Annotated in this window: 47 protein-coding genes (1 of these 47 running past the window's edge); 29 read left to right on the top strand and 18 right to left on the bottom strand. The window is 39.7% G+C overall.

Features of this window, described 5'->3' with window-relative positions; all coding sequences use genetic code 11:
• A protein-coding gene (locus ACFOSX_RS00235) for a hypothetical protein (protein WP_386095827.1) crosses the window boundary here: on the top strand, positions 1-250 show its end. Its footprint begins 548 nt before the window's first position; 250 of the gene's 798 nt are visible here — the last part of the coding sequence; the start codon falls outside the window, past its left edge; the stop codon is at positions 248-250.
• Positions 251-588: 338 nt separating this feature from the next.
• Positions 589-1,800, top strand: a complete 1,212-nt coding sequence (locus tag ACFOSX_RS00230; RefSeq protein WP_386095825.1) for a peroxiredoxin family protein — start codon at positions 589-591, stop codon at positions 1,798-1,800.
• A gap of 122 nt (positions 1,801-1,922) precedes the next feature.
• On the opposite strand, the gene ACFOSX_RS00225 is transcribed toward ACFOSX_RS00230, so the two are convergent.
• The 3 genes from ACFOSX_RS00225 to ACFOSX_RS00215 all read right to left on the bottom strand — a co-directional run bounded on the left by ACFOSX_RS00225 (position 1,923) and on the right by ACFOSX_RS00215 (position 7,040).
• Entirely contained in the window at positions 1,923-2,720 is a 798-nt protein-coding gene (locus tag ACFOSX_RS00225; protein ID WP_386095823.1) for an alpha/beta hydrolase, read from the bottom strand.
• Positions 2,721-3,056: 336 nt separating this feature from the next.
• The gene (locus ACFOSX_RS00220; RefSeq protein WP_386095821.1) at positions 3,057-4,457 is read right to left on the bottom strand and encodes a short-chain fatty acid transporter; all 1,401 of its coding nucleotides are present in this window, start codon (positions 4,455-4,457) and stop codon (positions 3,057-3,059) included.
• A gap of 9 nt (positions 4,458-4,466) precedes the next feature.
• Positions 4,467-7,040 (bottom strand): DUF559 domain-containing protein, encoded by a 2,574-nt coding sequence (locus ACFOSX_RS00215; RefSeq protein WP_386095819.1) that lies wholly within the window; start codon positions 7,038-7,040, stop codon positions 4,467-4,469.
• Between the two features lie 130 nt (positions 7,041-7,170).
• On the opposite strand from ACFOSX_RS00215, the gene ACFOSX_RS00210 reads away from it, so the two are divergent.
• Both ACFOSX_RS00210 and ACFOSX_RS00205 read left to right on the top strand, forming a co-directional pair.
• Positions 7,171-9,129, top strand: coding sequence for a M1 family metallopeptidase (locus tag ACFOSX_RS00210; RefSeq protein ID WP_386095817.1), 1,959 nt, complete (start codon positions 7,171-7,173; stop codon positions 9,127-9,129).
• Entirely contained in the window at positions 9,130-10,038 is a 909-nt protein-coding gene (locus tag ACFOSX_RS00205; protein ID WP_386095815.1) for a patatin-like phospholipase family protein, read from the top strand.
• Positions 10,039-10,122: 84 nt separating this feature from the next.
• On the opposite strand, the gene ACFOSX_RS00200 is transcribed toward ACFOSX_RS00205, so the two are convergent.
• The 4 genes from ACFOSX_RS00200 to ACFOSX_RS00185 form a co-directional block, all read right to left on the bottom strand.
• Positions 10,123-11,781 (bottom strand): SulP family inorganic anion transporter, encoded by a 1,659-nt coding sequence (locus ACFOSX_RS00200; RefSeq protein WP_386095813.1) that lies wholly within the window; start codon positions 11,779-11,781, stop codon positions 10,123-10,125.
• Between the two features lie 96 nt (positions 11,782-11,877).
• Complete coding sequence (locus tag ACFOSX_RS00195) at positions 11,878-12,399, bottom strand: DUF7935 family protein (protein ID WP_386095811.1); 522 nt, start codon at positions 12,397-12,399, stop codon at positions 11,878-11,880.
• A gap of 11 nt (positions 12,400-12,410) precedes the next feature.
• Positions 12,411-13,979, bottom strand: coding sequence for an FMN-binding glutamate synthase family protein (locus ACFOSX_RS00190; RefSeq protein WP_386095809.1), 1,569 nt, complete (start codon positions 13,977-13,979; stop codon positions 12,411-12,413).
• A gap of 1 nt (position 13,980) precedes the next feature.
• Complete coding sequence (locus ACFOSX_RS00185; RefSeq protein ID WP_386095807.1) at positions 13,981-15,249, bottom strand: amidohydrolase; 1,269 nt, start codon at positions 15,247-15,249, stop codon at positions 13,981-13,983.
• Between the two features lie 132 nt (positions 15,250-15,381).
• On the opposite strand from ACFOSX_RS00185, the gene ACFOSX_RS00180 reads away from it, so the two are divergent.
• Together ACFOSX_RS00180 and ACFOSX_RS00175 are read left to right on the top strand one after the other, a co-directional pair.
• Positions 15,382-17,712, top strand: a complete 2,331-nt coding sequence (locus tag ACFOSX_RS00180; RefSeq protein ID WP_386095805.1) for an ATP-dependent helicase — start codon at positions 15,382-15,384, stop codon at positions 17,710-17,712.
• Between the two features lie 13 nt (positions 17,713-17,725).
• Positions 17,726-18,346, top strand: coding sequence for an L-threonylcarbamoyladenylate synthase (locus ACFOSX_RS00175; protein WP_386095803.1), 621 nt, complete (start codon positions 17,726-17,728; stop codon positions 18,344-18,346).
• On the opposite strand, the gene ACFOSX_RS00170 is transcribed toward ACFOSX_RS00175, so the two are convergent.
• On the bottom strand, positions 18,343-19,545 hold the full coding sequence (locus ACFOSX_RS00170; protein WP_386095801.1) for a multidrug effflux MFS transporter: 1,203 nt from the start codon (positions 19,543-19,545) through the stop codon (positions 18,343-18,345). The genes ACFOSX_RS00175 and ACFOSX_RS00170 overlap by 4 nt on opposite strands.
• 54 nt (positions 19,546-19,599) lie before the next feature.
• On the opposite strand from ACFOSX_RS00170, the gene ACFOSX_RS00165 reads away from it, so the two are divergent.
• From ACFOSX_RS00165 to ACFOSX_RS00130, 8 genes are all read left to right on the top strand, one after another.
• Positions 19,600-20,052 carry a DinB family protein gene (locus tag ACFOSX_RS00165; RefSeq protein ID WP_386095799.1) on the top strand — a complete coding sequence of 151 codons (453 nt, stop codon included), beginning with the start codon at positions 19,600-19,602 and terminating at the stop codon, positions 20,050-20,052.
• A gap of 62 nt (positions 20,053-20,114) precedes the next feature.
• Positions 20,115-21,200, top strand: coding sequence for an amidohydrolase family protein (locus ACFOSX_RS00160; RefSeq protein WP_386095797.1), 1,086 nt, complete (start codon positions 20,115-20,117; stop codon positions 21,198-21,200).
• A 3-nt stretch (positions 21,201-21,203) separates the two neighbouring features.
• Positions 21,204-21,752 carry a GNAT family N-acetyltransferase gene (locus ACFOSX_RS00155; protein WP_386095795.1) on the top strand — a complete coding sequence of 183 codons (549 nt, stop codon included), beginning with the start codon at positions 21,204-21,206 and terminating at the stop codon, positions 21,750-21,752.
• 115 nt (positions 21,753-21,867) lie between these two features.
• On the top strand, positions 21,868-22,200 hold the full coding sequence (locus ACFOSX_RS00150) for a hypothetical protein (protein ID WP_386095792.1): 333 nt from the start codon (positions 21,868-21,870) through the stop codon (positions 22,198-22,200).
• Positions 22,201-22,241: 41 nt separating this feature from the next.
• Positions 22,242-23,129, top strand: a complete 888-nt coding sequence (locus ACFOSX_RS00145) for an SMP-30/gluconolactonase/LRE family protein (RefSeq protein WP_386095789.1) — start codon at positions 22,242-22,244, stop codon at positions 23,127-23,129.
• A gap of 6 nt (positions 23,130-23,135) precedes the next feature.
• Positions 23,136-23,507: a VOC family protein gene (locus ACFOSX_RS00140; RefSeq protein ID WP_386095786.1), complete on the top strand. Its 372-nt coding sequence runs from the start codon at positions 23,136-23,138 to the stop codon at positions 23,505-23,507.
• Entirely contained in the window at positions 23,507-23,845 is a 339-nt protein-coding gene (locus ACFOSX_RS00135) for a n-acetylglutamate synthase (RefSeq protein WP_386095783.1), read from the top strand. The genes ACFOSX_RS00140 and ACFOSX_RS00135 overlap by 1 nt, the downstream gene beginning before the upstream one ends.
• Positions 23,846-23,923: 78 nt before the next feature.
• Entirely contained in the window at positions 23,924-24,706 is a 783-nt protein-coding gene (locus tag ACFOSX_RS00130; RefSeq protein ID WP_386095780.1) for a DUF1206 domain-containing protein, read from the top strand.
• A gap of 367 nt (positions 24,707-25,073) precedes the next feature.
• Here the strand turns inward: ACFOSX_RS00130 and trhA are convergent, their stop codons facing one another.
• Together trhA and ACFOSX_RS00120 are read right to left on the bottom strand one after the other, a co-directional pair.
• Positions 25,074-25,709 (bottom strand): PAQR family membrane homeostasis protein TrhA, encoded by a 636-nt coding sequence (gene trhA / locus ACFOSX_RS00125; RefSeq protein WP_386095777.1) that lies wholly within the window; start codon positions 25,707-25,709, stop codon positions 25,074-25,076.
• Entirely contained in the window at positions 25,710-26,381 is a 672-nt protein-coding gene (locus ACFOSX_RS00120; protein WP_386095774.1) for a DUF4294 domain-containing protein, read from the bottom strand.
• Between the two features lie 123 nt (positions 26,382-26,504).
• Between ACFOSX_RS00120 and ACFOSX_RS00115 the strand changes: the two genes are divergently transcribed.
• The 10 genes from ACFOSX_RS00115 to ACFOSX_RS00070 all read left to right on the top strand — a co-directional run bounded on the left by ACFOSX_RS00115 (position 26,505) and on the right by ACFOSX_RS00070 (position 37,921).
• A complete protein-coding gene (locus ACFOSX_RS00115; protein ID WP_386095771.1) occupies positions 26,505-27,596 on the top strand; it encodes a M42 family metallopeptidase in 1,092 nt (363 codons plus the stop codon).
• Entirely contained in the window at positions 27,596-28,762 is a 1,167-nt protein-coding gene (locus ACFOSX_RS00110; protein ID WP_386095768.1) for an aminotransferase class V-fold PLP-dependent enzyme, read from the top strand. Before ACFOSX_RS00115 ends, ACFOSX_RS00110 begins: the two co-directional genes overlap by 1 nt.
• Positions 28,762-29,319, top strand: coding sequence for an NUDIX hydrolase (locus tag ACFOSX_RS00105; protein ID WP_386095765.1), 558 nt, complete (start codon positions 28,762-28,764; stop codon positions 29,317-29,319). The genes ACFOSX_RS00110 and ACFOSX_RS00105 overlap by 1 nt, the downstream gene beginning before the upstream one ends.
• On the top strand, positions 29,316-30,014 hold the full coding sequence (locus ACFOSX_RS00100) for a PrsW family intramembrane metalloprotease (protein ID WP_386095762.1): 699 nt from the start codon (positions 29,316-29,318) through the stop codon (positions 30,012-30,014). The genes ACFOSX_RS00105 and ACFOSX_RS00100 overlap by 4 nt, the downstream gene beginning before the upstream one ends.
• On the top strand, positions 30,007-30,480 hold the full coding sequence (locus ACFOSX_RS00095) for an acetyl-CoA carboxylase biotin carboxyl carrier protein subunit (protein ID WP_386095759.1): 474 nt from the start codon (positions 30,007-30,009) through the stop codon (positions 30,478-30,480). The genes ACFOSX_RS00100 and ACFOSX_RS00095 overlap by 8 nt, the downstream gene beginning before the upstream one ends.
• Before the next feature lie 3 nt (positions 30,481-30,483).
• On the top strand, positions 30,484-31,932 hold the full coding sequence (gene accC / locus ACFOSX_RS00090) for an acetyl-CoA carboxylase biotin carboxylase subunit (protein ID WP_386095757.1): 1,449 nt from the start codon (positions 30,484-30,486) through the stop codon (positions 31,930-31,932).
• Between the two features lie 31 nt (positions 31,933-31,963).
• Complete coding sequence (locus ACFOSX_RS00085) at positions 31,964-33,505, top strand: acyl-CoA carboxylase subunit beta (protein ID WP_386095754.1); 1,542 nt, start codon at positions 31,964-31,966, stop codon at positions 33,503-33,505.
• 82 nt (positions 33,506-33,587) lie between these two features.
• Positions 33,588-34,025, top strand: coding sequence for a PepSY-like domain-containing protein (locus tag ACFOSX_RS00080; RefSeq protein WP_386095751.1), 438 nt, complete (start codon positions 33,588-33,590; stop codon positions 34,023-34,025).
• A 61-nt stretch (positions 34,026-34,086) separates the two neighbouring features.
• Positions 34,087-35,076 carry a serine hydrolase gene (locus tag ACFOSX_RS00075; RefSeq protein ID WP_386095748.1) on the top strand — a complete coding sequence of 330 codons (990 nt, stop codon included), beginning with the start codon at positions 34,087-34,089 and terminating at the stop codon, positions 35,074-35,076.
• A gap of 88 nt (positions 35,077-35,164) precedes the next feature.
• Entirely contained in the window at positions 35,165-37,921 is a 2,757-nt protein-coding gene (locus tag ACFOSX_RS00070) for an Npt1/Npt2 family nucleotide transporter (RefSeq protein ID WP_386095745.1), read from the top strand.
• Here the strand turns inward: ACFOSX_RS00070 and ACFOSX_RS00065 are convergent.
• The 5 genes from ACFOSX_RS00065 to ACFOSX_RS00045 form a co-directional block, all read right to left on the bottom strand.
• The gene (locus ACFOSX_RS00065) at positions 37,918-39,240 is read right to left on the bottom strand and encodes a serine hydrolase (RefSeq protein WP_386095742.1); all 1,323 of its coding nucleotides are present in this window, start codon (positions 39,238-39,240) and stop codon (positions 37,918-37,920) included. The two genes, ACFOSX_RS00070 and ACFOSX_RS00065, sit on opposite strands and share 4 nt — an antisense overlap.
• Before the next feature lie 3 nt (positions 39,241-39,243).
• Positions 39,244-42,150, bottom strand: coding sequence for a PEP/pyruvate-binding domain-containing protein (locus ACFOSX_RS00060; protein WP_386095739.1), 2,907 nt, complete (start codon positions 42,148-42,150; stop codon positions 39,244-39,246).
• A 106-nt stretch (positions 42,151-42,256) separates the two neighbouring features.
• Positions 42,257-42,685, bottom strand: a complete 429-nt coding sequence (locus tag ACFOSX_RS00055) for a DUF4268 domain-containing protein (RefSeq protein WP_386095736.1) — start codon at positions 42,683-42,685, stop codon at positions 42,257-42,259.
• On the bottom strand, positions 42,686-43,360 hold the full coding sequence (locus ACFOSX_RS00050) for a ZIP family metal transporter (protein ID WP_386095733.1): 675 nt from the start codon (positions 43,358-43,360) through the stop codon (positions 42,686-42,688).
• A 9-nt stretch (positions 43,361-43,369) separates the two neighbouring features.
• Positions 43,370-44,098 (bottom strand): SAM-dependent methyltransferase, encoded by a 729-nt coding sequence (locus ACFOSX_RS00045; RefSeq protein ID WP_386095730.1) that lies wholly within the window; start codon positions 44,096-44,098, stop codon positions 43,370-43,372.
• Positions 44,099-44,223: 125 nt separating this feature from the next.
• Between ACFOSX_RS00045 and ACFOSX_RS00040 the strand changes: the two genes are divergently transcribed.
• Complete coding sequence (locus ACFOSX_RS00040; RefSeq protein ID WP_386095727.1) at positions 44,224-45,381, top strand: THUMP domain-containing class I SAM-dependent RNA methyltransferase; 1,158 nt, start codon at positions 44,224-44,226, stop codon at positions 45,379-45,381.
• A 28-nt stretch (positions 45,382-45,409) separates the two neighbouring features.
• Here ACFOSX_RS00040 and thrC read toward each other — a convergent pair whose 3' ends face one another.
• From thrC to thrA, 3 genes are read right to left on the bottom strand one after another with little or no spacing between them, the layout of a single operon-like run.
• Positions 45,410-46,705, bottom strand: a complete 1,296-nt coding sequence (thrC, locus tag ACFOSX_RS00035; protein ID WP_386095724.1) for a threonine synthase — start codon at positions 46,703-46,705, stop codon at positions 45,410-45,412.
• Between the two features lie 2 nt (positions 46,706-46,707).
• Positions 46,708-47,631: a homoserine kinase gene (locus tag ACFOSX_RS00030; RefSeq protein ID WP_386095721.1), complete on the bottom strand. Its 924-nt coding sequence runs from the start codon at positions 47,629-47,631 to the stop codon at positions 46,708-46,710.
• Positions 47,632-47,634: 3 nt separating this feature from the next.
• Positions 47,635-50,085 carry a bifunctional aspartate kinase/homoserine dehydrogenase I gene (gene thrA / locus ACFOSX_RS00025; RefSeq protein WP_386095718.1) on the bottom strand — a complete coding sequence of 817 codons (2,451 nt, stop codon included), beginning with the start codon at positions 50,083-50,085 and terminating at the stop codon, positions 47,635-47,637.
• 278 nt (positions 50,086-50,363) lie between these two features.
• Here thrA and ACFOSX_RS00020 point away from each other — a divergent pair, with 278 nt between their 5' ends.
• The 4 genes from ACFOSX_RS00020 to ACFOSX_RS00005 all read left to right on the top strand — a co-directional run.
• Positions 50,364-51,953, top strand: coding sequence for an NAD(P)H-hydrate dehydratase (locus ACFOSX_RS00020; protein WP_386095716.1), 1,590 nt, complete (start codon positions 50,364-50,366; stop codon positions 51,951-51,953).
• Between the two features lie 76 nt (positions 51,954-52,029).
• Positions 52,030-53,535, top strand: a complete 1,506-nt coding sequence (hutH, locus tag ACFOSX_RS00015) for a histidine ammonia-lyase (protein ID WP_386095713.1) — start codon at positions 52,030-52,032, stop codon at positions 53,533-53,535.
• A 241-nt stretch (positions 53,536-53,776) separates the two neighbouring features.
• The gene (locus ACFOSX_RS00010; protein WP_386095710.1) at positions 53,777-55,435 is read left to right on the top strand and encodes a T9SS type A sorting domain-containing protein; all 1,659 of its coding nucleotides are present in this window, start codon (positions 53,777-53,779) and stop codon (positions 55,433-55,435) included.
• A gap of 396 nt (positions 55,436-55,831) precedes the next feature.
• Positions 55,832-57,671, top strand: a 1,840-nt coding sequence (locus ACFOSX_RS00005; protein WP_386095707.1) for a hypothetical protein, incomplete at its 3' end; no start/stop codon positions are given.

The following is a 57,671-nucleotide window of genomic DNA, read 5'->3' as shown; positions in this document are numbered from 1 at the left end:
GCGCGACATCATTCAACGTCGCCGTAGCCTTATAGAAATCGCCGAAGAGCGGGCAGAAGACGCCAATCGTAGATTAGAAGAAGACCAGCGCGAGAATCGTGTTGAGGAAGAGGAGGTCCGTCGTCGCCGTTCTGCCATTGAAAACGTCTTGGAAAAAGTTGGCGTTTTAAAAGTGAATCTTAATGAAAAGGAACGTTTGCTTAACGAGCAAGAACGCAATTTGAAAAAATTGGAAAAGACGGAAGATTAAGATTTTTGTAAACTTACAATGCTGTCATCTCTAGCATTGTTTTGAGAAAAATACTATCTGACGTCAGTTCGAGTGATTTTGAGGAACGAAAAATTATATCGAGAACGTTTTAGTTGAAAAATTCTACTTCTCGATACAGATTTTTTTCTACCGATTATTTCGGGAGCAATCAAAAAATCCACTCGAAGAAACGAATTTTATAATCATCAATTGCGATTTAGATTTATACACTACATTTCAACAGTACATAATGCAACACCAAGGACTATTTAAACAATAGTCCTTTTTTTGTTAGGTAATTGTCATTATTTTCGACCATTGTTTTAAAATCAAACCCCATGAAAAAGCTTTTGCTTCTCAGCACAATTATAATCTTGGCATCTTGCCAATCCGAAAAGGAAATCCAAAAACTGAAAAACGGTACCTATCGTGCGGTGTTGGAGGTTCAAGATAATGAGGAATTACCTTTTATTTTTGAAGTGACTTCGCCAGAAACCTTAACGATTTTTAATGCGGAAGAAGAAATTGAAGTCGATGAAATCGAATATCGAAACGATTCTATTTTCATTAAAGCCCCAGTGTTCGAAGGTTATATCGCAGGAACCTACGATGGAAAAACCCTTACCGGCGAATTCATTAAAGAAAGCCTCGACCGTATTGTACCCTTTACAGCGGAATTGCATAATAACGTCCGATTTGAAGCCAAATCAGCAGACGTGGATGTCTCCGGAATTTGGGAAGCCGTGTTCAGTGAAGGCGTTGAAGGCGATGAGTATATCGCCAAAGGTATTTTTAAGCAGGAAGGCACCAAAGTCACAGGGACCTTTAGAACCACAACGGGCGATTACCGCTATCTCGAAGGTGTGGTTGATGGCAACGCGTTAAAACTCTCAACCTTTGATGGCGCACATGCTTTTTTGTTTACTGCCAATGCCACGGACTCCATCATGAGCGGTCAGTTCTATTCAGGGAATCATTGGAAAGAACCTTTTGTCGCCAAGCGCAACGCCGAATACGAATTACCAAGCGCCAACGAACTCACCTTTTTAAAGGAAGGCTACGATAAGCTGGAATTTACATTTCCAGATGCCGAGGGCAACATGGTGTCCTTGGACGACGAGCAATTTAATAACAAGGTCGTTGTGGTACAGATTATGGGCACCTGGTGTCCTAACTGTTTAGACGAAAGCAAATACTACACGGACTATTACAACTCAATAAAAAACGATGATTTTGAAATCATTGCCCTAGCCTTTGAATATGCAAAGACCGATGAAAAGGCCTTTAATAGTATCAAACGTTTAAAGGAGCGTATTGGCATTCCATATCCCATTCTTTTGGCGCAAGTCGGAACCTCTGATAAGGCAGAGGCCCAAAGGAAATTACCGATGCTGAATCATGTATTGTCTTACCCAACATCTATATTCATTGATAAATCAGGAAACGTACGGAAGATACACACTGGGTTTAACGGGCCTGCTACAGGAGAAAAATTCACGGAGTTTAAGACAGAGTTTAAAGGCTTTGTGGAGGAGTTGTTGAGGGAGTAGAAATAATAGAAAACAACAATTTCAATTGATTGTGATTAGTAATTTTGTTTAAATGAAGGACAGTTAACAGCCACATTCATGAGTTTTAATTGCATTATCTATGGTTTAATAGTACAAGTAATTTACTTGTCATAGATAAATTTTAGTCCATCATAAAGTCCTTTCCAAATAACAGAAAAATGCGTTTTGTTCTCATACGTACTTACGTTCCAATCTAAGTTTTTACTGGGATTTGATTTTAAAATAGATTCAAATTTAGAAACTCCCATATCTTCAAAATCCTTTCCATTTCTAGAACTAATCCAAAGGCGATTTTTAGTATCTGTATTTTGCTCAAGTTTTGAATCTGCAACTTTGCTAAGATAATTATCACCCAATCTTAAAACAGGTTCAATTGAAATATAAGATTTAAAAAGAGTAGGCTCTTCAAGGTACGAATAAATTGTAAAAAGACCTCCTAAAGAACTTCCATACAGAATATTGTTACGTGGATTCGTTGAAACCTCCTTATTAATTAATGGAATTAATTCATCTTTCAGGAAATTGTTGAAATTAATTACCCCTTTAGAAACTGGTTGATTTTTAACTCTTACAGGAGTAAAATCCCTTCGTCTCATATTGACTCCATCTTTATAATAATTAGGAATACTTACAATGACTATATTTTTTGGAATGAATTCAGCATATCCTAAAAATTCATATACTGTTTTGGTAAGTGAAGTCCCCCATTCTCCATCTAGTACATACAAGACGTCAAAGCTATCGGCTTTATCATACTTTTTTGGAATATTTATCTGAAACTGTCTATATTCTTTAAGGTGTACAGAGTATATAGAATCAGTCTTTACATTATGATATTGTGCATGAATACACATTGGAAAAAATATAATTGACATGCAAAACAATAGTCTCTTTTTCATAGTATTTTTGAAATTAGTGGAATTCTGCACCAACAATTTTTAATGAAAGGACTATGCGCAGTGCGACGCTTTAATTGTGTTTATTACGTCTGCAAGTTACATAAAACATAAAGACAGTTTGTTCTGATTAATCAGGAAAATTAAGAAATATACTCACAGGTTTTAACGGGCCTGCTACTGGAGAAAAATTCACGGAATTTAATACGGAGTTTGAAGGTTTTGTTCAAGAATTACTTACTGAAGAACTAACAATGGAATAAGAACCATTGATATCAAAAAAACATTCAGACCTGTCAGGTTTTCAAAACCTGACAGGTCTTTTCTAATAAAACCTGTCTATAACGGCACAAACGTCACCAACAGGCTCTGTATCACAAACAGAATCACAAAGGGAATAAATAGATAGCCAATCACGTCTCTGGCTTGTAGTTTTAGGCCTGCCCCCATGACGGGGAAGACAATCAGCAAAAAGAAAGGTTGTAATAAGTTGCTTAAGCTTTCGCCATAGGCCACAGCCATTGAGGCTCTAGCGGTCATGGCGGTGAGGTCTTCAGCGGGTAATCCTGCACCAATATCATTCACCATGGAAATAATGCTTGGGCCTATCACAGCAAATTCCCCACCCGCAGATGGTATCGCAAAGTTCACCGCGCCACCTGTTAAGTAACACACAAAGGCATAAGACTGCTCCGTAGCGATATTGGCGAGGTACAGGCCAATATCGGTGCCCAATCCGGTAACCGTCATAATACCCATAATCCCTGCATAAAACGGATATTGAAACAACACGCCCGAGATATTACCACTGGCACGTTTCATTGCTAGAGCATAGCGTAACGGCGTTTTGTGCAATAACATGCCAAGAATGAGAAACAGGAAAATCATCACGTTGAAATTCAGGCCTTTTTCTAAGATAATGAAGTGATGCACGAGATAGGTGACACCCAAAAGTGCTACGGCACCTTGTAACCACCAAGCGTTATTCAATTGGTCAGACACGCTTTTATAGGGGAGTTTGTAGGAGTCGGCTTCAGACTTTATACTTTGGTCTTCTGTAGCATCAGAGGCATTTAACTTCAGGTCTTTCAGTTCCTTGCCTGTGCTGTCTTTCGGGATGAGCAACAGAAATAGCAAGGGACAAACCACAACGAATAAGCCAATCATGATAAAATTCAAATTGGAACCAAGCGTGTACGTTGTGCTGATGGTTTCTGAAAGAATACCATCTTTAATAAGGAAGTTATCAGGTGTATTTAGCAATAAGGCAATAGAACTCGATAATCCCGCAACCCAACCATTAAAGGAAAAATACACACAGGCAACGAGAAACGGATAGTTGATGCCTTTAACCCGCAAGGCCAACTCCCGACCTAATATCGAAGTAATCACCACCATCCCAAAACTGACCAAGGACAAGAGCGCACCCGCACAAATCACCACCAAATAGACTTGGGTCGGCGTGTTAATGTATTGCGTTAGTCTATCGATGCCTTTTTTGATGCTGTCGGATTGCGCAATGCAATAGGCGGTGACGATAATCAGTACGATTTGCATTCCAAAGGCCAGTAAATCCCAAAAGCCGTTGTACCAGCCTTCTATGATGTCTAGCGGTTTGCTATCGGTCAAAATCCAAGCCACGACAAAGAGAATAAGCGTAAGCACTAAGGCAAACACGTATGCGCTGGGCATATATTTTGAAAAAAGGTCGGTAAATTTTTGGCCTAGTTTAGTGAGCATGATATTGGTTTAGCTGATGTAATTCCAAATATTTCGGAATTTACTCATTTCTCGGTAGGTATTTAAAATCATTTGATGTTCGGGCAGGGCAAGGGTAGGGTCCGTCTTTAAAATGCTTTTCGCGGTATATCGTGCGTGTTGCAAAATGTCTTTATCCTTTACCAAATCCGCAATACGAAGATTCAGAACACCGCTTTGTTGCGTGCCCATAATATCGCCAGGGCCACGGAGTTTGAGGTCAACTTCGGCAATTTCAAAACCGTCGTTAGATTTTACCATGGTTTCCAATCGGGTTTTGCTATCGCTACTCAATTTAAAGCTGGTCATAAGTATACAGTAACTCTGTTCTGCGCCACGTCCCACACGACCCCGAAGCTGATGCAGTTGCGATAAACCGAAACGCTCCGCACTTTCAATCACCATAACCGAAGCGTTAGGCACATTAACCCCTACTTCAATGACCGTCGTCGCCACCATAATCTGGGTTTCACCTCTTGCGAAACGTTGCATTTCATACTCTTTGTCGGCGGGTTTCATTTTGCCATGCACGATAGAAATTTGGTACGTCGGTCCCGAACCGTCGGGAGGAAACTCCCTAGAAATACTCTCATAACCATCCATCAGGTCTTTATAATCCAAAACTTCGCTTTCTTGTATCAATGGATAAACGACGTATACTTGCCGTCCTTTGGCGATTTCGTCTTTCATAAATCGGAAGACCTTAAGCCGATTGGTATCATAGCGATGCACAGTTTTTATCGGTTTTCGTCCGGCAGGCAATTCGTCAATAACAGAAATATCCAAATCGCCGTAAACAGACATGGCCAAGGTTCGTGGAATCGGTGTCGCCGTCATCACTAAAATGTGTGGGGGTAAGGAAGCCCCTCTAATCTCCCCGTGGGGGAGACTTTTGAGCTTGTTTGCGATAGACTCAACCGTTTTGTCTATATCCCCTATGACTTGCTCGTTCGTAAAACGAATGACCTCAAAGCCCAAATCATTTAAAATAGCGGTTCGTAACTCGTCAATTTCTTTTTGCGCTTCGGTATTGTGGTATCCGCCATCTACTTCTATAACCAGATTTTTCTCTATGGACACAAAATCGACAATAAATTCATCAATGATGTGTTGACGCCTAAATTTGGTGTCTAATTTTTTCGCCCGTAAATGTTCCCAAAGAATGCGCTCTGCTTCGGTAGAATTTTTCTTGTTTTTTTGCTGAAGTTCCTTCATCAAACCATAGGTCGAAGGTCGTGCTGTTGCATACTTTTTTAGCACGCTTTTGGCATCCTCCCTTGGGGAGGACCGAGGAGGGCTTTGAGTTGAGCTTTCTGGGCTTCCCTTCTTCCATAATTTGGCGCGTTGCTTCACGCCAAAACGATGCTGTTCATCAATAATGGCGAGTCCCAAATTCTTGAATTTTACCTTGTCTTCGAGTAGGGCATGTGTGCCAACGAGTATCTGTAAATCGCCATTTTCGAGGGATTCATGAATTTCTCGTCGTTCTGAAGTTTTACTTGAGCCAGTTAATAGTTTAATGCTGATATTTAAAGGTTTACATAATTCGAGTAATCCGTTGTAGTGTTGGACTGACAAAATTTCAGTCGGCGCCATTAAACAGCATTGAAAACCGTTGTCAAGCCCCATGAGCATTGACATAAAGGCGACTATCGTCTTCCCAGAACCTACATCACCTTGTAATAGCCGATTCATTTGAGCATTGCTTCCTAAATCGGACCGAATTTCTTTCAAGACACGTTTCTGTGCGTTGGTCAATTCAAACGGTAAATGGTCTTTATAAAAGGTGTTGAAATAGCGCCCGACTTTATCAAAAATATGACCTTTTATTTTCGATTTATTGATGAGATTTTTCAGAATTAATTGCAATTGTATGTAGAATAATTCTTCAAATTTCAATCGGAATTGCGCCTTGGATAATAGCTCCTGATTTTTCGGAAAATGCACATTGAAAAGCGCTTCAGATTTTGAAATGAGACGCAACTCGTCAAGTGTATTTTGAGGCAGTGTTTCTGCAAATTGACCTTTGGTGTCCAAAAACAGCTGTTGCATTATTTTGCCCATCACTCGATTGCTGATGCCTTTATTGTTCAGCTTTTCCGTCGACGGATATATGGCCTGCATGGCGGAGCGCAGGTTTTTGTCGTGCTCGGCAACTAATTCAATATCGGGATGTGGCATACTGAATTTGCCATTATACCAATTGGTTTTCCCAAAGATGACGTAAGGTGTCTTGGTTTTCAGGCTTTCCCTAATCCATTTTTGCCCACGGAACCAAACGAGTTCCATGGTGCCTGTCTCGTCCCTAAATGTGGCCACTAAGCGTTTCGCGCGTTTCTGGGCGACTTCTTTAAAGCCTGTGATTTCGCCAATGACCTGCATCTCTGCAGAATTCTGCTGTAATTCTGAAATTTTAAAATACCGCGTGCGGTCGATGTAGCGATTGGGAAATAGGTTGATGAGGTCTTGGTAGGTGTTGATTTTCAGTTCCGACCGGAGCAAATCCGCACGGTTAGGCCCAACACCTTTTAAATAATCTATGGGAGTTTGTAGATTGACGCTCACAGCACGAATTTACAAATTCCTGCGAAAGCATAAACCCTTTGTTTGAGACTAATCACGCCTTAATCGACCTTCTGCTTTTGTGTAACTCACAGAAGTTGTATTTTGGTCTTATTCTTGCTTCAAATTGTATATGAAATATTCCTTAGCCATAGTATTTATCTTGCTGTTTAGCTGTGCTTTTGCGCAACAGACGGACTATGTGGATTTTACCCATGCGAAGGCAATGATAACCGTGAACCCTGATTCAGCTTCAGTATCCGGCCATGTGATTTACAAGTTCAATATCGAAAAATCTGTAGATTCCATCTATGTCGATGCTCGAAGCATGACGATTTCAGAAGTCAAGTTGAATGACGAAGTGATTCCGTTTGAATACAATAACCATAAGCTCATTATAAAAAAAGAATTTCAGGAGTCGTCTGAAAACAAATTATTAGTTCGTTATTCTGCTCAGCCCAAAAAAGCGCTGTACTTTTTGATGAGGAATGACGACTGGAATATCTGGACCCAAGGCCAAGGAAAATACACGAGCAACTGGTTACCGAGTTTTGATGACGTTAATGAGAAGGTAATTTTTTCATTCGATATTTTGGCGCCTCACGGTTACAAGGTTTTGGCTAATGGGGCCTTGGTTAGCACAACCCCAAATGATAATGGCGAGATGTGGAGTTACAGCATGGAAAAACCTATGTCTAGTTATCTCGTGGCATTGGTTATTGGAAAATATGATGCAAAAAAAGAAACTTCAGATTCAGGAATTCCCCTCGAAAACTATTATTACCCCGAAGACTCCCTAAAATTTGAGCCAACCTACCGCTACACCAAACGCATGTTTGACGAGATGGAAAGTGAGATTGGCGTCCCGTTTCCCTGGCAAAACTATAAGCAAATCCCTGTGCACGACTTTTTGTACGCAGGCATGGAAAATGCTTCGGCGACGATATTCTCGGATGCCTTTGTAGTAGATTCCATTGGGTTTAATGACAAGAATTACATCAACGTCAACGCCCATGAAATGGCGCATCAGTGGTTTGGCGATTTAGTGACAGCGAAGTCTGGCGAACACCATTGGTTGCAAGAAGGCTTTGCGACCTATTACGCCTTGTTGGCCGAGAAATCCATTTTTGGTGACGATTACTATCACTTTAAACTTTATGAGTCTGCCCAAGATTTGGCCAGACAAGCCTTGCAACAAGATAATAATGCCTTGCTTAATCCTAAGGCGACGAGCCTTACCTTTTACCAGCATGGCGCCTGGGTTCTGCATGCCTTGCGCGAAAAGGTTGGCGATTTGGTCTTTAGAACTGCAGTCATCAATTATCTTGAAAAGCACAAATTTTGGAGCGTTGAAACCTCTGATTTTATGTTTGAAGTGGAAGCACTTTACGACGGGGATTTATCCGAATTTAAATCTCGGTGGATTGAAAGTGATGCCTTTCCGTTCGACGACGCCATTGAATTATTGCGTTCCAAATCGAGCTACATTCACGAATACATGATGGTGGATTGTGATGCGGTAGATTCTAAATGTGCCGAGTATTTGCGCTATGATATTTCAGATGAGGCCAAAATTAAAGTGATTGCTCAAGCCCCGCAATTGGTGACTAATGACACATTTAAAAGCAGTTTGAAGGTGCGACAAGCTATTTCGCAATATGTAACTAAAATTCCAGCGAAGCTAAAAGCCAATTACGAAACCTTGCTAGACGATGACTCCTATCTCACCATAGAAAGTGCTTTGTATAATTTGTGGGTGAATTTTCCTGAAGAGCGTTCAAAATATTTAAGCAAAACGAAAGACATCTATGGACTTTCAGACTATAATGTACGAATGTTGTGGTTGGTATTGAATCTGAATACTTTAGAATTTCAATCTGACAAAACCCAAGAGTTGTACAATGAATTGCTGTCTTACACGGGCGAAAATTACAGTGCCGAAGTGCGTATGAATGCCTTTCAGTATCTAGAGGCGATTAAGGCCTGTAATGCCGAATGCCAAGAAAATCTCGAAGCTTCAAAAGCCCATCACAATTGGCGTATGGTAAAATTTGCAAAGGTCATGTCCGAAAAACTAAAATCAAAATCTTAGATGAAAGCATTGGTGATTTCTGGAGGTGGAAGCAAAGGCGCATTCGCTGGTGGAGTAGCGCAATATCTCATTGAGAAAGAAGGGCGCGAGTACGATATGTTTTTAGGTACTTCCACAGGAAGCTTATTAATTCCGCACTTGGCGACAGGAAAAATTACAAAGCTCTACGACATCTTCACAAATGTGCAACAGCATGATATATTTAGCATCAGCCCTTTTGTACAGCGTAAAAAAGGAGACCGAGAATATGTTTCTATTGATTTTGTGAATTCGCTTTGGCAATTTATCAGGCGAAAACGTACGTTTGGTGAGAGTAAAGCCTTAAGACGCCATATTAAGCGTAATTTTTCTGAAGATGAATTCCAACTGATTAAAAAGACCAAAGAAGATGTGGTGGTTACTGTATCTAATTTGAGTATGAATCGGGTAGAGTACAAGTCTATCAAAGAATGTACGTACGAAGAGTTTTGTGACTGGATTTGGATTTCCTGTAACTATATTCCGTTTATGTCCTTGGTAAAGCGTGATGGCTATGAGTATGCCGATGGCGGTTTGGGTTGTGTAATTCCGATACGTGAAGCCATTCGGCGTGGCGCAACGGAAGTGGATGCCATTGTGTTGGAAGCGGAGAATTTAGGCCAACAGAAAATACTTGGAAAGAATCCATTCTCATTGATGATTAGTCTTTTTGGGCATTTGCTGGATCAGGTAGAGAAAAGTGATATTACTATAGGGAAGCTCGCTGCAAGGTCACGGAATGTCCAACTTAATTTATACTACACGCCTACGAGTCTGACTGAAAATTCACTAATTTTTAGCAAGCGACTAATGACTGACTGGTGGCAACAAGGTTTTGATTATGCCAAGGAAAAGCATGAAAACTTGACTAAGATGAGTGATTTGAAGTAGGTCTTACTTCAATAGTCAGTCGTGGTTTACAGTCTTGGTAAAAACACTCTTGTCCCTATACCTCGTCGCTCATGTCTAAGTCTGCTAACTCGCCTTAAGCTTGCCTTTCAGAGAATGGAAGCTATCATCGAAATCCTCAAAAACGTCCTCTTCGGGAACTAAATCGGGGATAATCTCAACGCTTTCGAGCATATCTCTAGGTTGTTCTTTCAATCCGACGATAAGGACTTCAATGTCTTGCTCTCTTAAATCAAAAATCACATCTTCTAGAGCGTAAAGTCCAGATTGGTCCATATATGGCACGCGATCCATTCTGAAAATTACAGCAACAATGTCATCTGGTAAGGCTTTAATTTGGTCTTTAAAATAGGATGTGAATCCAAAAAACAAGGAGCCATAGAGGTGTTTTACAATAACCTTATCCTTGTATTGGTCGTAAAATTCCTGTTCGTCCGTCCAAGGTTGAGAGCCATCTAAATCCGAAACACGACCAACTTCCAAACCTTGTTCACTCATGTCGCCAGATTTTTTCATAAATAATAAGCAAGCTAGAGCCAGCCCAAATCCTACGGCGTAGATAAGACTTCCAAATGTGGTGATTAAAAGCACTAAAACAAGTACAAATGCATCAGATTTTGGGACTTTGCGTAAATGTTTTAAGCCTTTGAAGTCGACAATTTTAAATCCAATTGGGATTAACAATCCGGCTAAGACACAAAGGGGAATTTGACTTGCGAGTTGCCCCAAACCTAGTAGTACGGCTAAAAGAAATAAACCGTGAAAAACACCGGATAGGCGAGTTCTACCTCCTGCATTGATATTAACGACGGTACCTTTTGTGGCGCCGGCACCAGGTATACCGCCAATCGCGGCGGCAATCATATTTCCGATACCTTGACCAATGAGTTCTCTGTTGCTATTGTGTTTGGTTTTGGTCATGTTGTCGGCAATAACGGATGTAAGTAAAGAATCTATGCTACCTAGAACTGCAAGAACTACTGCATATTCAAAAACTAGACCTAAGCTTTCTGTTGGAATTTCCAATATCCCAGACAGCTGTAGTGATGGTAATCCTGAAGGGATTTCTCCAATAAGAGGAACGTCCATTTTGAAGAAAAAAGCAATGAGCGACGCGGCGATAAGCGCTACAAGAGCGCTAGGTATTGCTTTTGTGATTTTCGGAAACAAATAATAAACAGCTACAGTAATACCGCCAAGAAGCAATGCTTGTAAGTTCGCTTCACTAAACAGCCTTGGCAAATCGGAGATAACGGCTACTGTTGACTTTGCGGAAGAGAGTCCAGCAAATGGAAAAATCTGTAGTATGATGATGATGAGTCCAACACCACTCATAAACCCTGAAACCACGGGATATGGAAAATATTTTACGTAACTCGCAATATTTAAAAAACCAAATATAATCTGGAATAGACCGCCGAGAAGGAAGGTTAACACAATAATACTGAACCCATTCTCTAAACTTCCTGTAGCGTCAATGGCCAATGCAACAAGTGTGGCGGATACTACGGTCATAGGACCTGTTGGGCCACTTGCTTGCGTTTCCGTGCCTCCAAAAAGCGCTGCAAAAATCCCCACGGCGATGGCGCCGTAGAGTCCAGCGGTGGCACCCATTCCTGATTGAACACCAAAAGCAAGAGCCAATGGTAGGGCGACTACACCAGCAACTAAACCACCAGTAAAATCACCTTTTAGATTCTTGAGATTGTAAAATTTTGAAAGCATGTTTAACGATTTAATGTCAAAGATAGTTTCAAGTAGAGTCCTTGTTTATTCCTTTCGAATTGAAAATTAATTCAATTCACAAAATAAATAGTTGCTTTACCACATTTCACCAACTTCCTTTTTAATAAAAGATAGGGCGGCATTACTTGGCGGACGCTTGTCCATTAGTTCCATTAAAATGACTTCTTGGAGCTTACCTGCGCTATCCGTTTTTTCTAGCATTCCTGCTTTTCTGATTAATTGTATTGTAGCGTTTTTTGCCGCGTTTATGATGCTCCAACACTCATCGCTTACATAGATTTGTTGAGATAGATTGTGTTCAAGTTCTTGTTCAATGGTTGCTATAAGTAAATTTTCATAATCATCTTTATTTGAAGAACTTGGCTTAACACGAACTAATAATTTTGAAGGTGAAATTCGCTCTAAAAAAAGTGCCATCCGCTCATAGGCTTGTAGACGAATCGGAAAGGCTTCCTTTTGTAAATCCTTCTGTAGTGTGAACTTCCTTAGATTGAATTCGTTTTCAATATGTTGTTTAAAGAAATAATAAGCAATCCCGCCAGTAATCAAGGCCGGAATAGCATAAAGAAATAAGTCAAAAAGTTTTTCGGTTTCCATAAATAGTAATTTTAGTTTTTGGAATTATAGTGGCCCCCAAGATGTAGGCAATCTTTCAAGGTTTGCATATTTATAAACGCTACCGGTGTTTTGCTGTAACCAAAAGTTGTGTCTATCTCTTGCATAAGGTGATGGTCATCTACATTCATTTCTATATCGTCCATGGTGAACTGGCATGGATGCTCGTAGCCTGCAGCATGGGTAATTTCTAAAAATTCTTTTCTAAATGTCTTAAAGTATTGTGCTAAGCGTTCAGCTTTTAGAGGAATGTTTATACCGCGTTGCAACCATTTATTTTGGGTCGCAATACCCGTTGGGCAGGTATTATTATGACATACTTTAGCCTGAATACAACCGATGCTTAACATGGCCTCTCGAGCTACATTAATACAATCTACGCCCATGGCAAAAGCCATTGCTGCCTTACCGGGAAAACCTAGTTTACCGCTACCAATAAAAACAATATCTTTTTCTAGACCATAATCTTGAAACATCATATAAACTTCCTTAAAACCATAAACCCATGGCAAAGACACATGATCTGCAAAACTAGGTGGCGCAGCACCGGTACCACCTTCACCACCATCGATGGTAATAAAATCTGGGCCACGATTTTCGTTTTTCATTATTTGCGCTAGTTCTTTCCATTGGTCAAGTTTTCCGATGGCCGCTTTTATGCCAACAGGTAATCCAGTAGCATCGGCTATAGATTCAATAAAATCGACCATTTCTGATATCGTAGAAAATGCTGAATGGTTTGGCGGAGAAAGCACATCCTTACCCATTTCCACATTACGGATTTCTGCAATTTCTTTAGATATTTTTGAGCCTGGTAAAACACCGCCTTTTCCCGGTTTGGCACCTTGAGAGAGTTTTACTTCAATAGCACGAACGTATGGATGATCTTCGACCAATTTTATCATTTTTTCCATAGAAAAATTGCCATCGTCATCGCGTACGCCAAAATAACCAGTGCCAAAATGAAAAACCACATCGCCACCGTTTTTATGGTACGGAGAGAGCCCGCCTTCGCCAGTGTTATGATATGCACCGCACATGGCAACACCCTTATTCATGGATTCAATGGCGCGCGCAGAAAGAGAGCCATAACTCATGGCAGAAATATTTATTACAGATGCGGGCCTGTATGGTTTTTTTCGCTTATGGAATTGCCCTATGACTTTAGCACAGGGTAAGAAGCTGTTATCTTCTGAATTTGGATGGTTGTCTTCAATTTTAAATGGAAACATAGCATTATTTATAAACAAATGCTGATGCGAATAAATATCGCGATCTGTTCCAAAGCCTTCGTAGTTGTTTTCATTCTTGGAAGAGGCATAAACCCAACCGCGTTCTATTCGGTTAAAAGGCAACTCCTCTCTATTGTTAGCCACAAAATATTGTCTTATTTCCGGTCCAAAACTCTCAAAGAAATAACGCAAATGGCCGACAACAGGGAAATTGTGGATGATGATATGCTTTTTCTGAAAAAATATATCTCTAATGGCTATTAAGGCCAAAACAATTAAAATCCAGCCCCACCAAGGAATGGCGCCCAAAACGTTTAAAATGTCATTCATATTAATTGTTCAGATAGTCGAATGTAATTTGTGTAAAAGCTTTAACGCCGAGTAAAAGACCGTCCTCATCTATTTTGAAGTCAGGTGTGTGGTGCGGAAAAGCCTCAGTATTTCCTGGTGTCATACCACCCAAAAAGAAATAGAAACCTGGAACAATCTCTTGAAAGTATGAGAAATCCTCACCGCCAGTCGTGGCTTTCATCAATTGCACATTTTCTGTTCCTGCTACTTTTTGAAGCGATGGCAACATATCATCCACCAAATCGGCATCGTTGAATGTAATTGACGTATTATTCTGAAAGGTTATTGTTGCCTCGCCACCATAAGCTTTTGCGATGGTTTCTACCATTTCTTTCATACGGCGCTCAATCATGCTCCGCATTGCAGGGTCTAAAGTTCTTACGGTTCCAATCATTTCAGCTGATTCAGGAATAATATTAAAGCGTGTCCCAGCAGTAATTTTTCCAACGGTAATCACCGCCGCTTCATTGGTTAATCGTGCTTCACGGCTAATAATAGTCTGTAAGCCGTCAATAATTTTTGCCGAAATAAGAATAGGGTCCACACCAGACCAAGGTTGTGACCCATGCGTTTGTTTCCCTTTAACATCGATAACAAAGCGCTCCACAGAAGCCATAATGCCACCTTTTTTGTATTTGATGACGCCGACTGGGGTTTGCGAATTGATATGCAGTCCGAAAATAGCATCAACTTTTGGGTTGTCTAGAACACCGTCTTTAATCATTAGTTTTGCACCACCTTCTTCGCCTGGTGGCGGACCTTCTTCAGCGGGTTGAAAGATAAATTTAACCGTGCCTTTTATTTTGTCTTTGTTTTTAGCGAGTACTTCAGCCACGCCCATTAAAATTGCGATATGCGTATCGTGGCCGCAAGCATGCATCACGCCAGTTTCGGTATTTAAAAATGTGGTCTTTACTTCAGATTTAAATGGTAAATCGTTGCGTTCAGTAACGGGTAGTGCATCAATATCCGCGCGTAAAGCAATCACCTTACCGGGCTGGTTTCCTTTTAGCAAGCCGACGACTCCGGTTTTTGCGACACCCGTTTGCACCTCCATACCCAAGGCTCTTAGGTGGGCTTCAATCTTTTTGGCGGTATTGAATTCTCGATTGGACAATTCTGGGTTTTCATGGAAATCGCGTCGCCATTCAATAACCTTATCTTCTATTGCCTTAATATCATTATCTACTGCGGTTTGCGCCTGCCCAATGGTTGCGAACAACATTAAGCCATAAAAAAGGTGTTTCATTCGGTCTAATTTTCCACTAAGATATTGAAATTTAATCAAAGCTATTTCTTTATATGTTGTTTATAATTCATGCGGATTCTGCTCGTTAAAATCTTATGTTTTGGTTATTTTCACAGTTCGAAAAAATGACTATTGGAAAAGTATCTTAATCAATTGAATGAGGCGCAATTAGCGCCAACCTTGCAGAAAGATGGGCCCATGATTATCATTGCTGGGGCGGGCTCGGGAAAGACACGTGTGTTGACGATTCGTATTGCCTATCTCATGCATCAAGGCGTTGACCCGTTTAATATTTTGGCACTGACCTTTACTAACAAAGCGGCGCGTGAAATGAAAACGCGTATATCTGATATTGTTGGTAATAGCGAAGCCAAAAACCTATGGATGGGCACCTTTCACTCGGTATTTGCCAAGATTCTACGGTATGAAGCCGATAGATTGGGATATCCTTCAAATTTTACGATTTATGATACCCAAGATTCTGACCGTTTAATTGCCTCCATCATCAAGGAAATGAATCTCGATAAGGATGTCTACAAATACAAGCAGATTCGCTCTCGAATTTCATCCTACAAGAATAGTTTAATTACGGTTAAAGCCTATTTCAATAACCCTGAATTAATGGAAGCCGATGCGGCGGCACGTCGCCCTCAAATGGGTAATATCTACAAAAATTATGTAGAGCGTTGTTTCAAGGCGGGTGCGATGGATTTTGATGATTTACTTCTGAAAACCAATGAATTGTTGACCCGCTTTCCAAATGTACTGGCCAAATATCAAGACCGATTTAGATACATTTTGGTGGACGAGTACCAGGATACTAACCACTCACAATATTTGATTGTGAGAGCCTTGTCGGACCGTTTTCAGAACATCTGTGTGGTCGGTGATGATGCCCAAAGTATCTACGCGTTCCGTGGTGCGAACATCAATAACATTCTCAATTTTCAACGCGATTATGATGGTGTTGCCGTTTACCGATTAGAACAAAATTACCGCTCCACCAAAAACATCGTCAATGCGGCCAATTCGGTGATTGACAAAAATCAGAACAAGCTTGAAAAAGTCGTTTGGACCGCTAATGACGAAGGCCAAAAAATTAAGGTTAATCGTTTAATGACGGATGGTGACGAAGGTCGGTATATTGCAAGTACCATTTTTGAGACTAAAATGAACGAGCAACTGCATAACAGTGATTTTGCAGTGTTATATCGTACCAATGCGCAGTCACGTGCTATTGAAGATGCCTTGCGTAAACGTGATATTCCGTATAGAATTTACGGAGGTCTTTCGTTTTATCAACGAAAGGAAATCAAGGATGTTTTGTCTTACTTGCGTCTCATTTTGAATCCCGCTGATGAGGAAGCCCTAAAACGTGTCATTAACTTTCCGGCTAGAGGTATTGGACAAACGACGGTTGACCGTTTGATTGTGACGGCCAATGCGGAGGATAAAACGATTTTTGAAGTCATTCAGAATATCTCCAATCTGGATATCAATATCAATCGGGGGACCCAAGGAAAGCTTCAAGATTTTGCGACGATGATTGAAAGCTTCCAGGTGATGAATACCAATGCCAATGCTTTTGAATTGGCGGAGCACGTCGTGAAAGTGACGGGCTTGATTCGTGAATTCAATAAAGACGGTACGCCCGAAGGTGTTGCCAAAATGGAAAACATCGAAGAGCTTTTAAACGGTATCAAAGATTTTGTGGAAGGTCAGCGTGAGATTGTGGATAGCACGGCATCGCTTTCAGAATTTTTAGAAGATGTGGCCTTGGCTACCGATTTAGATGCAGACAAAGGCGACCCAGACCATGTCGCCTTGATGACGATTCACTTGGCGAAAGGGTTGGAATTCTCGCATGTGTTTATCGTGGGAATGGAAGAGGATTTATTCCCAAGTGCCATGAGTATGAACACGCGTAGCGAGTTGGAAGAGGAGCGACGTCTATTCTACGTGGCCTTAACAAGAGCTGAAAAGCAGGCCTATTTAACACATACTTTGTCCCGTTACCGCTGGGGTAAACTTATTGATGCTGAACCGAGCCGGTTTATTGAAGAAATTGATGAACAATTCTTGGACATCATCACACCAATGGAAGAACGCCGTTTTAACCCAATGCTGGATGCTTCAATTTTTGGTGATATTGAACCGAATAAAGTCCGATTCGCCAAACCTAAAACAGCACCAACCCGACAAAAGAAGGAGCGAAAAGCACCGGAGAAGTTTCAGATTAGTTCGCCTAAAAAGATGAAACCTGTATCTAAGACTTCAGGTGGTGGCAATTTGTTCGATAGTAAATTGGTGGCTGGTAATGTGGTCAACCATCAACGTTTTGGACGAGGCGAAGTTTTGAAGATTGAAGGCAAAGGTCAAGATTTAAAGGCTGAAATCGCTTTTGAAAAAGGGGGTACAAAGAAATTATTATTGCGTTTCGCAAAATTGGAAGTAATAGGATAACTATCTTTATACTATGGCAGAATACCTTAGACTATATGAGGAAAACCCCAATCCACGGGATATTCAGAAGGCTGTAAAAATTCTTCGGAATGGTGGATTGGTGATTTATCCCACCGATACGGTTTATGGTTTGGGCTGTGATATTACCAACATTAAGGCTTTGGAGCGTATTGCCAGAATTAAAGGTGTAAAGCTTGAAAAATCCAACTTCTCTTTTGTTTGTGAGGATTTAAGTAATCTCAGTGATTATGTAAAGCAAATTGATACACAGACCTTCAAAATTTTGAAACGTGCTTTGCCTGGCCCTTATACATTTATTCTACCTGGGGCAAAAACCCTTCCGAATCCGTTTAAAAAGAGAAAAACAGTCGGGATAAGAGTGCCAGACAATGCCATTGCCATCGCTTTAGTTAATGCCTTGGGAAATCCTATCGTTTCAACGTCTATTCGGGATGAAGATGAAGTAATAGAATACACCACCGACCCTGAACTGATTTTGGAGAAATGGGATAATCTTGTCGATTTAGTTATTGATGGTGGTTATGGTGACAATGAGCCATCAACCGTAATTGATTTATCTGAAGAAATTCCGGTGATTGTTCGTGAAGGAAAAGGAAGCTTGGAGATATTTTAAACAGTTACAGGCTCGGGTTTTCTAACCAAAAAGAACAGTCCAAAACTTATTATACCAGAAATCAGGAAACCAATAAATAAGGGTAGCACACTTGTTGTGACAAAACTCCCGATATAGTTAGCGATTGGTACAGCCATGACCGTAGATAAAAAACCGTTAAGTGCGGCACCAATACCTGCGATATGTCCCATCGGGTCCATAGCCAATGCACGTAAATTCCCGAATAAAAAGGCGACACTTGTAAACTGAAGGGTTAAAAAGAGCAGTAAAATTTCAATTGAAGGATTGTTACCTGTATGAAAAAGCGCCACATATAATCCAGATACCAAAACAAATCCTATCATCGCTACTTTTACGATGTTTCTCATCCCGAAACGGACCACCAAATGACTGTTAGCATAGGTGGCTAATCCAATAGCTATAGCAAGACTGGCAAATATGTAGGGGAAAGATTCTGCCATATCATATTGAATTTGAAATATCTGTTGTGAGGTACTCAAATACACCATAAATGCACCTGTGATAAAACCAGATAAGAGCGTATAGATGACGGCAGGTTGAATTCGTAGAAACTCTCTGGTGCCATTGGTGAAAATGGAGAATTGGAATCGTTTTTTAAATTCGGGTTTTAAGGTTTCCCGCTGACGTCGCCAAAACCATAGCATTACCAATGCGCCGAAAACCAGATTAAAAGTGAAAATAGATTCCCAATTGTAGGCATTCAATAAAAACTGACCCAAAGTCGGCGCAATCACAGGAACCAAAATAAATACCATCACAACTATAGATAGAATTTTCGCCATATAATCACCACTGTAGCTGTCACGAACCATGGCAATACACATGGTACGAGGTGAAGACAAACCAATACCTTGAAGCACACGCCCAAAAATCATGACTTCGAAATTTTTAGTAGTTAAGCAGATGTAGGATGCAATTAAAAAAACAATAAATCCAAAATAGACCGTAGGTTTTCGTCCAATACTGTCGGACATCGGGCCAAAAATTAATTGACCAACGCCTAAACCAAGAAAAATCATGGTTATTATAAGTTGATTGTCAGCGGTGTCAACAACACCCAAATGGTCGCCAATCTGAGGTAATGCAGGCAAAACAGCATCAATGGATAGTGCTACAATTGACATTAGAGCGGCCATTAGTACCACAAATTCCAATTGGGATTGCTGTTCGTTTTTCATGGCGCAAAGCTAAGCTAATAAATCAGTAAATTTAGAATCAGAAAATCACAATTAATGATCACCGAAACCTTACTAAAAATATTTAAGCGCGATTTGAATTCGTGGATTACCGAGTTGAACGCCTATTCCCACGAAACCAATATCTGGATGCTTGACGGCGACATTCTAAATAGCGCAGGAACGTTAAGTCTTCATATCGTTGGAAATTTGAATCATTTTATCGGTGCCAAACTCGGAAACACAGAATATGTCCGTCAGCGTGATTTAGAATTTTCCCTACGGGATGTGCCGAGAGCAGAACTTATTCAGAAATTAAAAGCAACTTCAGAAATGCTTGAAGCGGTCATTCCAAGCTTATCCAAAACCGATTTGCAGGCCGAATACCGTCGCAACCCAGATGAGCCTTTTATGACCACAGAATATTTTTTGTTGCATTTGCTGTCGCATTTGGGCTATCACTTGGGTCAGCTGAATTATCATCGACGACTATTTGATGTTACACGTTAAATTCCTATTAATCTTAATTTCATACTTTAAAGCTTTAGTATCTTTCTTTCAAATTAAAATCCATGAATTTATCTTACCGCTTTTTGCTTGTAGCATTGTCCTTTAGTTCTTTATTAGTGGCCCAAGACCTCACCTTTGAAGAATACAATCCAAAATCGACGCTAGTCGTTCCGGGGAAGGTCATCAATAGGGCCAAGTTTCCATTTATCGATGTCCACGGCCATCAATACCAAATGGCTACGCAAGATTTAGAACCTGTGATTACGGCTATGGACAGCTTAAACCTTCAGGTGATGGTGAATTTAAGTGGGCGAACGGGTAAAGATTTGGTGAAAGCTTTAGACAACGCGAATGCCAACTATCCAGGACGGTTCGTGTTGTTCTGTAATATTAATTTTGAAGGTGCTGGTGCAGAAGGCTGGATAGAGGAAAAGGTTGCGCAATTAAGAGCAGATGTAAAAGCAGGAGCCGTAGGACTAAAAGTTTATAAAAGTTTGGGACTTCGGAATAAAGATGCCGATGGAAACCGTTTGGCAATTGATGACCCACGATTAAATCCTATTTGGAAAACCTGTGGCGAATTGGGCATTCCAGTTCTGATTCACGCTGGTGACCCAAAACCATTTTGGGATGAGTTTGATGCGGATAACGAACGTTGGTTGGAGCTAAAAACACACTCGCGTAGAAAGCGAAGTCCTACAGACCCCGCGCCTTGGGAGCAAATTATACTAGAGCAACACAACATGTTTAAACGTCATCCCAACACAACGTTCATTCATGCGCACATGGGTTGGTTTGCCAATGATTTGGGTAAGCTTGGAACATTGTTGGACGAGATGCCAAATATGAATGTCGGTATCGGTGCTATCATCGCTGAATTGGGGCGTCAACCTAGATTTGCAAAGGCTTTCTTTGAAAAATACCAAGACCGTATTCTCTTTGGAAAAGACAGTTGGAAGCCTGAAGAATTTCCAACCTATTTCCGTGTCTTGGAAAGTGACGATGAATATTTTCCTTATCACAAGAAATATCATGCATTCTGGGCCATGTATGGTTTGGATTTGAGCGATGAGGTGCTCAAAAAAGTATACTACAAAAACGCATTGCGGATTGTGCCTGGGATTGATGCCTCGAAGTTTCCAGAATAATAAATGCATAGTCAAAAGATGACCTTCGACCACTATCATATTCGACTTTTAGAACTTTCAGACCTTGATGCCTATTATAAAATGGTGTCCACTAACCGCGAACGGCTTGAGGATTTTTTTACGGGCACAACATCAAGAACCAAAACCTACGCCGATACCAAAATGTTTTTAGCTGAAATGCTGGAGCGTACCGAGCGCCGGGAGTATTTTCCGTATCTCATATTAGATACCAAGACCAATGATATCGTTGGGTTTTTAGACCTTAAAAATGTAGATTGGAATATTCCCAAAACCGAAATGGGTCTGTACATAGATGAAGCGTACGCTGGTAAGGGGATTTCTTTAAGAGCCTTCAAGTTATTCTGTAAACATTGTTTTGATACCTATAACTTCAGAAAATTGTTTTTAAGAACACATTCTGAAAACCATCCTGCCAGAGCCATAGCTGAGAAGGCAGGATTTAAAAATGAAGGCACCATTAGATGCGATTACAAAACCACAAAAGGTGAGCTTGTGGATTTAATCTATTATGGTAAGCTCAATGATGATTGAAATTTAACCTCTTGCAATCCATTGACTATAAATAAATTGGTATATTTAACTTCTCTTTTTGATAGTGTGATTAACCTAAGCGAACCTAAGCGCTGAACTATAATTTTTTCAAACTATGTCAAAACCTTCCAACTGGAGCAAAGATGATTTAAAACTCTATATCTTACTGCTCTGTGCCAATGCCGACCGCAATGAGACCTCCGAAGAACTGGAGATGATAAAATCGAAATACAGGTCTAGTAATTTTGAAGACATCTATGCTGAATTCAAAAAAGATTCTGAAGACGAAGCCTTAGAAAAAATTGATGAAAACGTTCAGAAGCATCATTTTTCGAGTTTGGAACTTACAGAATTCAAGCAGGAAATGCACGCCATTTTTAAAAGCGATAAGAATTTTACAATGTGGGAAGAGAACTTGGATAACATCTTGGATAACATTATCTATTAAATTTTCTCCTAACTTTAAATCATCAATCAAACTACCTTATCATGAAATCAACCCTTTTAGCCCTTTTGGCATTCGTCGTCTTATCGTCTTGTAAGAACGATACTAAAACCGAAGAGAGCACTACGTCGGACTCTCAAACCGAAATTTCCGCTCTTCCAACCGCAACATTCACATCAGAAACCCTCGGGCTCAAGAGTTGCGAATCTGCAGTGTACGACGCAACAACCAATCATATTTATGCATCGCTAATTGGCGGGCGAGAAGAAGGCGACGGCTCCATTGCAAAGTTGAAATTAGATGGAACGTTGGTGGATTCCATGTTCATAATAAACTTGAATGACCCCAAAGGTATTGTCGTTACAGGCGATAAGCTTTTTGTGTCGGATGTAAAACATTTGGTGGAAGCCGATGTAAATACGGGAGTAATTTTAAACACCTACACCCAAGACAGTGTCAACTTTTTAAATGATGTAGAAATCGATTCCGAAGGCAATATATACGTATCAGATACTTCAAATTCTGAAATCTATAAACTAGATACTAAAGGTAATTTTGAATTATGGTTGGCTGATGAAGCCTTAGACCGCCCGAACGGTTTACTATATGAAGATGGCACAATGTACGTAGCGTCTTGGGGTGCAAGTGAAGAAGGTGGGCGTGTTTCTAAAATTGATATGCAGACCAAACAAATAGATTACATAACCCGAAAAATCGGGAATTTAGACGGTATTCGCCCTTATGGTGATGGGCGATTATTGATTTCCGACTGGCGAAGTGGTAATATTCATTTGATATCTATGAATGGTGAGATTGATTCCTTAACCACCGTTGGGATGAGCGTTGGAGATATTGCTTATATCAAAGACAAGTCATTATTGTTTTTGCCGATGAATCGCCAGAGTCGTTTACTATTCTACAATTTAAAATAAGAACTTATGAAATTAGGAGCATTTTCAATCAGTTTGAGTGTGAAAGATATTCACGCGTCCAAAGCATTTTATGAAACCTTGGGCTTTATCCAATTTGCGGGCGATTTAGAACGAAAGTATCTCATTATGAAAAACGGTGATAGTTTGGTAGGCCTTTTTCAGGATATGTTTGAAGGCAACATCATAACCTTCAATCCCGGTTGGGACCAAGATGCTAAAACCCTTGAAGATTTTGATGATGTAAGGGCTATTCAGGAGCAATTAAAAAAGTCTGGCGTCCCCTTAATACGAGAAGCCGATACTGAAAGCAAAGGCCCAGCCAGTATTGTTCTGCAAGACCCAGACGGCAATAATATTTTGATAGACCAGCACGTCTAGTGATACATTACCATAACAGAATTTTTAAGCCAGTCTCAACATCTAGCAATGCTGAGGTGACCGAGGATACCATTTTTCATTACAAACAAACTGAGGATAGAGTCCAGTGCTCCTACAAGAGCAAGGCTATTTTAGAAGGTCATTTGCTCGGAACTGTGGATGAACACGGCGTCATTACCATGGTATATCATCAAATAAATACTAAAGGCGAATTAATGACTGGCAGATGCACCTCGACTCCAGAAGTGATGAGTAATGGCAAAATCCGAATTCATGAATCTTGGCAATGGACATCAGGCGATTTATCAGAAGGTACTTCGGTGTTGGAGGAGATTTAGCAATCCAACCACTCAAAAAAGCTATCGGGTTAAGCGATTGCCTTTTGAAATTCTAATTTGCAAAGCAAAACCAACAGCTTGTCTTCCAAAAAACAATTATTATCAAGAATAGGTATCGCATCCAAAGGGACAATTTATGTCATTATTGGAATTCTAACGGTCCTGTCTGCCTTGCAATTGGGTGGAAAAGTTTCAGGTAGCAGAAAGGCCATTCGCTATTTTGTGGATTTGCCATTTGGTAAAGTGTTACTGATAATTTTAGCATTGGGTCTGCTCTGTTATTGCTTTTGGGAATTTTACAGGGCATACATCAATGCTGATGATATAAAAGCAAACTTTATTGGATATGCAACCCGAATCTCCTATGCTTTAGGAGGACTGTTCTATTTGTTTTTGGCCTATTTTACGCTCTCACTGATTTTGGACTTTGACTCTGTGGAACGAAAATCCTACGACATCTATAATTTTATAAATCAGAATGAATGGGTAGGTTACATCATCGCCTTAGTTTTTGCTGGTAAGGGCGTTTTTGAAATCTACCGCGCTTTTTCAAATCGATTTAAGGAGCGAATTCATGTCTATGATTTATCAGATAGGGTACAAAAATCATTGATGAATTGGGCTAAATTTGGAATCACCTCACGAGGTATCGTTTTCTTGGTGATGGGTTTTATTAGTTATGAAGCCAATTCAAAATTCCATTCTGGTAATATCAGTCGGACATCCGAAGCGTTTGGCTACATCAAAAATTTGTACGGTGAATTGTTTTTAGCTGTTATCGCTGTTGGCTTTATCGGTTTTGGCTTGTTTCAGTTCGTCAAAGCTCGATATCTTTATATTCGGGCACATAAAAGTTCATAAATTTTGGATAAAAGTGTTGTTTCTGAAAAATAGATTTCATCTTCGGGACTCCTATTTTTAAGCTTTTTAAAACCACAACAGTAGAAATTCAAGCCCCAAATCAATTTGAAGAATTGAGCATCAAAAATCAGAAATAATGAGTAAAGGAACGAAGATGCGAAGCGAAGCTTCAAGCACGCAGTTCCGAGAACGAATGGTGCTTTAGCAATTTCCTATATTTTGATAGTGATTTTTTGGTTTGTTTATTCGCCTATTTTATTTTGAAGGAGCTCATGATGTGCTTCGCAATTTGCATCAAGGCAAAATGAATAGAATTTAATAGAAATTAGAATTGATAAAACTATGCAGGCAGGATAGATGCTGAAGTTTATACAATGCCAATTGCATAGTAATACACCATCATAAAATGGCAAAATGCACCGCCCAAAACATATAAGTGCCAAATCACATGTTGGTACTTGAGTTTCTCATAAACGTAGAAAACAATCCCGACGGTATAGCAAATTCCTCCAGCAATCAACCAATTGATGCCTTGGTCGGCCATAACCAATTTTAGATTTGTATAATCGAATACAATAAGCCAACCCATAACCAGGTAGAGGAGTGTTGAGAAGATTTCAAACTTACCGATGAAAAATAACTTTAATACTATCCCGAAAAGTGTAATCCCCCAAACCGCCCAAAATAAAGGCCAGCCAAGACTTTTTGAGAGTAAAATCAGTACAACCGGTGTGTAAGTGCCAGCAATTAAAACGTAAATACTAATATGGTCAGCAATACGAAGTTTTCGTTTTTTTACAGGGTCCGAAACTGCATGATACCAAGCCGATGCAGAGAACAAAATAATGACCGAAAGCCCATAGACTAGAGTACTGAACAATTCAATGCCGTTATCCCAGTTTGATTTTTGAAGTAAGAGGATTAATCCAATAACCCCAAGGATTGCGCCGATAGCGTGCGTCCAAGTATTTAATTGTTCTTCCCGTTTGGTTTGTGTACGCATCTAGCTTTTGTTGTCAACCCATTTGTCGGTAAGGTCGTAATAGTCGATATCAAAAGCAGGTTTTTGGCGTAATAAGCGTCCATTCTGAAAGTTGCGTTGAAGAATGTCTTCAATCAAAAAATCTTCTTCATCTTCTAAGGGTGCGAATTCTTTTTTTAGCGAAATATCGAATAAACTCGCCGTATTATTAAACCAAAAGGCGCGCCAGCCGTTACGGAGTTCCTTAATTAATTCGAAAGTAGTTTTTCCCGTCTGACGATGAATCAGCTTAATTAAAATCTGGCCTTCAGTCTTGGTCAATTTTTTTAGCTCTTCCGAGAATTCTTCTTCAATATATTTCTGAATACGTTTGGCGTAGCGTTTTTTCTTGCGTTTGGTGTCTAATTGGTCTAAACGTTCTTGCAGACTCGTTAAACGTTCCGAAGCCAACTTTGCATACGGATACACTTTCAGGGTTTTTCGTTGTAAAATCAAATATCGGACACGCTCATCCCGGTTTTTGAATTTCAATCTCGGAAGTACCAACACTTCATCGAGATTTATCGCTGTCTTCGGAATGGAGTCGCCTTCAATAATAATGTATTCCACCACGGTCGAATCTTGTTCAACGGGTTCCACCTGTGCGAAAAGCATAGCAGGAATACAACATAAAATGAGGCATAAATATTTCATAGTCAACTTAGAGCGAAAACCGTTCCAAACCTTGATTTTCTATGCTTCAAAATTAGCAATTATTAACAGCCATAACCCAAAAAAGGCGTTAATTATTGTTATTTTAGTTGAAAATTTTTAAGAATGGCAAAAAAGCAATTACTCAATAAAAAGTCGATGGACTTTTTAGAAAAATACCTCAATAACGCATCCCCAACCGGTTATGAATGGGATGGCCAAAAGATTTGGATGGATTACCTAAAACCTTATGTGGATGAATTTATCACGGATACCTACGGTACGGCCGTTGGCGTGATTAACCCCAAGGCAAAATATAAGGTCGTTATAGAGGGACACGCTGACGAAATCAGTTGGTATGTCAATTATATTTCGGATAAAGGATTGCTTTATGTAGTTAGAAACGGTGGGAGCGACCACCAAATTGCACCGAGTAAGGTGGTGAACATTCACACTAAAAAAGGCATCGTAAAAGGCGTGTTTGGTTGGCCAGCGATTCATACCAGAAATAAATCGAAAGAAGAACCGCCAAAGCCCGATAATATATGTATTGATATTGGCGCGAAAGACAAGGATGAAGTCGAAAAAATGGGAGTACATGTTGGATGTGTAATTACCTATCCGGATGAATTTCATATTCTGAATAAAGACAAATTCGTTTGTCGTGCTTTAGATAACCGCATGGGAGGTTTTATGATTGCCGAAGTGGCCCGACTGTTACACGAGAATAAGAGGAAATTGCCTTTCGGGTTGTACATTACCAATTCCGTTCAGGAAGAAATAGGTTTACGAGGTGCTGAAATGATTACGCAAACCATCAAGCCAAACGTGGCCATCGTGACTGATGTAACTCATGATACCACAACACCGATGATTGACCCGAAAAAGCAAGGTTTGGCAGAAATAGGTAAAGGTCCGGTCATCGCTTATGCACCAGCCGTACAACAGAAATTGCGCGACTTAATTACAGATACCGCCGAAAAAGAGAAGATTCCGTTTCAGCGTTCAGCATTGTCAAGAGCAACAGGAACGGATACTGATGCCTTTGCGTACAGTAATGGTGGTGTAGCTTCCGCATTGATTTCATTACCACTGCGTTATATGCATACCACCGTGGAAATGGTACATAAAGAGGATGTTGAAAATGTGATAAAATTGATTTATAATTCGCTATTAAACATCAAGGATGGCGATACATTTAGTTATTTCGTCAAGTAATGACAATTAAAAACCAGCGCAATCTTTTTGATATTCCGGAAGACATAGCCTATTTAAATACGGCCAGTTTATCGCCTTCGTTTTTATCTATTGAGGAGGCTGGCATTGAAGCGATTAAGGAAAAGAGTCGGCCTTACGTGATTCCTAGTTCAGACTTTTTTGAACCTGTTTCTCAACTGAAAAAACAATTTGCGGATATCATTGGTGCTGATGACCATAATCGGATTGCATCATTACCCTCAGTATCTTACGGATTGGCCAATGTGGCTAATAATGTAACGCTTAAATCGACGGATGAAATCTTGGTTATCGATGAGCAATTCCCAAGTAATTATTACATCTGGAAACGTTTAGTCGAAACCTATGGCGCATCGGTAAAAGTCATTCATCAACCTGAAGACCGTGACAATTGTGGACAACTTTGGAATGAAGCCATTCTCGAGGCCATAAATGAGAATACGGCTTTGGTGGCTATGGGACAAATTCATTGGGCGAATGGGATTATTTTCAATTTGAAAGCCATTCGTGAAAAAACCAGAAAGCATGATGCTTTACTGATTGTTGACGGAAGTCAGTCTATTGGTGCGTTGCCGTTTTCGGTAAAAGAGATTCAGCCAGACGCTTTGGTTTGCGCCGGCTATAAATGGCTTTTCGGTCCTTATGGCTGTGCTTATGGGTACTACGGTCCTTATTTTGACGATGGCGTCCCAATTGAAGAAAACTGGTCTAACCGATTGTACAGTGAAAATCTCGCAGGATTGACGGATTACCAGCCTCAGTACAAACCTTTGGCATCTCGCTATAATGTTGGGGAAAATGGCAGTTTTATATATGTAAGGATGCAAAGCGAAGCTTTAAGGCAGGTTGCGCAGTTTCCACCAGATATTATTCAGGAGTATTGCGATTCTATTTCAACATCGGCGATTGAAGAATTGGTCAATCTTGGGTTTTATGTCCATAAACTAGAAACTAGAGCCAAGCATTTATTTGGTGTCGAAATTCCACAAGACCTTAATATTGAAGCTCTCAAACAAGAATTGGCAAAAGCCAAAATATATGTCTCCTTCCGTGGTCGCTACATGCGTTTGAGCTGTCATCTCTTTAATACAAAACACGATTTTAACCGATTGGTCGAAACCGTAAAATCCATAATGACACCAGCCTAATGGATGAGCTGATTGATATTATGGATGCGGATGGAAATCCTACCGAAACATCGGCCTTGAAGTCCGAAATTCATTCTAAAGGTCATTTTCATAATACCATACATCTGTGGTTATTTACGTCGGACGGCCATATCCTTCTGCAACAACGTTCTCACAAAAAGGCCATTCATCCTTTGCTATGGGATGTGTCTGTAGCAGGGCATATTGATTCAGGGGAATCCTTTAGAACTGCCGTTCTTCGAGAAACTGAAGAAGAAATTGGTTTGACTTTGGACAGTCGAGAGTTGACTAAAATCGGAACGTGTTTACACCAGTCTGAATACAACGAAGGACAGATTAAGGATTACGAGTTTCATCAAGTATACATCGCTCAACTAAAATCGAAGCTTGCCAACTTAATTCCGCAAGAAAATGAAGTAGAAGCTTTAAAATTGGTGTCAATACCCGAATTTAAAAACCTTGTTGAAAATAGTGCCACTAATGGACACTTCATACCTTCGAACAAAGACTATTATAGCTTTGTAGCCGACGCCATAACCAAACAATTAAGCCGATGAGTTTATTACTGATGGCCGTTGCGCCAATATTTGTGATTATTCTGTATATCTATTTTCAGGATAAGTTTGATAAGGAGCCTAAGTGGTTGCTTTTTTTTAGTTTTCTCCTGGGTGCGGTCGGAAGTATCATCATCGTTACCATTTTGTATTTGATTACAGGACGATTGTTACCTATTACCGACGAGTTTTCTATTGTTCAGCAATTCATTCAGGCCTTTGTCGTTGTGGCGCTAGCAGAGGAATTCAGTAAATATATCATCGTTAAATACTTTGCTCAAACCCGAAAGGCCTTTAATGAACCTTATGATGGTATCATGTACGCGGTTATGGTCTCAATGGGGTTTGCTTGTACTGAGAACATCCTCTATGTATTGGAAGGGGGATATGGCGTAGCCATTCTTCGTGCATTTACGGCCGTACCTGCGCATGCTACATTTGGAGTGCTGATGGGTTATTATATGGGTAAAGCAAAATTTTCTAACAACAGATTTTCCCTTAATATGGCCGGCCTTTTGTTGGCGACATTATTCCACGGTGCCTATGATTTCTTTTTGTTTATCAATTTTATACCAGGTATTTCAATTGGTGCCTTTGTATCACTTATAGTTGCGATAATTTTAAGTCGGAAAGCGATAAAGATACACCAACGGAATTCGTATTTTAAACCTTCTAACAATCCAACCGAACATGTATAAAGCAAAAGTAAACGATGCTATGGAGTTTGAATTGAATGACGATTCAAAACTTGATGCCGTATCGTCATCAAATACTGAATTTCATATTATTGACAATAATGAATCCTTCAACGCCAAAGTGATATCCACAGACTTCAAAAAACGAATGTATCGCATTGAAGTCAATGGCAATTTGTATGACGTTGCCCTTCAAAATGAATTAGACCAGCGAATTACAGAAATGGGCTTTGAAGTCGGAAGTTCAAAACAAGTTTCCGAGATAAAAGCGCCAATGCCGGGACTTATTCTTGAAATTACTGTGTCCGAAGGAACTGAAGTAAAAGAAAACGACACCCTGCTCATTCTCGAAGCCATGAAAATGGAAAACGTCATCGCCTCTCCAAGAGAAGGTGTCATAAAAAGCATTTCCGTTAAACAAGGTGAAGCGGTTGAAAAAAATAGTTTACTTCTAGAATTTGAATCCTAACCTATGAAGAAGATATTGATTGCCAACCGTGGCGAAATTGCCATTAGAGTCATGACCACAGCAAAAAAAATGGGCATTAAGACCGTGGCCGTGTATTCCGAAGCGGACCGCCATTCGCCCCATGTAAAGTTTGCGGATGAAGCGGTATTGCTTGGGCCTGCACCGTCCAATGAATCCTATTTAAGAGGCGATAAAATCATCGACGCCTGCAAGGCCTTGAATATCGATGCCATCCATCCGGGTTATGGATTCCTGAGCGAGAATGCAGACTTTGCGGAACTTTGTGAAGCGAATGATATCATTTTTATCGGACCAAAATCTAAAGCCATCCGCCTTATGGGTAGTAAGTTGGCCGCTAAGGAAACGGTCAAAGCCTATGATATCCCTATGGTGCCAGGTATCGATGAGGCAGTTACAGACCCAGAAAAGGCAAAAGCTATAGCTAAGGAGATAGGTTTCCCAATTTTAATTAAAGCGTCTGCCGGAGGTGGTGGTAAAGGGATGCGAATTGTAGAGCATAGCGAAGAATTGGAATCCCAAATGAATCGTGCGATAAGCGAAGCCAAATCTGCTTTTGGAGATGGTTCCGTGTTTATTGAAAAATACGTAAAGTCACCACGCCATATTGAAATTCAGGTGATGGCAGATATGCATGGTAATATTATCCATTTGTTTGAACGCGAATGCAGTGTTCAACGTCGCCACCAAAAAGTGGTAGAGGAGGCACCTTCCGCCGTGTTGTCTGAAGAATTAAGAGCACGCATGGGACAGGCCGCTGTAGATGTTGCTAAATCCTGTGATTATGTCGGTGCAGGAACAGTGGAATTCTTGTTGGATGCCGACCATAATTTCTATTTCTTGGAAATGAATACGCGTCTTCAAGTAGAACATACGGTAACGGAAATTATTGCAGGAGTTGATTTGGTTGAACTTCAGATTAAAGTGGCGAGAGGAGAAACACTTCAGATTAAGCAAGACGATTTAAAAATTAAAGGTCATGCGTTGGAATTAAGAGTCTATGCCGAAGACCCCTTGAATGATTTTCTGCCAAGTGTAGGAACTTTAGAACAGTATGAACTTCCGGAAGGAAAAGGCATTCGTGTGGATAATGGTTTTGAGGAAGGCATGGACATTCCTATTTACTACGACCCCATGCTTTCAAAGCTGATTACCTTTGGTAAAACGCGTGAAGAGGCGATTCTCTTAATGAAGAACGCCATAAAGAATTACAAAGTAAAAGGCGTAGAAACGACCTTGCCATTTGGCCATTTTGTTTGTGAGCATGAAGCATTTACCTCTGGTAATTTTGATACGCATTTTGTAAAAAAGTATTATTCGCCTGAAATGCTCTTGGAGCAACAAAAGCGAGAGGCAGAAATTGCATCCCGATTAGCGTTTAAGGTGTATGAGGAAGACCAAAATCGCTTGCGTGTACCGAAGACTTCAAACTAAGTCTTATTAAATTTTAACTAAACGACTGTCTATGAATCCTAAAATAAAAGCCCTTAACGAAAAGCTAGACCAGGCCAAACTAGGCGGTGGTCAAGCCAGAATTGATAAGCAACATCAAAAGAAAAAGCTCACCGCTAGGGAACGGGTGGACTATTTATTGGATGAAGGCTCGTTCGAAGAAATTGGTGCATTAGTGACGCACAGAACAAAAGACTTTGGCATGGAAAACCAAAAGTTTTATGGTGATGGTGTAGTGACGGGTTACGGCACTATTGATGGGCGTTTGGTCTATCTTTTTGCACAGGACTTCACGGTGTTTGGCGGTTCCTTATCGGAGACCCATGCCGAAAAGATTTGTAAAATCATGGATATGGCCTTACAAGTTGGTGCGCCATTAATTGGATTAAACGATTCCGGTGGCGCCCGAATTCAGGAAGGGGTGCGTTCGCTTGGTGGTTATGCCGACATCTTTTATCGGAATGTACAGGCGTCTGGTGTTATACCTCAAATTTCAGCGATTATGGGACCTTGTGCTGGTGGAGCGGTGTATTCCCCTGCGATGACCGATTTTACCATGATGGTAGAGGATACGAGTTACATGTTTGTGACTGGACCAAACGTTGTAAAAACGGTAACCAATGAAGAAGTAACGAGCGAAGAACTGGGTGGTGCGAGTACGCATTCCACCAAATCTGGCGTGGCGCATATCACATCATCAAACGATGTGGAATGTCTTGAAGATTTAAAGACATTATTGAGTTATCTGCCTCAAAACAATACGGAAAAACCTTCGGACTTACTCTTTAAATTAAATGATGAAAAACGAGAGGTGCTGATGGATATCGTTCCAGATAATCCCAACAAACCTTATGATATGCACGATGTCATCAAGGGTATTATCGACGAGGATTCTTTTTTCGAAATTCATAAGAATTACGCGGAAAACATAATAGTTGGCTTTGCCAGATTAGGCGGAAAAAGTGTGGGTATAGTTGCAAATCAACCTTTGTATTTGGCCGGTGTTTTAGATGTCAATAGCTCTAAAAAGGCCGCCCGTTTTGTACGTTTTTGCGATTGTTTTAATCTTCCACTTTTAGTTTTGGAAGATGTACCCGGATTTTTGCCAGGTACGGACCAAGAATGGAATGGTATTATTGTACACGGCGCTAAATTATTGTACGCTTTCAGTGAGGCCACAGTTCCGAGAGTTACCGTGATTACCCGTAAGGCTTATGGTGGTGCTTATGACGTTATGAACTCTAAACATATTGGTGCAGACATGAACTTTGCATGGCCTAATGCAGAGATAGCTGTGATGGGCGCCAAAGGCGCGGCCGAAATCATCTTTAAACGTGAGATTTCTTCGGCCGACGATAAAGAAGCAAAATGGAAAGAGAAGGAAGCGGAATATGCCGAATTATTCGCCAATCCGTATAGTGCCGCAGAACGCGGGTTTGTAGATGAAGTAATAATTCCTTCGGATACACGACGAAAATTAATCAAAGCCTTTAGCATGCTTCAGAATAAAACCGTGGAGCAACCGAAGCGCAAGCACGGGAATATACCGTTATAATTTAAAGATACGCGCTAAGAATAAAGTGGTTTGCGTCAACACATTTATAATATATAGCGTATCATTCAAGCTGAACAACATTATGATGAAATCACTTAAACTCATTACCTTTTTTATTGCTATTCTTGGACTTAGTTGCTTTTCTAAATCGGAAGCTCAAATTCCAAATGCAGTCAAAGAAGCGTTTGCCAGTAAATATCCTGGAGAAAAGGGCTACGATTGGGAAAAGGATTCTCACGGCAATATTGAAATTCAATTTAAAAGAAACGGAGAACAATATAGAGCTGACTTCACTAAAGATGGCCGATGGATAGAAACAGAGGTTTCAATAAAAGCTAAGGAACTTCCTATAGCAATTCTAAAACGAATAGAAAACGATTTCGGCGACAGAGAGATTAATGAGGTGGAGTTGGTTGAACATGCCACCAAAGGAAAATTTTATGATGTTGAGTTTAAGCGTAAAGGAAAGAATTTAGATGTCGAATTTAGAGAAGATGGTACAATACTTAATGGGAAATAATAATATTTTCCACATCTACGGCACAGCCTTTGAACGTATAAGGGCAAACAGAAAACATAATATGAAACAGATACAATTATTAATAGCAATTTTTATGTCCTTCAGTTTAGTAGGATGTGATTTCAATAGAAAGAATAAGAATATGGATTTGGCGATTTCACAGGAAGCGCCTTCAAGAGAGGTCTATCCAGAAATTTTACAGAATAAGAAGATTGAATTACCGATTCCACACGAAGAAGAAGTAGAGCCATTATATGAGCTCGAAAATGATAGACTTCAAAAGGCTTTGGAAATAGAACTGAATAAAAATAAACTTTGGAAAAACTTGATTGCACGAGATTTAATGTCCGTGGCCATAGTTGATTTACACGACGTTAACAATATTAAGTATGCTGGAGTTAATGACCGGTCAATGATGTATGCGGCTAGTCTTCCTAAAATAGCTATTTTATTGGCGGTTATGGATGCCTTGGATAAAGGTGAACTTAAGGATACGCCCGATTTGCGAAAGGATTTACGTCTAATGATCAGTAAGTCCAACAATGCCGCCTCAACACGAAACATCGACAGGGTAGGCTATGAGAAGATTGAAGCCGTTCTTCGTGCACCGCAAAATAAATTTTATGATGAAGAAGAGGGCGGAGGCCTTTGGGTAGGAAAGCGATACGCAGCCGGCGGTCGCCGCTATCCTGAGCCAATCAAAGGATTAAGCCATGCGGCAACAACCCGCCAAGTCGCCAGCTTTTACTATCAATTAGCTATGGGTAATCTGATTAGCGAAGAAAAATCTAAGGAGATGTTAGATATAATGGTTGATCCAGCATTGCATCATAAATTTGTAAATACTATTGAGAAGATTGCGCCTAAGGCAAAAATCTTCAGAAAGTCGGGGTCTTGGAAAAATTATCATTCAGACTCAGCATTGGTTTGGGGGCCCAACCGTCGTTATATTATCGTAGCTTTGATCGATAATGATTTCGGCGAAAAAATCATTCGTGATTTGGTAAGACCATTAGAAAAAGTAATGAAGGCGAATAGAAAGGCCAGTTAGTTTCAACACAATAAAACTATAAACGATTAGAGCATTTTTAAATAGAACGTTTGGCATAAGAGATGGTGAAATATACATCTCTTTTTTAATGCAACTGTATATCTTTTTGGTGATTACAGTACTGCTTATTGTTAAACCCATAGTGAATGCTCTTTTCCTATCAGAGCTTGGAGCGTCCCATCTTCCCTACGGTTATATACTGGTTGCTATTATTGCCGTTATTACCACATACTATTACAATAAGGGTATAAAACGGTTTTCTTTACTAAAGGTCACTTCCATTTCCTTGATCAGTTTTGCCTTATTTTTCTTAGCCCTTGCCTTTATTATTCTAAGAGGTTTTCTAAACGATTGGATGCTCTATGTTTATTACGTTGGCATTTCACTTTTTGCCGTAATTGCCACATCTCAATTCTGGATATTGGCAAATCTGGTTTTCGATTCGCGTGAAGCCAAACGTTTATTTGGTTTTATTGGCGCGGGTGCCATTGCCGGTGGTGTTTTTGGAGGCTATTTAACCAGTGTTATTGTTTCTGCATTCGGAAATATATCTGCTATTGTTCTAGCTGCAGTACTTATCTCGTTATGTGTTCCCATAATGCACAAAATTTGGAAATTACGAATTAGAAAGCTAAATATCTATATTAGAAAACAGCGTAAGTTCAATGACGAAAGTGGTAGTGAACCAGCATTAAAGATCATATCTAAATCTAAGCATTTAACGTATTTGGCCTTAATCATCGGTCTTAGTGTTATTGTGGCCAAATTGGTCGATTTTCAGTTTAGTGATTTCGCCAATAGAGCCATTCTCAATTCGGACGATTTAGCATCGTTCTTTGGATTTTGGTTTTCTACATTTAACGTTATTGCTTTATGTTTACAACTCTTTGCCACCAATCGTGTATTGAGTAAGCTAGGTGTTGCATCTACATTACTAGTTTTACCGCTCGGCATTGCTTTAGGGAGTTTATTGTTTTTAACATTTCCAGAATTATGGGTTTTAATCATCATTAAAGGAATCGATGGGAGCTTTAAACAATCGCTAAATAAAGCGGCGGTAGAATTATCCATTATGCCAATTCCGTTTCAGATTAAGAATCAAGCCAAATCCTTTATTGATGTTGCTGTGGATAGTATTGCAACTGGTTTAGCGGGATTACTTTTAATCCTTTTAGTCAGAAAGCTCGATTTGTCCACTGGATACATCACAACAATTATTCTGGCCTTATCGTTTATTTGGATTATTCTTATTTATAAACTGCGTGAAGCCTATTTTAATTCCTTCAGAATAAATATTCAAAGAACACTAACCAGTGAAGCGATTGAAGGAAAGCCAAAGCGTGAAAATACCATTGCTCAAGTTCGAAGAATATTGAACTCGGGTGATGAAGAAGCCATTTTAAGCGTACTTAAGCAATTAAGTTCGTATAGGATAAAAGCCCTAAAACCTGAAATCATTAGACTTTTAAATTCACCTTCAGATAGAGTGAAGGCTGAAGTTATTGAAGACCTATATAGTTATGATAAGGGCACGGCAATTGAGCAGGTAAAAACGCTTATTCATTCTGATGATGAGAAGTTGTCTCATACGGCCTTGACCTATATTTTAGAACACTCCAACGTATCTAGTAGTGATTTCTTTTCGGCTTATCTCAACCATAAAAATGATACAATAGCTAGCTCGGCTTTACTCTGTTTGGGAAAAGAAACCGTTCGTAATGAAAAACTGCGAAAGCGCTACGGACTAGACGAGCGTATTGAGCGACGCATAAAAACTTTAAGGGACTTGGGTAATGAGGCTAGTGGACCCGACATCGCCAAACTTTTAATGACGATTGCTTACTCAAAGCGCGTTCAATTCTACCCCTTCATTGATCAACATTTTGGGCATGGCGACAGTTACGTGGTAAAACACGCGATAAAGGCGGCAGGGATAACTCAAGATATTCACTACAGGGAAAAGTTACTTCACTTTTTGTCGCAAAAACAGTTTCGAAAACCAGCCATAAAAGCTCTGAAAAATTATGGAAGTGAAATTACCAAGACAATTTTGAAGCTAGAGCTTTCAGAATCCCTTAATAATACCGAAAAGCGCCATATTCCAAAGCTAATTGAGTCTTTCCATTCCAAGCAATCCATTAAAGTGTTGATGCGTTTGCTCCGCAGTAAAGATGTGATTATTCGCCTAGAGGCATCCAAATCCTTAATGAAGCTAAAATCGAAGTACGAATCGCTTCAAATTAACAAACGGCGCATCAAAACGCTTATTATTAGAGAATGCAAATATGCTAACGATACTATAGATGCTATTGCTTCATTCAAGCAAATTCTAGTCATTTATCCTGATGATTTAAAGTCTGAAAATGCCACTTCAGAATTAGATGTAGCCAGACAAAGCGTGGTCTACATTCTGGAGGAGCAATTGGAACAAAGTTTTGAGTGTGTCTTTAAGTTGCTTAGTCTTATGTATGACGAAGCCGATATTAACGTCAGTTATTCTGGCATTATGAGTGATGTGCAAGAAGCGAAGATCAATGCTTTGGAGTTTCTAGATAATCTGTTACAAAGCCAAATTAGAACTGAAATTCTTCCAATTGTAGAATATTATACCGTTGATAGAGATGATTTGGAAAGTGCTCCATTGAGTCCAAAGATTCTTCCGGAAAATAAACTTATCGCCATGCTTGTTGTGAGACGTGGAAAGCGCATGAAATTAGAAATGTTGCGCCTTATTAAAATCCATAATGATAAAAGTTATGCCACACTTGTAAGACGCCTATTAAAGCATAAAAACCCTGAAATTGTAACACTTGCTAGAGAGACTATGCAACAATTCTACGCCTAATTACCGTCTGAATCACCTACTTCATCAGGAGAATCCACATAAGGCTCTTCCTTAACTTCCGGAAGGTCCACATTATCCGTTATTAAATCGTCAATTTTACTAGCAAGGTACATATGTGCTCCAGCAGAATTTTTATTAAGTACATTGGTCATTAAACAGACAATATATTTTATTCCATTAGGATGCTCCACTATAATCACTGAATTCATATAATTGAATACGTTACCTGCGTATTTAGCGCAATTTGGATTTTTAGTGCGGTCACATTTGTAGTAGCTACCAGATTTAAAGTAAACAGCGGCAGAATCTAAACGTGGCGATTTGGCGTAGCGAATACGTCTGTCCGTGAGATAGAGCAAACGCTTCATTTCTAAACTAGAGTTTTCATCGATAACCTTTCCTTGTTCTAACTGTACTAAATATTTCATCAATCCTCTAGTGGTTCCAATACTTCCGCCTTTTCGTCCAACGTATTTTCCAGCAGGGCGTGTAAACATACCACCCAAGCGCCATTCATCTTCAGTAATACCAAGTTCTCTCAATGGTTCGTTGACAACGGTGTTGGCCAGATTAGTCAGCGAATCTCTAGGTGTTTCCTTAAAATAAGCTTCGCCTTGTTCTTCAGTAAGATTAACATACTGCTCTTTAAATGCGGCCATTAACATTGCCTCACGGTACATTACACTAGCGGCGCCATTATTGCTTACGGATACCATATGGTCTAACCATTCATAAAGAGAAAATTTGTCACTTGCCACAACTTGTCGCTTACGTAATTTGTCGTTTTCAATATCATAAATTGGTACGGTATGGTGGTCGCCAGTTCCCCAATAACGTGCAGACACTTCAATGTCTTTTAAGTACATGACACGGTCTTCCCAAGAATCAGGACAGATTTTAGCCAATTGATAAAATACCGCGTTTAGGACGGCAATTTTACCAACACTTCCAGGTTGGTAACCACGTTCCTCACGGTGTTCTGTATATTTAAGAGCATCTGGATTCGTCATGTCCAAAACTGCAGTGGAGTAGTTTCCTCCTGGAATAATGCGGTCCATTTTCTTTGCGAATTCTGGGTCTTCAACCAAAAGTGCGTCGATACTATCACCAGCTCTACTTGTGAGATTTAATTTAATATCTTCAGTTTTTAAATACGCACCAGCAGGGATTCTTGTGTAGCGTACACTGTCTAACTGCATTTGACGGATTTGATATAATCTCTTTATACCTGTACGCTCGTAACCATCAATCGGGTAGATGGAAAGACCTAGTGCGATAATAAGTCCGAACGATGTGCTGATTTTCAATATACTTTTCATGATTTATAGTGCTGATGTTAGCTTAATGTTTTTGTTTGAATCTATTTTTGGAGCAATGGAATTGAGATATTCTGAACTTTTTGCCTGCTTGTTTTCAACAAACGGTCTAATCTGAAATAACCATAGTTTATCATCTTTAAACCCGAACTCCACATCGTAAGCCTGCCCAGAATCATCTGATTTGTCAGCCATTGTTGACCGAACTTTCTTTGCAATTTTTCGAATTTCTTTGATGTTATCGTCGTTCAAAATCGGTGAATTAAAGGTAGTGACATACCTTTTAGTACCTCCAGAAGCAGGAAGCCTAATATAATCTACTTGTCTGGCTGGTGCTAACAACATATCGTCTTTTGAAGTAATCAATCGTGTTTCCGCAGACTGTCCATCAACAGCACCACCGGCACCACGGCTAAAGGCTACCGTTAAGTCTTGGTCGTTACCTGAATTGATGCCTTTTGTTATCATCACACCCGAATAATCCACATCTACACTAGGAATAATTAAAATAGAAGGGAAGACGTTCTCAGGATTTGAAAGATACTTTTGACGCCATTTAAAGCTACGTTCCGTGTAAGCCGAAGCCCAAACACGTTTAACGCCATTAAGGATTTCATTTTCATCCAATATATTGAATAAGGTTAAATTTAGACCTGCTCCCGTAAACTCCTTAAGGTCTTCCATATTGGTGTCGCTACGTAAAAAGACCGGAATATTACCCATGGATTTTCCAAAGATACTTCTGAAGCTTGATTTAATGTCGCTTAAAAATTCAGGTTTTAAGTCCATATTTACAATCGCCTTATGAAGTTTATCCAAATTCTTAAGTTGATAGGCTTCTACGCTAGCTTCAGAACTACCTTGCTTTTTCATGGCATCCGCCGTTTTAAAGGTTTCGTTGAGATACGCCCAATAGCTTTTACCTTCGCCGGGCATTTGTTGGTCCATATGCGCTCTAAATATCCCGAATGGAATAATCAAACCTTCCACAACCTGCTCAGGGAAAAGCTTCTTTAATTCCCCAAGATTAGCGGCCTTTGGCCCGCATAATTTTCCAGAGTCGGACGCATCGACATCTCGCATATTCATTACGGAGGTTTGGTCCAATCTAATTTGGTCTACAGGGACTTCAATTATCGCTTTGCTCTTTTCTTGTTTTTCAAAAAGTTTGTTTTCAGTCTTGGTCATGTCATCCTCTGTTTTTAGGATAACATTTCCCTTATTGGATACAGCATAAAACACAGTTTTACCATCTTGTTTTTTTAAGTCTTTCAAATTTTCATAGGACAAAGCGGCGTTGGGAATACCAAGGTTTCTCGCCAATAACTGAACGTGCGACACTAAGTTACCTTCAGATACCGTCATGATGCCAGCAACAGGTTTCAAGTCGTGCGGTGGTCTTTGAAAAATATAAATCTTGTTGGTGCTGACTTCAATATTATCTGGGTTGCCGTCGACAACCACCAATTCACCTTTAGCGTAACCAGGATTGAGACCACGTATTGCGCCTTGTCCTTCAATATCCATAACCGCATTATTCAAGTTTGTAGCTTTGGCCACATAAGCGCCCAGTTGACTGACGGTTTCCCCAAAATTTAGGGCAATACTACTTCGGACTCTGTCATCGATATAACCATAAGCCATGGGTTCAAATTCTGAGTAATGGTCAACCACCTCTTGGTAATTAGCTTTAACCATTCCGGTGCTCCATTCCACGATGCTTCTTGCCGTGTTTAAAACGGTATTGAGGTCTTCAACGGTAATATCTTTGTCGTCAGAAACCTTATTCAATTGTGCTTCAATAGCATCGTATTCCCAAGTTTCTATTAGTCCTGTGCCTTTAGACACGCAGGCTAATGTTCCAATTTTGGTCAATAGATTTTGAAGGGTTTCTGGTTTCCATTCCTGCATTTTGGTCAACAGGTAATGCTCTAATTGGTTAGACATATCTAACAATAGCAGTCTGTCGCGAGAACTTGGGTAACTTGTAACGCCATCTCTTATTGCACTTAAAATATCGCCAACATGTGATGCCATTTGGCTCATGTTTTCTGTCGATTGATAATCTTTAATGAATTGCCCAATCTGCTTGGTCGTTTCATTCTTGGCGCGTAAGCTATTCACCTGATTTTGAAGGTCATTGAAATCAATAGGCGCATAATTGGTTTCCATGGTTTCTATCAACGCTTCAAAATCCTCCTTTTGCGCTTTAGACAACTTAGATGCATTCTTCTTATAAAATTCTTTAACGGCGGGTAAATCAGCTTCTTCGGGCTGACCGTGAATTTTAATACGCAAATCCATAAACGGTTCGTAATCTTCAGACAAGGATTTGGATTGCGAACGCATGAGCTGTGCAATATTAGAATCGCCATTATGCGGAATATCTTTCAATGCTTGACGTAATAAATAGAAGTTGTTTTCAATGAAAGTATCATCTTTCAAAAGCCACAGGAAAAAGTCTTTCCCCCAAGCTTCTTCATCTTCAGATTGAAGGGCACCTCGGTAATATTGGCCTTTTTGCAACACCCAACCGTCATCTACACTAGCAAGATATTTATTGAGTTGGTATTGTTTTAGGCGGTCATAATTGTTCTCGGCATCCAAAAAGGCACGCTCTTCGTTCGATGCTAAAATCTCACCAAAAAACAAATGGTTGCTCTTGCGTAAATCTAATGCTGATTGCTTAAAACTCGCATGTTGAATCCCACCGCCAATAGCATCTGGGCATGGGTCTTTTGGGTCGCGTATTGTACCATCTTCGCAGAACCATTTGATGCGGTAGTATGGCCCACGAATATCCGATTTATAGGTGTCAACAAGCGCTTTTATCTGCGTGTTGGATAGTTTATTTTGAGCAGTTGTCTCCGGCATACAGAAGAGAAGCGCCAAAGAAAGAACCAAGTATTTCATGTTAGTTGGGATTGTTGCAAATTTTCATCAATTATAGCAATTAATCGTATACCAAAAACCTTGTTTGGCTTTTATGGCTAATCTTAATTGGGAATGGGGTAAACTATTATGGCTCTATAATATCTCTGTACTCCAAAAAGAATTCTTCAAAAGCGCTCATAGTTTCATAAAAGAAGAGCATCACAGTCTGCCAAGTATTTTTATCATGAATGGAGACTTTCTGTTGTAGAGGCACATAAATCCTGGAGATTTCTTTTCCATTATCTAAGTAAAACTCTTCTTCGTAAATGGCGTCAGGCAGATATTCAGAATGAAGGATAGATTTAAGGGCTTCCAACTTTTCCCAGCAGTGAATTCGGTTGTCTAAATCATCTTCCAAATCGAGCGTAACCAATGCTTTTTTAGTATCGAAATGAAATTTAAAAGCCAATCCTTTAATTTTGGTATTGTACAGAATCCACTTCCTCGGGAACGATTTTCCGAAGCTAATCCAGAAATCCTCGCGTAATTTTCTGCTTTCTTCTTTGCTGAACATTTAGATAAAATAAGCAATCAAAATCCCCAAACAAATCGCTACTAACTTCGATAAATTGAATTTATGCCCTTCGCTAGATTCAAACAAAATTGTCGTAGAAATATGAAGAAAAATACCGATGACCACGGCGTTAATACTAGTAATGACGCTTTCAGAAATAATCGTATTATTCGAAATAAATGTACCAAAAGGCGTCATAATCGCGAAGACGGTTAAAAAGGCTATAACTTGTAATTTGGTATACTTAGAGTGTTGTAAAAATGTAGTAATGAGAATGGCAATCGGGATTTTATGAATCAAAACGCCATACACCATATCGTTATGCTCATGAATCGGGAAACCTTCCAAAAAGCTGTGAATACATAAACTTAGGAAGAGGAGCCAAGGAAATTTGGAATCTTCCGCGTGAATGTGTACATGGCCATGCTCGGCACCTTTTGAGAAAAACTCCAAAATAATCTGAAGCAGAATCCCACACATAATAAAGAGTCCGGGCTGCTTTGCATTTAGGTGTTCATAGACTTCGGGTAATAAATCAAAAAGCGTTGAAGCCAATAGAAATGCGCCACTAAAGGAAAGTAATAATTTGGTGCCTAGAGACTTTTTATTTTTGGTAAAAAGTGCATAACCAACACCAATGAGAATAGCAAGTATGGGAAACAGGTACTTATTCATGCCTGCAATTTACTTAAAAATCATAATCAAGCGTTTCGATGTTTTAGCATCAAACTTTCGCAATTTATAATCGCCAAAAATATCGAGAAGATGTACACCTGCCTTTTCAAATAGATCATTAAAATCAGATAAGGTAAAGGCTTTGACACGTTCTTGAAATTTATAGGATTCGCCCTCAAATTCAAAGGATATGTCCTTCAAAATATAGCCGTCTTGTACGCTTCTAGTTTGAAGAAATTCAATACCATTGACGGTTTTGGTGTCTTCAGCGACGAGATTATCAATGACATAGTCCACATTCATAAAATCGATAACGCCAAATCCTGTTTCGTTCAATTCAGATTTAATGCTTTTAATGGTTTTTAGGTTGCAGTCTTCGCTTTCAAAATAACCGAAACTGGTAAATAGATTAAAAACGGCGTCAAAAGTTTTGGGATATGGCTTGCTCATATCGTGCACATCGAAGGTCAGGCCATTGGTTTCAAACTGTTTAGCGTATGCAATGCTCTGTTCAGAAAGGTCGACACCAGTGACATTATAGCCAATTTCGTTAAGGTAGATGGAGTGTCGTCCTTTGCCACAAGCCAAGTCTAAAATGGTACCGTTATCAGGCAGATTGAGGTAGTTGGTAAGATTATCCATAAAAAGCTGGGCTTCGGCATAATCTCTATCCTTATAAAGTATATGGTAAAACGGGGTGTCAAACCACGAGGCATACCATTGTTTTGTTTTCGTCATAACATTTCCCGCGAAAGCGGGAATCTCATTAAGGTTAATATAACTCCACTCAGATAAGCAATTCTGGCTTTTGAGCAAACAGAGCACAAAAATACTGTATTTTTGTCGCTGATTAGACGAAGCGAATGGACAATAATTTCAAAATGGTGGCCAAAACCTTATTTGGTTTTGAGGAGATTTTAGCAAAAGAACTGACCCAGCTCGGTGCAATGCAGGTAGAAAAAGGCGTGCGGAACGTTTCTTTTGTCGGCGACAAGGGCTTTATGTATAAGGCGAATTTGGGCATACGTACGGCGATTAAAATCTTGAAACCTTTAACGACGTTTCGTGTGGTATCTGAGCGTGATTTGTACGAAAACGTAAAGCGAATTAAGTGGGAGGAATATTTGAAACCATCAGGTTCTTTGGCGGTTGACGCTACCGTGCATTCCAAAATATTTACACATTCCCAATACACGGCTTTAAAAACCAAGGATGCGATTGTAGACCGATTTAGGGAGCAATCTGGCGAGCGCCCAAATGTGGATTTGCGGTTTCCGGATTTAAAAGTAAATGTCCATATTGACCGTCAACGCTGTACAATTTCTTTAGATACTAGTGGCGAATCCTTGCACCGTCGAGGCTATAAAACGGCCACAAATATTGCTCCGATAAATGAAGTTCTAGCGGCCGGTATGATTATACTAAGCGGTTGGGACGGCCAAACGGATTTTATGGACCCCATGTGTGGTAGTGGAACGGTTTTAGCGGAAGCGGCGATGATTGCGTGTAATATTCCACCGAATTTAATGCGAAAAGAATTTGCTTTTGAACGCTGGCAAGATTGGGATGTAGATTTGTTTGAAACTATTGAAGAATCCCTTTTGAAAAAGACGCGTGATTTCCACCATAGAATTCTGGGTTATGATAAAAGTCCTTCAGCAGTACGAAAGGCTATCGACAATATGAAGAATGCGCATTTGGACGAATTCATCACTATAAAACACGAAGATTTCTTCAAAACCCAAAAAGCAGGAAACGAAAAACTCCACATGGTCTTTAACCCGCCGTATGGCGAACGTTTAGAGAATCTCAATGTGGAAGAATTCTACGGCGATATTGGTACGACATTAAAACACGGCTATCCTGGAACAGACGCCTGGTTAATTACCTCTAATTTGGAAGCCTTAAAATATGTTGGCTTACGTCCATCCCGAAAAATAAAACTCTTCAATGCTAAGCTCGAAGCCCGATTGGTGAAATACGAGATGTACGAGGGAAGTAAGAAGGCGAAGAAGCAGTAGTTTCAGTCTTCAGTCGCAGTCGCAGTATTTAATTTCTTAGTAAGAATTTTTTAAGGTCGTTATAGGTTGAAATTTTAATCGACACTTTTTCCTTATCCATCACAGCTTTTATCTGTTCTGGTAATTCCACCTTAGTTTGGGTAACATCTTCAACAACATCCAAAAACTTCGTTGGATGGGCCGTTTCCAAAACACAAACATGAGCATCAGAATGTTTCTTTAAATAGGCTTTAGCGCCTAAATAACCAACAGCACCATGTGGGTCAGCGATATAATTGTTGTCGTTGTATAATTCTAACAATGCGGATTTGGTTTCCTCATCTGTAAAACTGTAAGAAGAGAGATTTTTGCTCAAGGTTTCAAAATCATTCTTGTAGAGTTCTTGGATGCGGATAAAATTACTTGGATTGCCGACGTCCATTGCGTTGCTTATTGTTGGCACGGATGATTTTGCCTTGTAAGTTTTGGTTTTAAGGTATTCTGTTACGGTATTGTTCAAATTGTTTGAAGCAATAAAATGATGCACAGGCATACCCAATTTTTGAGCAACCATACCTGCGCAGATATTCCCAAAGTTTCCGCTTGGGATAGAAAAGACTATGTCTTGATGTGTTTTCCTTAGTTCTTTATAAGCAAATAAGAAATAAAACAATTGAGGCAACCAACGTGCCACATTTATGGAATTTGCAGAGGTCAATTGCATCTGCGAGGTTAATTCGGAATCCACAAAAGCCTGTTTCACCATGTCTTGGCAATCGTCAAAAACGCCATCAACTTCTAAAGCGGTGATGTTCTGCCCGAGTGTGGTTAATTGTTTTTCTTGTATATCGCTCACTTTTCCACTAGGGTAGAGAATAACCACATTAACACCTTTAACACCCAAGAAACCATTGGCAACAGCTCCTCCAGTATCACCAGATGTTGCCACTAAAACCGTAACATCTTCCGACGCATTCTTATTGAAATAGCCTAAACATCGCGCCATAAATCGTGCGCCAACATCCTTAAAGGCCATAGTAGGACCGTGGAAGAGTTCTAAAAAAGAAAGCGAATCATTCAATTTTACGATGGGGAAATCGAAGCTTAGTGTTTCTTCAATAATTCGTTTTAATTCAGCTTCAGGAATTTCAGAACCGATAAATTGTGATATCGCTTCAAAAGCAATGTCCACACGTGATTTATCATGAATACCTTCAAAAAACGAAGCGGGGAGAGGCGTAATATTTTCAGGGAAATATAGCCCTTTGTCGGGCGCCAATCCTCTAATTACAGCTTCCTTAAAAGTAGCGTCCTCCGAAATTCTATTGAGTGAGTAGTAATTCATGCTTATAGTATTTTAATACCTTGGGTATTGATGGGAGACACATAGATGTGATAATTTATTCCTGAGTCTGAATAAACCTTATCAAAGGCTTCTGAGACCTTCTTTGCAGTAGCTTTTCCTTTGGTCAATGCAAAAACGGAAGGCCCTGAGCCCGAAATACCACAACCGAGTGCGCCGTTCTGTAGCGCATTTGCTTTTAAATCATCAAAATATGGAATTAAGGCTTTGCGATGCGGTTCAACAATGACATCAGTCAAAGAGTTGCTGAGCAAGTCGTAGTCAGCGGTATGCAAAGCATGTACCAAACTGCCGATATTGCACCATTGTGTTATGGCATCTTTTAAAGGAACTTTATCAGGAAGAATGTTTCTCGCTTCTGAAGTTTTTACTTCAATTTGGGGATGAATAATGACGGCGAATAGGTCTTCAGGTGTTGGTAATTCTAATATTTTAACAGGATTACAACTTTTTACCAATGTAAATCCACCGTATAATACAGGCGCCAAATTATCTGCATGCTCAGCACCGCTCGCCAAGGCTTCGCCTTTTAATGCATAAGCTATGAGTTCTTCGCAATTCAATGGTTGACCTAAAAGTTGATTCATCCCGAAAATACTTCCAACGGCACTCGCGGAACTACTGCCGATACCACTTCCAGGTTTTATGTTTTTCTTTATCTCAATTTCGAAACCGCAATCGGGTTGAAGCGCCTCGTACATGGCTAGAGCTGAAACCCCTGCGACATTTTTTTCAGTTTCTGTCGGAAGATTAAAACCTTCAGATTTAGTAATGAAAATACCTTTCTTATCGACCTTACGGACGGTCATTTCATCGCCAATGGTATCCAAACAAAAACCCAAAACATCAAATCCACAGGCGACATTGGCCACAGTAGCTGGTGTAAATAGTTTTATCTCGTTCGTCATGTTTTAATTGTTTGCGAGTCTCATGATGTCGGCGAAAAGTCCTGATGCCGTAACGTCGGCTCCTGCACCGGCACCCTTGATTATGAGTGGCTGTTCTGGATAGCGCTCTGTAAAAAACATAACGATATTATCCTTGCCTTCCAGATTATAAAAAGGATGACCTTCAGGGATTTCTTGTAATCCCACTTTAGCTTTATCGCCATCCAGTTCCGCAACAAACTTTAATTGACAGTTATTTTTCTCTGCAGAAAGATAGAGGTTCTTATAGTGTTCTTCATCCGATTTTAAAGTTTCATAAAAATCGTCGACAGAATTAGCGTTCATGGCCGATTCTGTTAAGAAATTTTCCATGCTGATATCTGTTAATTCCAAAGATAAACCGCTTTCCCTAGCGAGTATTAAGATTTTTCGGGCTACATCCACACCGCTTAAATCAATACGCGGGTCTGGTTCGGTATAACCTTCATCTTGGGCTTGTTTTACCACATCATGAAAAGTCGATTCTCTATTAAAATTATTAAACACAAAATTTAAACTTCCGGATAACACAGCTTGGATTTTATTGACCTTGTCTCCACTGGTCATCAAATGATTCAAGGTGTCAATAACGGGTAAGCCTGCGCCAACATTGGTTTCAAACAAAAAAGGCGCACTGTATTTTAAAGATAGTGCTTTCAGGTTTTGGTAATCATCATAGTTTGAAGAACAGGCAATTTTATTACAGGCCACGACTGAAATACTTTCTTTTAAATATTGGTCATAGCTATTGGCCACATCAGAATTCGCTGTTATATCCACAAAAACGGAATTCCGGAGATTCATGGACTTGGCATGTTCTAAAAATCCATTTAAACTGGCATTTTCTCCAGAATCCAGTTGGGATTTCCAATCCTTTAGTGAAATACCGTCAGCGTCTAGAACCATGGTTCTGGAATTAGAAATTCCAACAACCCTAAGATTCACTTTATGATGCGCTTTTACATATTTTTTCTGTTGCTTTATTTGCTCCAATAAGCGTTGCCCGACATTACCAACACCAGTGATAAAGAGGTTGACTTGTTTAGTGTTGTCTTCAAAAAAGCGTTCGTGTAAACTATTTAGGGCTTTTTTGACATCCTTTTTGCTGATGACGGCTGAGATATTTCGTTCCGAAGCCCCTTGTGCAATCGCCCTAATATTTACATTGTTTTTTCCCAATGTGCTAAACATTTTACCACTTATGCCTTGGTGGTTTTTCATATTATCACCAACAACGGCTATCACGGAAAGTTCTGTTTCAACTATGAGTGGTTCCAATTGTTTTAGAGAAATTTCATTTTGAAAGGTTTGGTCGACGCTCGTCTTCGCTTTTTGCGCATCACTTTCATCAATAGCAAAGCAAATAGAATGTTCTGATGAAGATTGGGTAATCAGAATGATATTGATTTTTTCATTTGCCAAGGTTTCAAACAAACGCTTGCTAAATCCGGGAATGCCAACCATACCGCTTCCTTGCAAGGTCATCAAGGCTATATTATCAATATTGCTAATGCCTTTAACAGGTTTTGCCACTTGCAATTGATTGATGTTGGTAATGAGCGTACCCTGTTCTTCGGGTTGGTTGGTGTTTTTTATCCAAATCGGAATGTCCTTCAGCAGAACTGGCATCACAGTAGGCGGATACAGCACTTTGGCGCCGAAATGCGAAAGCTCAATAGCTTCTTGATAGGATAGTTTTTCAATCGGGATGGCTTGTTTTACCAACTTGGGATTAGTAGTAAACATACCACTGACGTCCGTCCATATTTCTAAGTCTTCCGCATCAATGGCAGACGCAATCAAGGACGCTGTATAATCCGACCCACCTCGGCCAAGCGTTGTAATTTCACCTGTTTCAGATTTCGAAATGAAGCCAGGAAATAAAATCACATCATGATGGTCAGAGGCTATGAAATCCTTAATGTTTTTATATGTGTTATCTAAATTTACACGTGCATTGGTGAAGTTATTATCAGTAACAATAAGTTCCTGCGAATTTTTCAGTTGCACCTTGAGACCGTGTTGCTCTAAACAGGCAATGACTATAGTCGTAGATAAACGTTCTCCAAAACTCAGTAATTTATCCTGCGTTTTGGGTGACAGCTCGTTGATGAGAAACAGACCATCCAATAAACTTTTAAGTTGGTCTAATTCATGAGTCAAGGTATCGATAACAGCTTCAAGATATGCTGAATTTAATACCTCTTCCGCTATGTGAAGATGCTTTGCTTTAAGGGTATGAAATGTTGTTTTGTAAGATTCGTTTTTACTGACGGCTTCATTGGCCATAATTAGGAGGCTGTCCGTGACGCCACCAACCGCAGAAATGACAACCAAAATCCGACTGTCTTTTGACCGTTTTGCGACAATATCAACAACTTTATGTATGTTTTCTGAAGACCCGACCGAGGTGCCTCCAAATTTGAGAACTTTCATTTTCAATAATTTTTAAATATATAATACAGGAATAAGAAATGGGGGACGAGGTAAATATTAAAGTACAACCCCAAGGGTAATGGTTGTAGTAATTGTAGCAAGAATAGTTGTTCCATTTAAGTCCCAAGAACAATCATTTTGCAAGGTTGATATGTAGAAATTTCGCATCATTACTTTTTAAAAGTATTATTTTTAGCCTGATAAAAAAATATTAACCCGCCATTTTGATGCTTATTCTCGTATTTCTGTGAATAATTCAAAAATGAAGACCTTATTTTATGAAAATACTATCCAAAGAACAGATTTATGAAGGAGATAGACTGACCGCTGAACGCCAAAATGTCTCCTCAACGGATTTAATGGAGCGTGCTGGGACAGCAATTTTTAATTGGATGCATATGCGGATGCAGGGTGCCCAAGTCCCGATTCATGTGTTCTGTGGTATTGGTAACAACGGTGGTGATGGTTTGGTGTTGGCGCGTCATCTCATCACACATGGTTATAATGTGATAACGTATATCGTGAACTGTGGTAATGGTCGCTCTAAAGACTTTTTGGTAAACTACGACCGAATTAAAAACGTCACTAAAGATTGGCCAAAGTTACTGACTTGTAAAGAGGATTTTCCTGAAATCCATGTCGATGATATTATTGTAGATGCGGTTTTCGGTATTGGTTTAAACAGAGCCGTTGACCCTTGGATTCAGGAGCTGTTTGTCCATTTTAAATCCACGGGAGCGTTTACATTATCTATTGATATTCCATCGGGATTATATACGGATAAACCTATTGAACCTGAAAGTTCTGCCGTTATGGCGAATTACACCTTGAGTTTTCAAGCTCCAAAATTGATTTTCTTTTTGCCTGAAACCGCCGAGCATTCCACACAGTGGGAAGTGCTGGATATTGGCATTGACCGAGACTATCTTATGAGTACGGAGACTGAAGTGGAATTGATTTCTAAACACGAAGTCTTACCATTTTATAAACGTCGGGATAAGTTTTCGCATAAAGGCGACTTCGGTCATGGTCTTATTATCGGTGGAAGCAAAGGTAAAATGGGCGCCGTTGTTTTGGCAACAAAAGGCATGTTGAGCGCTGGTGCAGGATTGGCCACGGCTTACATTCCAGAATGTGGTTATACGGTTTTACAGACTGCGGTACCAGAAGCTATGGCTCTAACGGATGATGGTGATGATTATATTGAAGACTTAGAATTTGAATTTGAACCAACGGCCATAGGAATCGGTGTGGGATTGGGTACAGACCCTAAAACGATAACAGCTTTTGAACACTTTTTAAAACTGAACAAGGCGCCTTTGGTGATTGATGCGGATGCGTTGAATATATTATCCTTAAGTAAAAAATTATTGAAGTTACTTCCTGAAGGTTCTATTCTTACGCCACATCCTAAAGAACTAGAACGCTTAATCGGACAATGGGACAATGATTTTGAAAAATTAGACAAGACGTCTGAATTCTCTTCAAAACATAAAGTCTCCGTAGTTATCAAAGGTGCGAATACTATTACGGTTCATGGCAACAAAAAATATGTAAACACAAGTGGTAACCCAGGAATGGCAACCGGAGGAGCAGGCGATGTTCTAACGGGCGTAATTACAGGATTGATTTGCCAAGGCTATCCTCCAATTGAAGCGACGCTTTTTGGTGTTTATCTACATGGACGTTCAGCGGATTTAGCGCTAGAGGATTATGGCTATCAGAGTCTTTTGGCGAGTCATATTGCGGATGGACTAGGCGAGGCCTTTATTGATTTATTTAAGCAACCGGAGCAGGAGCAACAGCAAGAACCAGAACCAGAAAAGGAGGCCCAGCAACGACGTAAAGCAAAACGGGCAAGAAGATAAAGGTCTTAAATTCTATAATTATTAACATTAGTTGCATAGCAATTTCGGAATTTAGACTTTTGAAGAAATTTGTTCCATGGCAACAATACATTACATTTCATCTGAACATTTGTCCTTTCAGGCTATTTCGGAATTAATTTCTGATGGAAAAACTTTGGCCTTGTCTGATGATGCTAGAAGTAGGGTTCTCAAGTGTAGGGCTTATCTCGATAAAAAGATGAGCGACTCAAAAGACCCTATTTATGGAATAAACACTGGGTTTGGCTCGTTGTGTAATGTTGAAATTTCATCGGAAAACTTATCGAAGCTACAAGAAAACTTAGTAATGAGTCATGCCTGTGGTATGGGAGATTTGGTGCCAGAGCATATTGTCAAATTGATGCTTTTCTTGAAGATTCAGTCTTTGTGTTATGGGCATTCTGGCGTACAATTGGCAACGGTTGAATTGCTCATTGAGTTTTACAACAAAGACATCCTTCCAGTAGTATATACACAGGGTTCATTAGGCGCATCGGGCGATTTAGCACCATTGGCACATTTGGCTTTGCCATTAATAGGAAAGGGAAAAGTACATTTTAAAGGCAATGTTGTGGATGCCGAAGATGTTTTAAAACAATTCAATTTAGAATCCATAAAACTACAGTCTAAAGAAGGGTTAGCCTTATTGAACGGCACCCAATTTATGAGTGCTTATGGGGTTCATCTGATTTTGGAATCCCAAAAACTTCTATACTTCGCAGACCTTATCGGCGCGGTATCTTTGGATGCGTTTGATGGCAGAATAGAACCATTTAATGAATTGGTACATCTGGTGCGTCCGCATAATGGACAATTGTCTACAGCCAAGCGAATTCGCGAATTTTTGGAAGGCAGTGAATTGATTCAGCAAGAGAAAATACATGTACAGGACCCATATTCATTCCGCTGTATGCCACAGGTTCATGGAGCCTCAAAAGACAGTATTAATTATGTGATGTCGGTGTTTGAAACTGAAATAAATTCAGTCACAGACAATCCAAATATATTTGAAGGCTCAGATATCATTATCTCTGGTGGAAATTTTCATGGACAACCCTTAGCATTAGCATTGGATTTCCTAAAAATTGCCATGTCCGAAATTGGTAATATTTCAGAACGTCGTACCTATCAATTAGTTTCAGGATTAAGAGGATTACCAGCGTTTTTGGTCAATAATCCTGGGCTAAATTCAGGACTAATGATTCCTCAATACACTGCAGCTAGTATTGTTAGTGCAAATAAACAGTTAGCAACTCCTGCGAGTGTAGATAGTATTGTATCTAGCAATGGTCAAGAAGACCACGTGAGTATGGGTGCTAACGCCGCTGTGCAAGCGTATCAGATTATAGAAAATTGTTATAGTATTTTAGGCATAGAAATTTTCAATGCTACCCAGGCGTTAGAGTTCAGACGCCCACTTAAATCATCCCAATTTATTGAACAGTTAATAAATATTTATAGGGATGACATCCAATTTGCTCCAGAGGATCGTATCTACCACAACGATTTAGAAAAATCGGTTCTTTTTCTAAAGAATTTACAATTGGATTTTAGAATACTTTGATACACAACTTGTTAATTTTGTAAATATTATATTACAAATTAATTTATTTCATCGATAAAATGCCCTTTTATTAGTTGAAATACATATTTATTTGATATGTTGTGCGAGTAACCTACTTATTATTATGATGAAACTAATACATTCTATTTGTTTTGGCTTTTTAGCTTGCTTTTATTTCAATTCTCATTTACTAAATGCGCAACATTTAGTCCAACCTATTTCACTTGAACAACAGATTAATATGTCTTCGCAAATTGTTGAAGGCAAAATTGTGTCAAGTCAGTCGTTTTGGGATGATAGCGCATCTAATATCTACACGGCCTATACTATCGATGTAAACAAGGTGTTTAAAGGTAACATAACCAACGAGGTAACCATTGTTATTCAAGGGGGAGTAGTTGGTCTTCAAGCAGAAATTGTTTCACACAGTATTTATCCCAAGACTAACGATGTTGGTGTGTTTTTACTAAGTGACAATCTTCAATCTTTAAATGTCACTAGAAGTGATGCTATGCTTTATAGACCAGTTTTAGATGCGCAATATTTTTACAAATACAGCATGCTGGATGATATTGCATCTTCTCCTTTACATGCAGTCAGTGGCATTAGATCAAGACTCTATCAGAAAATTAGTGATGAGACTCAAATTCCAATGGTCGATTTCAAAAAATTTGAAATCAATTCCATCGGGTCATCGGAATCTAGAGAAACTACCAATAGAATGAATCCTTCAATTCAATCATTTTCTGCAAGTGACAGTTCTGCAGGCACTAAGAGTATTTTAACTATCAATGGATCTAACTTTGGAGCAACTAAGGGAGAAGTTGGCTTTAGCGATGCTGATTTGGGTGGCTTATTGTATACGTATGCTTTAGACAGTCAGGTCATTAATTGGTCAGATACTCAGATTCAAGTTGAAATTCCAGATTACGCTGGTACCGGACGTATAAGGGTTAGAACATTTGACAATTTAACCGATACATCAACGAATAGTGTGAATATAGATTTTGCTCAAATAAATATGCCTTATGATCTCGGTGATGGAGAAAAAGATTTCCCTACGCAATATATCGACAGTAATTCTGATGGTGGAAACACTTGGCAAATGAATACCTCCTTTTATAATTCAGATGCTAAAATACCCTTTGAAAAGGCATTAGAAGCATGGTCATGTAATACGGGTGTGAATTGGCAAGTATCATCAACCACAACGGCTAGCAGTACAGTAGCTAATGATGATGTAAATATTGTAACCTTTAATAGCCTACCAGCAGGTATATTGGGTCAATGTATTTCTAGATACGGTGGTTGTTTTGTAGGTGGAGAAATTAAATGGTATGTAGAAGAATTAGATATCGTGTTCAATTCTAATATCAATTGGAATTATACCGACTCTGCCCCGCTATCCTCACAATATGATTTTGAAAGTGTTGCCGTACATGAGCTTGGGCACGGGCATCAAATGGGGCACGTTATTAATAGTGATCAAATTATGCATTATGCACTGTCTGGAGGCATTAGTCGTAGACAATTGAGTCAGGATGATATTGATGGTGCTCTTGATGTTATGGGCAGGAGTGCCACAGAACCGATTTGTAGCCAAAGTGTTATGACTGAATCGTCTTGCTTTGCTCAACCGTCTTTAAACAATGATGATTATGTTCTAGAGGATGCAATTGCAATTTATCCGAATCCTGCCACGGACCATGTTATAATAAAGACCAATTTTCAAATTGAGGATATAACCTTATATAATGTTAATGGTCAGAGGCTGAATCAAGGACAGTATACATTAAATAATCGTAATACCCTAAATTTTAGAAAGGTGTCTTCGGGATTATATTTTTTACAAATTGAAACCACAGAAGGGACTGTAACCAAGAAGGTTTTTGTGAATTAGTCTTGATGATTTATCAAGTTAACCCATTTGATTAAATTCATTTTTTTGACTGTCATTTAATCTAGTTTAATTGTATTTTGTCTAAAAACTAAAATTTATGAGTTCTTTCAACATAAAGAATGATTACATTTATAATGCAAATAAGTTTTTAACCTAACTTCATTGCGGGTATTGATTAATAGCAAATTGATCCCTCTCTACTTTAATTTTACATATTACTAATGTGTGGCAACCCAAAAATATTGGGAGATTGGCCCACAATCTATTGTTGATTTTAGCATACTGTGTTGTGTTTATATTATTTAAACAAATACACACTTTATGTACAATTTTATTCGATTCTCAAAAAAAGAGACGTTATTTACAACAACTAGTTGTAATGTCACGCGTACCAGCATGAGAACTTCTAAAAGTGTTTTAACCTTTGCGGTTTTTGCACTTTTTTTTATGTTTTCTAATGTTGTAGAAGCTCAATGTGATAGCTCGCCACCTGAATGTATGGCCGATATGGTTAACGGTAATGGGCCTAATCCATGTATGGCAAAAGTATATTGTTCCAATAGTGGAGCAGTAGAATCTGGACTTATAAACTGTACCACAGCTGCCGATACAGACGGTTGCGGTATTGATGCTACTCAACCAGTATCTCTTGTTTCACGATTTGAAGATTCCAGTGCTTCAACAATGGCCCTTTTCGATGCAATGCAATGCCCAGCTAAAGATTATTTACAGTGGATAGTTTTTGCTACTCCTCCGGGTATCAAAGGAACAAAAATCCAGGCAGTTGGCGCTTCCGATTCATGGACTCTTTTCCATGCAGGAAGTTTTAGGACCGATGCCGATAATCCAGATCCTGCTAATAACATTTTTACTAGTGTATATGATGCGCTATCAGACCCTGCACGTTGTGCAAGTTTTGACAGCGACGATTTAATAGAATGTAGTGATAGAAATCAATATGTAGAATGGAATAATGAAGATGCAGTTATAGGTGAGGGTATATATAACGTTTATTATATGGCCATTTTCTATGATCGACCAACTAATGGTTCTTTAAACTTTAAAGTTAAAGAATGTGTTGAGGGTTGCGCTCCAGATGTAGTTTGTAATTTACCTAATTATGATGAGATATGCGAAGATGATTTTCCAGCACCAGAAACAACGGTTGGTAGTGTGTTTACCGTTAATGATGACTGTGGAAAAACTGTATCATTAAATTTTATAAATAATGACGAGGATGTAACAATTGATAATTCAGACCCAAATAACCCAACCCGAACAATAACAAGAACGTATCAAGCTATTGTAAATGGATCAGTAGTAGCAACTTGTAACCAAACATTGACGATTACAGATTCAGTGATTTCGGTTAGTGCTGACAACGCCTCTGTTTGTGCAGGCGACAGTGTTGACTTGGTTGGAAGCCCATTAGGTGGCACGTTCTCCGGAACGGGAGTCTCCGGGAGCACTTTCGACTCGGCAGGCTTGGGATCGGGCGACTATACGTTTACCTATGAATATACTGATGACAATGGATGTACCAACAGTGCGGAAGCTACTGTGACGGTGAATGCCCTTCCGGTTGTATCGGCTGACAATGCCTCTGTTTGTGCAGGTGACAGTATTGACTTAGTTGGAAGCCCATTAGGCGGCACGTTCTCCGGAACGGGAGTCTCTGGGAGCACTTTCGACTCGACAGGTTTGGGATCGGGCGACTATACGGTGACCTATGAATATACTGATGACAATGGATGTACCAACAGTGCGGAAGCTACTGTAACGGTCAATGCCCTTCCTGATGTAACAGCTGACAACGCCTCTGTTTGTGCAGGCGACAGTGTTGGCTTGGTTGGAAGCCCATTAGGCGGCACGTTCTCCGGAACGGGAGTCTCTGGGAGCACTTTCGACTCGGCAGGCTTGGCATCGGGCGACTATACGGTGACCTATGAATATACTGATGACAATGGATGTACCAACAGTGCGGAAGCTACTGTGACGGTCAATGCCCTTCCGGTTGTAACGGCTGACAACGCCTCTGTTTGTGCAGGCGACAGTGTTGACTTGGTTGGAAGCCCATTAGGCGGCACGTTCTCCGGAACGGGTGTTTCTGGGAGCACTTTCGACTCGACAGGCTTGGGATCGGGCGACTATACGGTGACCTATGAATATACTGATGACAATGGATGTACCAACAGTGCGGAAGCTACTGTGACGGTCAATGCCCTTCCGGTTGTAA

Source organism: Winogradskyella maritima, assembly GCF_042650215.1.
Lineage (GTDB): Bacteria > Bacteroidota > Bacteroidia > Flavobacteriales > Flavobacteriaceae > Winogradskyella > Winogradskyella maritima.
The sequence above is the reverse complement of the archived record's forward strand: the minus strand, read 5'-3'. Positions and strand labels throughout refer to the sequence as shown.

Coding starts and splice junctions, on each gene's coding strand:
- ACFOSX_RS00230 (WP_386095825.1), top strand. CDS start 589: ATGAAAAAGCTTTTGCTTCTCAGCACAATTATAATCTTGGCATCTTGC.
- ACFOSX_RS00225 (WP_386095823.1), bottom strand. CDS start 2,720: ATGAAAAAGAGACTATTGTTTTGCATGTCAATTATATTTTTTCCAATG.
- ACFOSX_RS00220 (WP_386095821.1), bottom strand. CDS start 4,457: ATGCTCACTAAACTAGGCCAAAAATTTACCGACCTTTTTTCAAAATAT.
- ACFOSX_RS00210 (WP_386095817.1), top strand. CDS start 7,171: ATGAAATATTCCTTAGCCATAGTATTTATCTTGCTGTTTAGCTGTGCT.
- ACFOSX_RS00205 (WP_386095815.1), top strand. CDS start 9,130: ATGAAAGCATTGGTGATTTCTGGAGGTGGAAGCAAAGGCGCATTCGCT.
- ACFOSX_RS00200 (WP_386095813.1), bottom strand. CDS start 11,781: ATGCTTTCAAAATTTTACAATCTCAAGAATCTAAAAGGTGATTTTACT.
- ACFOSX_RS00195 (WP_386095811.1), bottom strand. CDS start 12,399: ATGGAAACCGAAAAACTTTTTGACTTATTTCTTTATGCTATTCCGGCC.
- ACFOSX_RS00190 (WP_386095809.1), bottom strand. CDS start 13,979: ATGAATGACATTTTAAACGTTTTGGGCGCCATTCCTTGGTGGGGCTGG.
- ACFOSX_RS00185 (WP_386095807.1), bottom strand. CDS start 15,249: ATGAAACACCTTTTTTATGGCTTAATGTTGTTCGCAACCATTGGGCAG.
- ACFOSX_RS00175 (WP_386095803.1), top strand. CDS start 17,726: ATGGCAGAATACCTTAGACTATATGAGGAAAACCCCAATCCACGGGAT.
- ACFOSX_RS00170 (WP_386095801.1), bottom strand. CDS start 19,545: ATGAAAAACGAACAGCAATCCCAATTGGAATTTGTGGTACTAATGGCC.
- ACFOSX_RS00165 (WP_386095799.1), top strand. CDS start 19,600: ATGATCACCGAAACCTTACTAAAAATATTTAAGCGCGATTTGAATTCG.
- ACFOSX_RS00160 (WP_386095797.1), top strand. CDS start 20,115: ATGAATTTATCTTACCGCTTTTTGCTTGTAGCATTGTCCTTTAGTTCT.
- ACFOSX_RS00155 (WP_386095795.1), top strand. CDS start 21,204: ATGCATAGTCAAAAGATGACCTTCGACCACTATCATATTCGACTTTTA.
- ACFOSX_RS00150 (WP_386095792.1), top strand. CDS start 21,868: ATGTCAAAACCTTCCAACTGGAGCAAAGATGATTTAAAACTCTATATC.
- ACFOSX_RS00145 (WP_386095789.1), top strand. CDS start 22,242: ATGAAATCAACCCTTTTAGCCCTTTTGGCATTCGTCGTCTTATCGTCT.
- ACFOSX_RS00140 (WP_386095786.1), top strand. CDS start 23,136: ATGAAATTAGGAGCATTTTCAATCAGTTTGAGTGTGAAAGATATTCAC.
- trhA (WP_386095777.1), bottom strand. CDS start 25,709: ATGCGTACACAAACCAAACGGGAAGAACAATTAAATACTTGGACGCAC.
- ACFOSX_RS00120 (WP_386095774.1), bottom strand. CDS start 26,381: ATGAAATATTTATGCCTCATTTTATGTTGTATTCCTGCTATGCTTTTC.
- ACFOSX_RS00115 (WP_386095771.1), top strand. CDS start 26,505: ATGGCAAAAAAGCAATTACTCAATAAAAAGTCGATGGACTTTTTAGAA.
- ACFOSX_RS00110 (WP_386095768.1), top strand. CDS start 27,596: ATGACAATTAAAAACCAGCGCAATCTTTTTGATATTCCGGAAGACATA.
- ACFOSX_RS00105 (WP_386095765.1), top strand. CDS start 28,762: ATGGATGAGCTGATTGATATTATGGATGCGGATGGAAATCCTACCGAA.
- ACFOSX_RS00100 (WP_386095762.1), top strand. CDS start 29,316: ATGAGTTTATTACTGATGGCCGTTGCGCCAATATTTGTGATTATTCTG.
- ACFOSX_RS00095 (WP_386095759.1), top strand. CDS start 30,007: ATGTATAAAGCAAAAGTAAACGATGCTATGGAGTTTGAATTGAATGAC.
- accC (WP_386095757.1), top strand. CDS start 30,484: ATGAAGAAGATATTGATTGCCAACCGTGGCGAAATTGCCATTAGAGTC.
- ACFOSX_RS00085 (WP_386095754.1), top strand. CDS start 31,964: ATGAATCCTAAAATAAAAGCCCTTAACGAAAAGCTAGACCAGGCCAAA.
- ACFOSX_RS00080 (WP_386095751.1), top strand. CDS start 33,588: ATGATGAAATCACTTAAACTCATTACCTTTTTTATTGCTATTCTTGGA.
- ACFOSX_RS00075 (WP_386095748.1), top strand. CDS start 34,087: ATGAAACAGATACAATTATTAATAGCAATTTTTATGTCCTTCAGTTTA.
- ACFOSX_RS00070 (WP_386095745.1), top strand. CDS start 35,165: ATGCAACTGTATATCTTTTTGGTGATTACAGTACTGCTTATTGTTAAA.
- ACFOSX_RS00065 (WP_386095742.1), bottom strand. CDS start 39,240: ATGAAAAGTATATTGAAAATCAGCACATCGTTCGGACTTATTATCGCA.
- ACFOSX_RS00060 (WP_386095739.1), bottom strand. CDS start 42,150: ATGAAATACTTGGTTCTTTCTTTGGCGCTTCTCTTCTGTATGCCGGAG.
- ACFOSX_RS00055 (WP_386095736.1), bottom strand. CDS start 42,685: ATGTTCAGCAAAGAAGAAAGCAGAAAATTACGCGAGGATTTCTGGATT.
- ACFOSX_RS00050 (WP_386095733.1), bottom strand. CDS start 43,360: ATGAATAAGTACCTGTTTCCCATACTTGCTATTCTCATTGGTGTTGGT.
- ACFOSX_RS00045 (WP_386095730.1), bottom strand. CDS start 44,098: ATGACGAAAACAAAACAATGGTATGCCTCGTGGTTTGACACCCCGTTT.
- ACFOSX_RS00040 (WP_386095727.1), top strand. CDS start 44,224: ATGGACAATAATTTCAAAATGGTGGCCAAAACCTTATTTGGTTTTGAG.
- thrC (WP_386095724.1), bottom strand. CDS start 46,705: ATGAATTACTACTCACTCAATAGAATTTCGGAGGACGCTACTTTTAAG.
- ACFOSX_RS00030 (WP_386095721.1), bottom strand. CDS start 47,631: ATGACGAACGAGATAAAACTATTTACACCAGCTACTGTGGCCAATGTC.
- thrA (WP_386095718.1), bottom strand. CDS start 50,085: ATGAAAGTTCTCAAATTTGGAGGCACCTCGGTCGGGTCTTCAGAAAAC.
- ACFOSX_RS00020 (WP_386095716.1), top strand. CDS start 50,364: ATGAAAATACTATCCAAAGAACAGATTTATGAAGGAGATAGACTGACC.
- hutH (WP_386095713.1), top strand. CDS start 52,030: ATGGCAACAATACATTACATTTCATCTGAACATTTGTCCTTTCAGGCT.
- ACFOSX_RS00010 (WP_386095710.1), top strand. CDS start 53,777: ATGTCTTCGCAAATTGTTGAAGGCAAAATTGTGTCAAGTCAGTCGTTT.